Consider the following 57,671-nt stretch of genomic DNA (forward strand, 5'->3'; position numbering starts at 1 on the left):
GTTTTCCGTCAGCCGGTTGCGTGTCATCGTCTTTCGCCTATGTTGCGGTTTCTGAAACAACTTATCATGAACGCGAGAGTTCCGTGACCGCCCCAGTGACCGCATCAGCGCCAAACAGCATTCTTTTCATCTGCGCCGGCAATATCTGCCGGTCTCCGCTGGCCGAAGGCGTGATGGGGCAGGTGCTTGAAAAGCGCGGCATTCGCCATGTGCTGGTCGATTCCGCCGGAACCAATGGCTACCATACCGGCGAGGAACCGGACGAACGCTCCATCAGCGTTGCGGCGCGTCATGGTCTCGATATTTCGGGGCAGCGCTGCCGCCAGCTGATTGCAGGTGATTTCAGCCGTTTCGACCTGATCCTCGGGATGGACCGCTACAATATGCGGATGATCGCCGGGCGACAGCCCGCAAATGCAAGCGCGCATATCGGGCTTTTCACCGAGATTGCCGAAGGGCGGGCGGTTGAAATCCCCGACCCCTATTATGGCGGGACCGGGGATTTCGAAAAGGTCTACCGGATGGTTCTGGCGGCTTCCATCGCGCTTGCCGACCAGTTCTGGCCCGTGCGGGAAACGGCGACCAAAGGCCAGGCTTCTTCCACGATGTAAGGCCCGCCGCCAACCGAATCGCGCGACGACATCAGCACGAACCGTCCCACCTTGAAGGGCAGCGTCGCGAAGTTGCCGCGTGAGGACAGATAACGCGCCACATCGTCGATGCGGGCGTTTCTGAGCCGTGCCAGCGTCACATGCGGCGTGAACTTGCGCGGATCGGCGGGAATGTGCAGCCGCTGGCAGATACGTTCGATTTCCGCCTGCAATGCATTGAGTTCAGGCGAGGGGGATACACCCGCATAGATGCTGTGCGGCTTTTTGGAGCCGAACGCATTGACACCCGAGAGGTTGAGCATGAATTCGGGCCGCCGCACGCGATCGAGCGCATTGGCAACCTCGTCGGCCACGTGGCCTTCCACATCTCCGATAAAACGCAGCGTTATGTGGTAGTTTTCGACATCAATCCAGCGTGCGCCGGGAAGACCGCCTCGCAACAACGAGAGCGAAAGCGCGGCATCACGCGGGATTTCGAGGGCAGTGAAAAGACGCGGCATAAGGCATCCTCCTCGAAGCGTTCCCTGTCAGAGCGCCTGCATCCGGCTGGATGCGTGAAAGACGCTCTAACCCAGAGTGTCAGTGCATCGTTCCATCGATGATTCGATATTTGCCGATGCAGCTAGAGCGAATCAAAGTTTCCTGTCGGGGGCAAGCTGTTTATGCTCCCGGCTGGCGTCAGCCTCCCGATGTCCCCTTGTTTTGCATATCCGTCAGGCTCTTTTCGATAGTGGGCATGAAATTGGTCACCATCGTTTCGACGCCTTTCTCATTGGGGTGCATTCCATCCTCGAGCAGAAACTCCTTCTTCGTTGCTACCCCGTCGAGGAAAAACGGGTAGAGCGGCACGCCATATTTCTGCGCCAGCTTCGGATAGATCGGGTTGAATTTGGCGGCATAATCCTTGCCCATGTTGGGCGGGGCCATCATGCCGGCAAGAATGACCGAAATGCCGCGCTGCTTGAGGCGCGCCAGCATTTCGTCGAGGTTCTTTTCGGTAATGTCGGGCTCGATGCCGCGCAGCGCGTCATTGGCGCCAAGTTCAAGGATCACAAGATCGGTGCCATCGGGAACCGACCAGTCGATCCGCGAAAGACCGCCTGTGGTGGTGTCGCCCGACACGCCCGCATTCTCGATCGAAACCTCGATGCCCTTGTCGTTGAGCGCCTTTTCAAGCTGCTGCGGAAAGGCGGCGTTGGAAGGCAGCAGATAGCCCGCCATCAGGCTGTCGCCGAAGCCGACAATCCTGATCTGGGACAGCTGCTCGGTCGGCAATGCGTCTTCAAGGCCGGTCGGTTCTTCCTGCGCCTGCGCCGAAATGACGGGGCTTGCCGCCATAAAAGATGCAATCGCCGCAAAAACAGGGAGCCATGCCGGGATTGAGAGTTTGAAACACATCGTCGAAAACCCATATTTGAGGGGCTGTGGGCAACTGGCCCGCCGGACTTCTCTTCAATAATTGGCGCAACATAGGTTCAAATTTGTGGCGCGCTATTATTCATATAGGATAAAAACTGCGTGACGGAACAGGTTGTTGGCCCGATTATCGAACTTGAGAACGTTCATCTGACCCTTGGGCACGCCGCCTCGTTGGTCCACGTGCTGAAGGGCGTTTCCCTTCATATATCGCAAGGCCAGTCGGTCGGTATCGTCGGTCCGTCCGGTTCCGGCAAGTCCACGCTCTTGATGGTTCTGGCCGGTCTGGAACATGTCGATAACGGAACTGTGAAGATTGCGGGTGAGACGATCAGCCGGATGAGCGAAGATCAGGCCGCTGCTTTTCGTGGCGCCAATATCGGCATCGTGTTCCAGTCCTTCCACCTCATTCCCAACATGACCGCGCTTGAAAATGTCGCCGTGCCGCTGGAGCTTGCCGGTCGCCGCGATGCGTTCGAGGTGGCTGAGCGCGAATTGCGCGCCGTCGGTCTTGGCGAGCGGCTCACCCATTATCCGTCCGAACTTTCCGGTGGCGAGCAGCAGCGCGTGGCGATTGCCCGCGCGTTGGCGCCTTCGCCCAAAATCCTGATCGCCGACGAGCCGACGGGCAATCTCGACACTGCGACGGGTCGCCAGATTGCCGATCTCCTGTTTGCCAAGCAGCGCGAAAATGGCCTGACCATGGTGCTTGTCACGCATGATCCCGCGCTTGCGGCGCGCTGCGACATTGAAATTCCGGTGCGTTCGGGCCGGATCGAGGAACCCGCGCAGGGCGGCTCCATCCTCGAAACGCTGGCGGCAGGCGCATGAGTGCGACCAGGTCTTTCTCGCTCGCTCTCCGCTTTGCGCTGCGTGAAATGCGCGGCGGGCTTGCCGGTTTCTATATTTTCCTCGCCTGTATCGCGTTGGGTGTTGCTGCCATCGGCGGCGTCAATTCGGTGGCGCGCTCGGTCAGCACCGGCATTGCCTCGGAAGGCCAGACCATTCTGGGCGGCGATGTCAGCTTTGCGCTCAATCAGCGCGAAACAACGGCGGAAGAACGCGCCTTCATCGACAAGCAGGGCAAGGTCGCGGCAAGCGCCACGATGCGCTCCATGGCGCGCCTGCCCGATGGCTCCGACCAGTCGCTGGTCGAGGTGAAGGCGGTCGACGCCGCCTATCCGCTCTATGGTGAATTGAAGGTCCAGCCGCAGCAATCGCTTGGCTCCATGATGGGCGAGAAGGACGGCGTCTACGGTGCCGCCGTGACGCAGGATTTTCTGAACCGCATGGACCTGTCGCTCGGCGCGAGGGTTCTGCTCGGTTCGCAAGCCTTTGAACTGCGCGGCCTGATTGAGAGCGAGCCGGACCTGCTGTCGTCCGGCTTCAATTTCGCGCCGCGCTTTCTGGTTTCGCTGGATGGCCTCAGGGCTTCCGGCCTCATCCAACCCGGAAGCCTTGTCGATCACATCTACAAGGTTGCCCTGCCGGACGGGGCGACGGATGCGGCAATTGCCGAAGTGAGGCGGCAGGCCGCTGCCGATTTTCCCGATGCGGGCTGGAACATTCGTTCCCGCGCCAATGCCGCGCCAGCGCTCAGTGCCAATATCGAGCGCTTCTCGCAATTCCTGACGCTGGTGGGGCTGACGGCGCTGATCGTCGGCGGCGTCGGCGTCGCCAATGCGGTGCGCGCCTATCTCGACGGCAAGCGCGGCGTGATCGCCACCTTCAAGTCGCTCGGCGCGCCCGCGCGTTTCGCCGTGCTGGTCTATCTCGTTCAGATCATGGTGATCGGCCTGATCGGCATCGCGCTCGGGCTGATTCTGGCGGCGATCATTCCCTATGCAGCAGCAATGGCGCTTGCCGATTATCTGCCGGTCGCCGGTGGCGGCGGCTTCTTTCCGGGAGCATTGGCGCTGGCCGCCGTCTTTGGCCTCATCACCACGCTTGCCTTCGCGATCATTCCGCTTGGCAGGGCGCGGGACATTCCGGCGACGGCGCTGTTCCGCGAGCAGGGCTTTGAACAGCGCGGCCTGCCGCCGTTCCTCTATCTCGTTCTCGCCGTTCTGCTGATTGCAGCGCTTGCGGGGCTGGCGCTTTACGTCGCCTATGACCGGCGCATCGCGGCCATTTTCATCGTCTCGGCCATTGCTGCCTTCGGTGTGCTGCGGCTGGTCGCGGACGGCATTCGCTGGCTTGCCCGCCGCGTCCCGCGTGTGCGCTCGACCGCACTGCGGCTTGCGGTCGGCAATATTCATCGTCCCGGCGCGCTGACACCTTCCGTGGTGCTGTCGCTCGGCCTTGGCCTGACGCTGATGGTGGCGATTGCGCTGATCGATGGCAATCTGCGCCGACAGGTGACCGAGAATATTCCGGCCCAAGCCCCGGATTTCTTCTTTGTCGATATCCAGAACCGCGACATCGGTGATTTCACCAAACTGGTGAGCGGCATCGTGCCTGACGGCAAGCTCACCTCCGGCCCGATGCTGCGCGGGCGCATTGTGGCCTTCAACGGTAAGAATGTGCGCGACATGACCATTCCGCCGGAAGCTGCCTGGGTGCTGCGTGGCGACCGTGGCATAACCTTTTCCGATACAGTCCCCGAAAACTCGACGCTGACCGAAGGCGAATGGTGGTCTCCCGGTTACAATGGTGAACCGCTGGTCTCCTTCGCGGAGCGCGAGGGCAAGGAACTGGGCCTGAAGCTTGGCGACACGGTGACGGTCAACGTGCTTGGCCGCAACATCACCGCGAAGATCGCAAGCTTCCGTCAGGTGCAGTGGGAAACGCTGGCCATGAATTTTGTCATGGTGTTTTCGCCCAATACCTTTGCCGGTGCGCCGGCCACCTGGCTGGCGACGCTCACCATTCCCGACGGGCAGAAGAACCTTGCGCCCGATGTGCTGCGGCAGGTCACGAAAACCTGGCCCGCCGTCACCACGGTCAGCGTGACCGATGCGCTCAATGTCGCCAATGATCTGATCGGCCAGCTTGCCACCGCCATCCGCGCCGCCGCCTCCATTGCGCTTGCCGCATCGGTTCTGGTGCTGGGCGGGGCGCTGGCGGCGGGCAACCGTGCCCGCGTCCACGACGCGGTGGTGCTGAAGACGTTGGGCGCCACGCGCGGCACGCTGATTACGGCCTATGTGCTTGAATATATGCTGCTCGGGCTGGCGACGGCCCTTTTTGCCCTTGCCGCCGGCAGCGCGGCGGGCTGGTATGTCGTCGTCGAAATCATGAAGCTGAAAGCAAGCTTCCTGCCCGATGTGGCGCTGATGACGGTGGCCATGGCGCTGGTGCTGACGGTCGGCTTTGGCCTTGCGGGAACATGGCGCGTTTTGGGCCAGAAGCCCGCAACGGTGCTCAGAACCATATGAACGATTTGTAACGCAAAGGCAGAAAATAAGCTTAACCCCTTGGATCGCATGGATAATGCGGTTCGCCTTTCAAGTCGCCACATCACGTTTTTTTACAGGAACTACTTGTAGGAGAGGGCCGAAATCCCCATAATGTCAGGCAGGCATGCTGGAGTCCCGCCAGCGGCGCCTGGCGGCGGCTCGACTTTGGGAGCGCCCCGACACCGGACGGGACATGGCAAGAGGATTTAAGTCATGGCTGACTTTCGCAATATTCAGGCGCAGCAGAGGCCGGTAGGCGGCGCTCGTGCCGATGCAGGCATCGATCAGGGCCTGCGCAGCTATATGCTCGGCGTCTATAACATGATGGCTATCGGCCTGGCCGTTACCGGCCTTGCCGCATTTGCCGTTGCCGCACTCGCAACCACCACGGATCCGTCCGCAGCCGTCGCGCAGCTCGCCAACGGCAAGATGCTCACCGGTCTCGGCGTGGCGCTCTACACGTCCCCGCTTCGCTGGGTGGTGATGCTTGCGCCGCTCGCGGCAGTGTTCTTCCTGAGCTTCCGCATCGAGCGCATGTCGGTCTCGACCGCTAACGCCGTCTTCTGGGGCTATGCCGCCCTCGTCGGCCTGTCGCTGTCGTCGATCTTCCTGGTCTTCACCGGCCAGAGCGTCGTTCGCACCTTCTTTGTGACGGCTGCTTCCTTCGGCGCGCTGTCGCTCTACGGTTACACGACCAAGCGCGACCTGTCCGCGATGGGTTCGTTCCTGATCATGGGCCTGTTCGGCCTGATCCTGGCATCGGTCGTCAACATCTTCCTCGGCTCCACCGCGCTGCAATTCGCAATCTCGGTGATCGGCGTTCTGATCTTCGCAGGCCTCACCGCCTACGACACGCAGTCGATCAAGGAAATGTATTACGAAGGCGATGCTTCGGATACGCAGGGCCGCAAGATCGTGATGGGCGCGCTGCGTCTCTATCTCGACTTCATCAACATGTTCACCTTCCTGCTGCAGTTCATGGGCAACCGTGACTAATCAGCCGAAGAGTGCTTGAACGAAAGGGCAGCGGAAACGCTGCCCTTTTTGCTTTTGTGCAGGCAATTTCTGATGCATGTTGGGAAGCTCCAACATTCCCTTGCGGTTACAACATGCCCGTCATCCGTGATTTCCAGCCTGCCGATATCGAAACCATCACCACGATTTATACCGATGCCGTGCTGACCGGCGCCGGTTCCTATGAGATCGAGCCGCCGACAAGGGATGAAATGGCAAGGCGGTTTTCGGCATTCGTCGAGCAGGGCTTTCCGATCCTCGTGGCAGAGGAGGAGGGCCGGATTCTCGGCTATGCTTATGCGAGCTATTTCCGCGTCAGGCCAGCCTATCGCTGGCTTGCGGAGGACTCGATCTATATCGCTCCCAATGCCAAGGGAAAGGGCGTCGGCAAGCTTCTGCTGCGCGCGCTTATCGCGCGTATTTCCGCATTGGGCTTCCGGCAATTGCTGGCGGTGATTGGAGACGGGGAGCAGAATATCGGTTCGGTCAGGCTGCATGAAAGCCTCGGCTTTGCCCATTGCGGGCGCATCGAGGGTTCTGGCTTCAAGCACGGACGCTGGCTCGATACGGTGCTGATGCAGCTGCCGCTCAATGGCGGACGCTCAACGGAACCGGGAACGCCGCCGCTGTCCTCACCCTGAGCTTGTCGAAGGATCAGCTTTCCACGAGCTTGAGGCTCTTGTCGAACACGCGCAGCACCCGCTCCAGCTCGTGGCCGCGCTTCATGATAAGCCCGCTTGCGGCGATGACCGAATAGGCGCCCTGCTTTTGCGCCAGCTTCGGATTCTTCTCGATGCGGAAAAGCGGCATCTCGCTTGCGCGGCGAAAGATGGAGAACACGGCACGGTCGCTCAGATGGTCGATGGCGTAGTCGCGCCACGTGCCGGAGGCGACCATGCGGCCATAGATATTCAGGATTTTGCCGAGTTCATGCCGGTTGAAACTGACGGGAGCAGGCCGCGCGCGGTCGAGGGGAACGACCTTTGGCGAAGCAGACGAGGGTGATGGGGACGACGAATCCTCATTCGCTGCGCTTGACGTATCCATTTCCTTCCTTTCAGCCTTTTGCGGAGCGCCGACCGGAACCGGACAGGCTCAAAAACAAACTGCGTGCAACCGGGATCGGTATCAGCAAGGGTGGTGAAGCGAACCGGATCGGCGCATGACAACAGGGTGATGCTTTTGTGAAGCAATTTCAAGGGGCGCTTCCGCGAGCCTGTTTTTGCATGCGCTTATGGCTCGAACGAAGCCCCCAATAAATAGGGATTAGCCGCTACGAGCGGTCATTCACGAAAAGAGAATGGGTGTTTGCAATGGTGATTGTTGGCCACATTTTCGCCTTGTCAGCTTCGCATTGCAGCCTGATTATGGCTTCAGCATCTATACGTTGCCTGAGACGGTTCGGTTCGGGCAAGTCCGACCCCAAGCCCCCCGCCCAAAGGACCTGCTCGGACCGAACCAACCTTTTCCGGCTTAGAGCGCATCCCGAAAAGTGTGAAACGGTTTTCGGATAAGATGCGCGCCGAAGACTTAGAGCGCATCCCGAAAAGTGTGAAACGGTTTTCGGACAAGATGCGTGTCAAAAACAAAGGTTAGAGCGCTGACCTGATTCAATCAGAGATCGAAACGTGCTCTAAGCTGAATCAACGGCCCTGCTAGGCCTCACGCCTTTCTCCGCTGAACTCCCTGGAAGAAAAACATCGCCAAAGCGCGCCTTGCTGCGTTCAGCAACCGGCTGCCTACAGGCCGACCGGCCTTGTCTGCTTGAACATTGCTGCGCCATGTATGGAGCCGAGCGAATTGTCATCGCGGGTTTCCTGAAGCACCACGGCACAGCCTGATACATCCTTGCGCTTCAGTTCCGAAGCCGGAATCTCGATCTTCAGCGCCTTGCCGTCCCACATGCCGATCGTGGCGGTATCGCTGACCGTATTGCGATAGGTGACGGCTTCACCCGCATTTTCCCCTTCCGTGATCGGGATCGTCACCGAATCGCGGAAATAGAACAGGACCACGTGCACGGGCGCGTCGGGCTTCTTGCCCGCGCCGATATCGATGGACAGGCGCCCGTCATCGAGCTGCGTGATCGAAACCGGCACATCCAGCTTGTTGGCCGCGATCTGCGTCTTGATGGCTTTGCTGTCGCGGCCATTCACTTCGGCAGTACCGTTGATGACGGCTTGCGGCGTATAGATCATGCGCGCATTGAAGGAATTGCGATAGGCGTTCTGCCGGTCGGTGTTTTCCTGGCTGGCAAGGGTGTCGCGCCAGCCCATATAATCCCAGTAATTGACGTGGAACGACAGCGCCAGGACATTGGGATCGTCGGCATATTTGGCCAGGTTGCGGTCGGCCTCCGGGCAGGATTTGCAGCCCTGGCTGGTATAAAGCTCCAGAACGGCGGTTTTCTTGCCGCTGTCCTGTGCCTTGGCAAGCCCCTGCATGGAGATGCAGCCGGTGAATGCCAGCCCCAGAACGGCACAGATGCTACGCCAGCCGGGCAGATGCTCGCCTGCAAGCCATGGACCTGTCCCGTATAAAGGGGGATGGAGTATCACTTCGTTTCATCCTGCAATAATTGTCGCTGACATCTATTATGTAAGAAGTTCTACAATCAATAGGAATTCACGTTGCAGTGAGAGCCTTATCCGGCACAAAAAAGCCGCCGGAGAAATCCGGCGGCTTTTTGATTTTCAAACTGATGCCGATTAAGCGGCCAGATCGCGCAGAACGGTCTGCAGAATGCCGCCGTTCTTCATGTAGTCCAGCTCGTCCAGCGTATCGATGCGGCAGATGAGCGGAACCTTCTTCACCGTGCCGTCGGCATAGGTGATGGAGGCTTCGACCTTCTGGCGCGGACGCACATCGGCAAGGCCTTCGATGGTGACGATTTCGTCGCCCTTGAGGCCCAGCGTCTGCCAGCTCGTGCCTTCCTCGAAGACGAAAGGCACAATGCCCATGCCAACGAGGTTGGAGCGGTGGATACGCTCGAAGGACTGTGCGATGACGGCCTTGACGCCGAGCAGGTTGGTGCCCTTGGCAGCCCAGTCACGCGAAGAGCCGTTGCCGTATTCGACGCCTGCGAAGACGACGAGCGGCACGCCCTCGGCCTTGTACTGCATGGCAGCATCGTAGATCGAGGTTTCTTCCTTCGACGGATAATGGATGGTGTAGCCGCCTTCACGTCCGTTTTCGCCCAGCATGTGGTTGCGGATACGGATGTTTGCGAAGGTGCCGCGCATCATCACTTCATGGTTGCCGCGACGCGTGCCGTACTGGTTGAAGTCGGCGACGCCGACGCCATGGTCGAGCAGGTACTTGCCAGCAGGCGACTGTGCCTTGATCGAACCGGCAGGCGAAATGTGGTCGGTGGTGATCTTGTCGCCGAAGAGGCCGAGGATACGAGCGCCCTTGACGTCGCCGATCGTGCCGGCCGACTTGCCCATGCCGACAAAGTAAGGCGGGTTCTGCACATAGGTCGAATTGTCGTCCCATGCATAGGTCTGGCCCGCAGGAACCTGCACGGCCTGCCAGTTTTCGTCGCCCTTGAACACGTCCGCATATTTTTCCGAGAAAATCTTGCGGGTGACGTTCTTGGCGATGAAGTCCTGGATTTCCTGTGAGGAAGGCCAGATGTCGCGCAGGAACACCGGATTGCCGTCCTTGTCTTCGCCAAGCGGCTCCTTGGTCAGGTCCTTGGTGACCGTACCGGCCAGAGCGTGGGCGACGACGAGCGGCGGCGAGGCGAGGTAGTTAGCCTGAACGTCCGGCGAAACGCGGCCTTCGAAGTTACGGTTGCCGGACAGGACGGCAGCCGCGATCAGGCCCTTTTCGTTGATCGTCTTGGAGATCGGAGCCGGCAGCGGACCGGAATTGCCGATGCAGGTCGTGCAGCCGAAGCCGACGAGGTTGAAGCCGAGCGCATCGAGATCCTTCTGCAGACCGGCAGATTCAAGATAGGCGGCAACGACCTGAGAGCCAGGCGCAAGCGACGTCTTGACCCAAGGCTTGGTCTTCAGGCCCTTGGCAACGGCGTTGCGAGCCAGAAGGCCAGCAGCAATCAGCACGCTCGGGTTCGAGGTGTTGGTGCAGGACGTGATGGCGGCAATCGCCACATCGCCATGGCCGAGGTCATAGTCTTCGCCTTCAACGGCATAACGCGCGGTCTGGCCGGTGGTCTTCTTGTACTCGTTTTCGAGCGAGGTTGCGAAACCCGAAGCGATGTTTTCCAGCGCGATGCGGCCTTCCGGACGCTTCGGACCGGCCATCGACGGAACGACGTCGCCCATGTCGAGTTCGAGAATGTCGGTGAAGACCGGATCGGCTGCACCCTTTTCACGCCACATGCCCTGCGCGCGGCAATAGGCTTCGACCAGTTCGATGCGATGCTCGTCGCGGCCGGTGGTGTTCATGTAGTTGAGCGTTTCGCGGTCGACGGGGAAGAAGCCGCAGGTCGCGCCATATTCCGGGCCCATATTGGCAATGGTTGCGCGGTCGGCCAGCGTCATGTTTTCAAGGCCTTCGCCGAAGAATTCGACGAACTTGCCGACGACGCCCTTCTTGCGCAGCATCTGCGTGACGGTGAGCACGAGGTCGGTCGCGGTCACGCCTTCCTTGATCTTGCCGGTCAGGCGGAAGCCGACGACTTCCGGCAGCAGCATGGAAACCGGCTGGCCGAGCATGGCCGCTTCAGCTTCGATGCCGCCGACGCCCCAGCCCAGAACGCCAAGGCCGTTGACCATGGTGGTGTGGCTGTCGGTGCCGACGCAGGTGTCGGGATAAGCGACGGTCGCGCCGTCTTCTTCCTTGGTCCAGACGGCCTGGGCCAGATATTCGAGGTTCACCTGATGGCAGATGCCGGTGCCGGGCGGAACGACGCGGAAGTTCTGGAATGCCTGCTGGCCCCACTTGAGGAAGCGGTAGCGTTCGCCGTTGCGCTGATATTCGAGGTCCACATTGGCCTTGAATGCGCTTGGATTGCCGAATTCGTCGACGATGACCGAGTGGTCGATGACCAGATCGACAGGCACCAGCGGGTTGATCTTTTCCGGATCGCCGCCGAGCGCCTTGATGCCGTCGCGCATGGCTGCAAGGTCGACGACGGCGGGAACGCCGGTGAAGTCCTGCATGAGAACGCGCGCCGGGCGGTAGGCGATTTCCGCGCCTGCGGAGCCACGGTCGTTCAGCCACTTGGCAACAGCTTCGATGTCCGACTTCTTGACGGAGCGGTCGTCCTCGAAGCGGAGCAGGTTCTCCAGCAGAACCTTCATGGAGAATGGAAGCTTGGAAACGCCTTCGAGGCCATTCTTTTCGGCTTCGGTCAGGCTGTAATAGACATAGTCCTTGCCCCCTACGGTGAGGGTTTTGCGGCATTTAAAGCTGTCGATGTGCGACACTGCGTTCGTCCTTATGCTGCTGGCCGGAAAACCAGGACGAACGCCTAGGCTAGCGTTTCAAGGACGCGCCAAGGTGCGGGTGCAGTCATTTCCGCTGTCCGTCCCGAAGCCTGCGTCCTTAAGGGCAACAGGTTGAGATCGGCCAAAAATGGTTTCCACGCCGACCGCTGGCGTGGTAGCCCTCATATAGAGAGTTTTCTAAAACGATTCCAGACAGAATATCGTGAATTCGGCCCCTTGCGGCGAAATGTTGCGATGCCTTTGCGTAGATCTTCCGGGCTTCCGGTTCTATTGGTCTGGCGCTTATCCATTGGGGCTTAGAGGGTATAAAATGCGGCTGGAAGCCGAAAATCTGGCGGGCGAAAGGGGCGGCGAAACGATTTTCGCGGGCCTTTCTCTTGCGCTCGGTGACGGCGAGGCGCTGGTGGTGACCGGCCCCAACGGCTCCGGCAAGTCCACGCTTTTGCGAATCATCTGCGGCCTGCTTGCCCCGCAAGCGGGGAGGGTGGAACTCACCGACGATGGCGTGGCCGTGCCGGTGCGCGCCGCCTGTCACTATCTCGGCCACCAGAATGCGATGAAGCCCGCGCTCAGCGTGCGGGAAAACCTGTCCTTTTGGCAGAATTTCAACGGTGCGGCGCAGATGGAGATCGATGAAGCGCTGGAGGCGGTGGACCTTCCCGGCGTGGAGCATCTGCCGTTCGGCTATTTGTCGACGGGGCAAAAGCGCCGTGTTTCCATCGCCAAGCTTCTGGTCAGCCACCGTCCGCTCTGGATCGTCGATGAACCGACCGCCGGTCTCGACAAGGCGTCGGAAACCCGCTTTGCGGAAATCATGCGCGGCCATATGCGGGAGGGCGGCATGATCGTCGCCGCAACGCATATTCCGCTGGGCTTGGATGCAGTTTCAGGGAAAGTGGAAACCGGTTTCCCGTCCGAAACTGCATTGGAAAGAAGTATTGGCGTGCGTGCGCTCGACATGGCCGCTTATTCGCTTGAGGTCGCCTGATGCTGGCGCTTTTCCTGAGAGACTTGCGCCTCAGCTTCCGCGCCGGTGGCGGCGCGCTGATCGGCATATTGTTCTTCCTCGCGGTCATTGCCGTCATGCCTTTCGGCGTCGGGCCGGACCTCAATCTTCTGGCACGCATCGGTCCCGCCATGCTGTGGATCGGCGCGCTGCTGGCAACGCTTCTGGGCCTCGACCGGCTGTTTCAGGCCGACCGCGAGGACGGCTCGCTCGACCTGCTGCTGATCGGCGCGGACAGTCACATGCTGGCCTTCACGGTTTTTGTGAAATGCGTGGCGCATTGGGTGGCAAGCGTGCTGCCGCTGGTGATCGCATCGCCGATGCTGGGCCTGTTCATGAACATGGATGCATCGGCAATCGGCGCGACATCGCTGACGCTTCTGGTGGGAACGCCTGCCATCGCCTTTATCGGCGCGGTGGGTGCGGCGCTTGCCGTGGCGCTGCCGCGCGGCGGCCTGCTGGTGTCGGTGATCGTTCTGCCGCTCACCATTCCGGTGCTCATTTTCGGTGTATCAGCTTCGCAAGGGGCGACGGTAGACAACGCGCCCTTTCTGGCGCCATTCCTCATTCTTGCTGCACTCACCCTGTTCTTTGCAGTCCTCGGGCCGCTCGCTGCAAGCGCGGCGCTCAAAAGTTCGGCGGATTGAAAAGTTCGACCGATTGACGCAGTTGATTTCGGTCAATTGAACGGCACGGGGGGGACAGGTAAATAGAGGCCATGGAAAAAGACATGACCAAAGACGCCGTTAAAACCACGAGCTGGCTTGATCTGGCCAATCCCACGCGGTTCCTTGCTTTTGCGGGCAAGGTCTTGCCTTGGCTGGCCGTGCTTTCCGCGCTGCTGCTGGCGGCTGGCCTCTATATGGTCTTCTTCCAGTCGCCGGAGGATTATCAGCAGGGCATGACGGTCCGCATCATGTATATCCATGTGCCTTTCGCATGGCTTTCCATGATGTGCTACTCGATCATGGCCGTTTCAGCGCTGGGCACGCTGGTCTGGCGGCATCCGCTGGCCGATGTGTCGATCCGCGCCGCCGCGCCGCTGGGCGCCGTCTTCACCGCGCTTGCGCTGGCCACCGGCTCGCTCTGGGGCAAGCCGATGTGGGGCACGTGGTGGGTGTGGGATGCGCGGCTGACCTCGGTCTTCGTGCTGTTCCTGATGTATCTCGGCATCATCGCGCTGTCGCGCGCCATGGATGATCCGGCAAAGAGCGCCAAGCCGGTGGCCGTGCTCACGCTGGTCGGCTTCATCAACATCCCGATCATCAAATTCTCGGTCGACTGGTGGAACACGCTGCACCAGCCGGCTTCAGTGTTCCGCATGGACGGCCCGACCATCGATGCGTCCATGCTGCGCCCGCTTTTCGTGATGGCCATCGGCTTCTCGCTTCTGTTCTTCACGCTGCACATGATGGCCATGCGCAATGAAATCTGGCGTCGCCGCGTGGCGTCGATGAAGAAACTTGCCGCACGCAGCGCAGATCGTAATCTCAAGGCGCAGGAGGGCGCAGTATGAACCATCTTGGCTTCGTTCTCGCCTCCTATGGCATCACGCTTGCGGCGCTTGCCGTCACCATCGGCTGGATATTGATTGATCAGCGCATCCAGAAAAACGAATTGAAGCGGCTTGAAGCGCAGGGCGTGCGCCGCCGTTCCGCAAAATCCCCCGGTAAGGCACAATGACCGAAACGACCGAAAAGCCCGTCGCGCCGAAAAAGCGCTCCACCTGGGTTGCCCTGCTGCCGCTGGCGATTTTCGTCGGGCTGGCGGCGGTGTTCGCGGTCCAGCTTCTGTCGGGCAAGGACAATACGACGATACCGTCCGCGCTGATCGGCAAGCAGGCCCCGCAGACCAACCTGCCGCCCGTCGAGGGGCTGGCGCGCGATGGCGCGCCTGTTCCGGGTCTCGACAGCGAGGATTTTAAGGGCAAGCTGACGCTGGTGAATGTCTGGGGATCATGGTGCGTCCCCTGCCGTCAGGAACACCCGCTCTTGATGGAAATCGCCAAGGACGAGCGCATCCGCGTGGTTGGCCTCAATTACAAGGACCAGCCCGAAAATGCACGCCGCTTCCTCGGCGATCTCGGCAATCCGTTTGCAGCAGTCGGTGCCGACCGCGCCGGACGCTCAGCCATCGAATGGGGCGTCTACGGCGTGCCGGAAACCTTCCTCGTCGATGAGACAGGCAAGATCGTCTACAAGCATGTCGGGCCATTTACCGCGCAATCCGTAAATGAATTTGGCAAAATGATGGAGAAAAAGTTCTTCTAGTTAGATAATTCCCGGCAATTGCTGTGGTGTAGCCAATCTTTGTAAGCTGCCATAAGCTGCTTTTGCTGCAGCTAGCTTTTCAGCGGTTGCTTTTTCTGGTTTTCGTCGAGCAGTCTCTTCCCAAGCATCATCTCGATTTAAATGCTCTTCCAAGAATAAATAAGCTGCAGTTGCAGCAAGCTCTAATTCAACGGCGCCCACATCAATTGCAGCACGAATAAATGATGCGCGTTCTCCAGTTGCAGCCTGATTATCTTTGCTAGAGAAGACAGAATACCAACCGCCCCAGCTAGTGCGCTGTTCTTCTTCGCTGATAAGTTTTACACCTACAGCTAAACTTAATGCTTCTGCAAGATCTTCACTGAACGGGCCGTAATGCTTATACTCGAAATGAAACTCATTTAAAAACCCCGCGAGCTGCAAAAGGTAAGTCACCTTTTGGAAACGAGTGCGCCCAACAATCTTGCCGCCTGCATCCGAGATGATGGCGGCGACGCTTTCGTGCAATTTGTAATCAGACATGTTCGTTCTCCCCGAATCCGCTCTTTAATATGCTTAAAATCGCTTCGCGTCCATCGGTGTCGTCACGGTTGAAATAAACACGGGTCACTTCAAATGTTTGAGCTTCGGATACAACCGATGATAACCGGGCCATATCCTCTGTATTGTTTTCTTGCTTAATTAATATCTGATTTAGTGGGTTTTGTGTTTCCTCGTCTTTTTTGTAGGGAAGTCTTTTGCTTTCATCGATGAGTATAGGGCTGCCATTTGTCCTACTGCGTTGATTTGAAAATTGTTTTAATTTATTAATTATATTCTTAATTTCTATTGTAATTTGAGCTTCGCGATGCGCTCTATCGTCTGATGTCATCGTGGGTTTGAGTGGATGATTAGCAGTCACCTTTTGACGAATATCAATGCACTTGAAAAGGTTTCTAGCGTGTAAATGTTTAGCAATGCTTGAAAGAGATTTATCTGGTGCCTCTAAAAGCATTGGCAGGGATCCCCAAAAGACAGTGTCATCAAGTTGAAGAGCATTGTCTAGATTTTCAGGATTCTTGAAGAAGTTTATAAGAGGATGATTAACAGGTAATCCTGTTTTGCTTGCGTTATCGTCTTTCACTAAAGTGTGAATTCTTAATAAGATATGCGAAAAATAATTTTTCTATACCACGTGTTGTCTTATGAAGGTATACGTTTGGGTATAATTGAAATAGTGACATTACATAGTGTTCTGCGGCGTGATATGCTTTGGGACCGAGTACTAATGTTTCTATTTCGCCTGTTTTCTCGCTGTCTGAATGTGTAGTGATACGCTCCACTTCTAAGTTTGCTAATATCCATGCAACGTCCACACTACTTCCCTGAACGCCAGTCATGAGGCGATCTCTTTGCATATAGTCCAATCGATCCGCGTCGAACTGGCTGGAAATCGCTGAATTGAACAGATTGGTGGGTGATTTGCTTTTTATAACATCAGCAACTTCGTCAGCGAAGTGAGAACCGAATTCTTTATTCAGCTCCCCTGCAATTTCTGATTTTCTAATTAGGGCATCACTGACGTTTTCGTGGATAGCCATTGTTAAATTAAGCTGTTTGCCCACCTCCTCGAAAGCGTGGCTAAACATGCCGTGACCAACATCATGTACAAGCGCGGCAGCTACCGCAACCGCACCTTGATATTGGTTGTTTTTTGTCCGCTGGATAATTTTAACTAGTTGCCTCGCCAGATGAAACACACCTAGCGAGTGTGCAAGCCGAGAATGTGTAGCACCTGGAAAAACGAAATCGGAGAAGCCTAATTGCCGAATCCGTCTTAGCCGTTGAAAAGGTTGCGTCTGAATTACGCGCCATGCAGTATTATCAACCTGATCATTTAGGTGAAATTCAATAAGATTATGTAGTGGGTCTCGAATACGTTGAGACTTTTTGTTCACAGTTCGCCCCCGCTGGCTGAAGATACGTTCAGACAAGTATCTCCAGCCAATCAGGAAATCAATCCGGCAGTTTCCGTACCGCGCCCTTGGCGGCGCTGGTTGCCATGGCGGCGTAAGCCTTCAAGGCGGTGGAAACCTTGCGCTTGCGTTCCTCGGCTGGCTTCCAGCCCTTGGCGTCCTGCTCGGCGCGGCGTTCTGCCAGCGTTGCATCGTCCACAGCCAGATGAATCTTACGGTTCGGAATGTCGATATCGATGATATCGCCTTCGCGCACCAGCCCGATCGTGCCGCCTTCGGCTGCCTCTGGCGAGACGTGGCCGATCGAAAGGCCCGATGAGCCGCCCGAGAAGCGCCCGTCAGTGACAAGCGCGCAAGCCTTGCCCAGCCCCTTCGATTTCAGATAGCTGGTCGGGTAGAGCATTTCCTGCATGCCGGGGCCGCCGCGCGGGCCTTCATAGCGGATCAGCACGATGTCGCCCGGCTTGATCTTGCCGTTCAAAATGCCGAGCACGGCCGAATCCTGGCTTTCGAAGATGCGGGCAGGGCCAGAGAATTTCAGGATGGAATCGTCAACGCCCGCCGTCTTCACGATGCAGCCGTCTTCGGCCAGATTGCCGTAAAGCACGGCCAGACCGCCGTCCTGACTGAAAGCATGTTCCTTGGAGCGGATGACGCCCTTCTCGCGGTCGGTATCAACATGATCGAAACGGCGTTCCTGAGAGAAGGCAACCTGTGTCGGGATGCCGCCGGGAGCAGCCGAATAGAACTTGTGCACCATTTCGCTGTTGGTGCGCGTCACGTCCCAATGGTCGAGCGCCTTGCCCAGCGTTTCGCTGTGCACGGTCGGAACGTCGGTGGTCAGCAGGCCCGCGTGATCGAGCTGGCCGAGAATGCCCATGATGCCGCCCGCATGGTGCACGTCTTCCATATGCACATTGGCGACGGCTGGCGCGACCTTGCACAGCACCGGCACGCGGCGCGACAGGCGGTCGATATCGGCCATGGTGAAGTCGATTTCCGCTTCCTGCGCGGCGGCGAGAAGATGCAGGACCGTATTGGTCGAACCGCCCATGGCGATGTCGAGCGTCATGGCGTTTTCAAAGGCCGGGAAGCTCGCAATCGAGCGCGGCAGCACGCTCTCGTCGTTCTGCTCGTAATAACGCCGCGCGAGATCAACAACCAGATGACCGGCTTCCACGAAGAGGCGCTTGCGGTCGGCATGGGTTGCGAGCGTCGAACCGTTGCCCGGCAGCGACAGGCCGAGCGCTTCGGTGAGGCAGTTCATCGAATTGGCGGTGAACATGCCCGAGCACGAACCGCAGGTCGGGCAGGCGGAGCGTTCGATGGCCTTGACCTGATCGTCGGAGTAGTGATCGTCGGCGGCGGCAACCATCGCATCAACGAGGTCGAGCTTCTTGACCTGATCGTCCCAGACGACCTTGCCTGCTTCCATCGGCCCGCCGGAAACGAACACGACCGGGATATTGAGGCGGAGCGCCGCCATCAGCATGCCGGGGGTGATCTTGTCGCAGTTGGAAATGCAGACCATCGCATCGGCGCAATGCGCATTGACCATATATTCGACCGAGTCGGCGATGAGCTCGCGCGACGGCAGCGAATAGAGCATGCCGTCATGGCCCATGGCGATGCCGTCATCGACCGCGATGGTGTTGAATTCCTTTGCCACGCCGCCAGCGCTTTCGATTTCGCGCGCGACGAGCTGGCCGAGATCCTTCAGGTGCACGTGGCCGGGCACGAACTGGGTGAACGAGTTCACCACGGCAATGATCGGCTTGCCGAAATCCTCATCCTTCATGCCGGTGGCGCGCCATAGGCCGCGCGCGCCGGCCATGTTGCGACCGTGGGTGGTTGTACGCGAACGATAAGGAGGCATTTTCAAACCTTTTAGGAACTATTCTAATTCTAACCGCTATGACAGAACCGCCCCCGCTGAGCAAAGCGCAAATTGCCCCATATTGTCCCATTTTATGAGGGAGGCGGGACCATTCGCAGGCTTGCGGACAACGGAAAGGGTTCCGGCGTGCGACAGCTTTCGCAGGCACAGACAAGGCAATCTAGCACGTTGCAGTCATAATGCAAAAGATTTTGCGTTGAAAACGTAACGAAATTGCTTGGCGTTACGATGGGGTGCTGGCCATGGCGGCGTCGAGCAGGGCGTTTGCGGTTTTCATCCGCTGTTCGGCGGCGGGGCGGAACTCTTCCGGCAGGCGGTCTGGATGGTTGCTGGCGGCAAAGCTACGGCGCCGCTGCTGAAGTTCGGCCCGCTTCAGGCCGGGGCGCAGGTCGAGCTCCTGACGGATCGCATCCGGCGACTGTTTCTTCATGCGTGCTTCCATCGCCTGTCTTTCCCGGGCGGGTTCGGGCTCGGGCAGGGGGTCGACATCGAACAGGCTTTGCAGGTCGTCCGGCTGGCGCGATGTTGCGGGCGCATCGCCAAATCCTGCGGAAAAGACGGCGGAAGCAAATCCGAATTGCGGGCCGCGGCTGTCGTTCGCCAGGCCTTGTTCAGCCTCGACTTCCTTCAGCACTGTCGCGAAATCGGGAAAGGTTGGCCGCATCCTGCCTCATCATGCCATGTGCGAAGCCAGGGCGGAGGCCAGCGCGCGCGTCAGCACGGAGGGCGGGATCGGCTTCTGGAAAACCGGCACTTCCGGGTAACGGTCCGCCAGACGGGCGGGCAATCCGCCGCCGGTGTGGATGACCACGAAGACATCGCGGCTTTTCAGCCGGTCCAGCACCGCTTCCACATCGCCATCGGCAAGGTTCACGTCAAGAATGGCCGCGTCGACTTCGTTGCGGTTGATGATGTCTATCGCCTGCCGGACGGTGCCGACGGGACCAAGAACGGTTCCGTTGGCATCCTCGACAGTCGCGGCGACGTCAAGGGCGACGAAAACCTCGTCTTCCACCACCAGTACCCGCCGCTGTCCAAGATCGTTCATCACTGGTCTCGCTGCCTCCTTTTTGAGGTAAGCCCTTCACGCAGGAAATGCGCGAGCGCAAGCAGAGGTTCCTTTCGCCGACATGATAATGCGCGAATGGTGAATCAAATCTTTACCCGGCCTGCCGCCGGTCCGGGAGCGGTGTCAGAACGCAGTGAAGGTCAGCGTCGTCAGCGAGCGAACGATGTTGGGAATGTCGAGGACGTTCTTGGCAATGAACTTGCCGATATCCTGATCCTCGGCAATGTAGATCTTGGCCAGAAGGTCGAACTCGCCGCTGGTGGAATAAAGCTCGGAAACGATTTCGCGCTGAAAGAGTGTATCGGCAACTTCATAGGTCTTGCCGGGCGCACACTGCAATTGCAGGAAAACGGGCTTCATGTCTCTTCCTTTCGCGACGGGACCGCGTGATGCGCATGATAGTGCATATTACGGCAGCGTTTGCAGGTTACAAACACGGACCGCCCGACGAAATCAAGAGCGAAAGCACGACGGAACGCGCGATATTCGGTCTGGCATCCTCTCTGATGGCGCGCCGCCCGTCCTCATACGGCTGTTTCATAGAAATGTTTTAATTTACGTAATTGTAATTTTCTTGAGAGGGCGCGATAAGGCTTCTTCCCAAAGTTGTGGCTCGCGCGCATTATTTATATGAAATTTGTTCTTCCTGCCGTTCTGCTGCTCTTCTCGCTCGCTTTTTTCACAGCGTGGCTTTCCGATCGCGGGCGCCGGTTTCTCGTGCCGTATGGCGCATGTTTCCTGCTGATTGGCATTGCCATGCTGGTCCAGCTTGGCAATGTTCCTGCGGATGAGAATCTGAACACGGTGCTTTCCGCCGCATTCTATGTGGGCGGCGCGCTGGCTGGCGGCTATGGCATCCTGCAGCGAAGCGGCTTGCGCCTTCAGCCCGCCTTCTATGCATTGAGTTTCGCGCTCATCGTCGGCGGCGTCTGGTATTACTGCTACGTCAAGCCGGATCTTCTGTCGCGGGTCTATGTGCTCAATCTGGGGATGGCGACCTTGATTCTCTCGTTCGCATGGCGAGCGCGGCGGCTGTTCAGGGGGCCGCTGGTGGACAAGTTGCTGGGGGCGATGCTGGTTCTGGTGGCGCTGCATTTCCTGCCGCGCACGTTTTTGACCGCAGGTTCCCTCCTTGGCAATGTCAATGATGACGATTTTACCCGGACCGTCTTCTGGCAATGGACGGTGTTTTCCACGGCCGTTGCGGCGGTTCTGACCGGGTTCGCCCTGCTGGGGGCAGCCGGCTATGACCGTATCACCGAGCTTTCGCGTGAACGCGACAGCGATCCGCTCACAGGGCTTCTCAACCGGCGTGGTCTGGAAATGCGCTACAACGCGCTTTCGCACACAAAAAACGGCCAGTCGGGCTGGGTCGCCGTATGCGATATCGACTACTTCAAGGCGCTGAATGATGCCTATGGCCACGCGGCAGGCGACGCTGTGCTGCAAGAATTTGCAGGAATCCTGCGCAAGCTCCTTGGCGAGCGGTCATTGATTGCCCGCACAGGCGGTGAGGAATTCGTGATTTGCGTCCATGAGATGCAGGCCGATAATGTCTTCCAGCTTCTGGAAGGAATACGCCGCAATATAGAAGGACATCCTTTCCAGTGCCTGCCGAAGGAAATCAACGTCACATGCAGCATCGGCTGTGTCCGCCTGACCGAGCAGGGCGATTTCTGGCAGACGGTCGACAAGGCTGACAAGATTCTCTACGCCGCCAAGAAAGGCGGGCGCAACCGAACCTATGTGGAAGGGCTGGTCCGCAGCGGGACGGGGGAGTAGCCTCCTGTTGGCCAGCGATAACTTTCCAGTGATAATCCAGACATCGCTGTAAAAGATGCGTATTATTGCTATCGAAAATATGAGCGGTTGAGGAGTTCCCGAAAATCCGATGAAATGCATGTCTGTTGTGTTGCCTGCGTCCGCCCTTGCCGGTTTCCTTTCCTTCGGCATGGCGGTTGTCCCCTCCTTCGCCATGAATGCCTCCGAAAAGGCCCAGCTTGAAAAGCTCGACCCGGCGACCCGCCTGGAGCAGCGTTGCGACGTGGAAGCCATGGAGCGCATCACGCGGGAACAGGGCAAGTTTTCCGTCGACAAGGTTCTGGCCTACGCCTTTTCCGATCCGGTGACCAAGAAGAATTCCATCAAGGCCGATGGCGCGGCATTCCGCAGCCATGAACACTGGTACAGGCTGTCCTTTGTCTGCAAGGCGGACAAGGATCACATCAACATCGTTTCCTTCCGCTACGACATTGGCGATGAAGTGCCCCAGGACGAGTGGGACAAGCATTATCTCGTCCCCTGATCCGTTTCCGGGCTATTCCTCCGAATCGTCTGCGCGGCAGGCGGAAAGCAGCGTCACTTCCTTGGCCGTGTGATCGGCTTCGAGGTGGCTCAGTACCGCCTGACCGTCATTGTCGCTCCAGCGATAGCTGTCCTGTTCGTCCACGGCGACATATTTCTTGAGATTGTCGTGCCATTGCAGCGCGATCATCTTGCCTTCGGCATCGATGACCGCAAAACCGGGCCCGCTGCCGTTGCGGATATAGGTGGCAGGCACGACGATCCCGCGTTCGCAGATATAATCGACCCGTTCGATCGGGTTTACCTCCTGAGCCTGCGCGTAGACAGAGGATGCCAGCACCAATGCCGGACCCGCAGTCACGAAAAGCGTGCCTATATAGCGTTTGCCAAATGCCATGATGAAAATCCTCTGGTCAGCCAATCATCGGGGAAGAATAGCTCTTAGACGGCGTGGTTCAAGTGGGATGGGGCAGCGCCCGAAGCGCTTGCAAACGAAAGCGAAAAAATATTCGCCGTCCCATGAAGTTTTCGTGCAACCGAAACAGGTTTCGCCCGTTGTTAGCCTGCTGGTCGTCAGACCGGCGGAGGCCCGGACCAATACTTGCCCCCCGCAACCCCAGTTCGGGCCTCACCCATTTGGGGCATCGCGCATGCTGAACAGCGGCTTCTCACAGCAAAAAGATCGTTATTTCCGAAATTCTTGGGGTTGTTTTCAAGTAACTCTTTCACGTATATCAAAAATCCGCCGATTGATGAAATATTATAATATCGAACGCGGTGATTTTCCATGACGATCAATATCATGCTTTTCTTTGCCGCTGTCGGTTTAATCCTTTTATGTTTCAAATGGAGAAAGACGGGTACTGTACTGATTGGCCTTGCAATCATTCTTTATGGCGCGATTGCTTCAGGATTGGGCCCGGATTACCTGATGAACCGCCTGCAATCGCCCTATTCGTCGCAATTGCAGACGCCGCTTGAAGACAATACCGCCTTCATCATCTTCGGCATGGGAACGCAGGTCGTTGACGAGCGCGGCCAGAAAGCGGTCAAGCCGCTGGCCTTCTCCTATGCTCCGCTTCTGGCGGCAGCCGCCATGAACCGCCAGTGCGTCGACAAGGGGTTCAGCTGCAAGTTCATCGCCAGCGGCGCGGATGTGAGCGGAACCGGCGTTTCCGAGGTCGCGGCCATCGCCGCGCAGCTTGAAAAGGTCGGGATCGATCCGGCTTCCATCCTGCTTGACGAAAAGAGCCGCAACAGCTGGCAGAATTCCAAAAACACGGCTGCGATCCTGCGCGAGATCAGACCGGCCAGGGTCGTACTGTTGCAGGCCGCGCCCATGTTGACACGCGATCTTCTTTATTTGGCGCATTTCGGCGTGAAGCCCGAGCCGGTCGCCGCCGGTTTTCTGACGGGCTCCCATACCAACATGTCTTCAACCGCCCTGTATTTCCTTGTGACGGATGTGGCGCTTCACGAGCAAATCGGTCTCTGGCGCTACACGTTTTACAATTTCATGGGCTGGAACGAGCCGAGGCAGTCTGAGCTTGAACTGGCCACGAGCGGCACGCCGGCGCTTTCCGTCAAACCCGCGTCGGCCCAATGAGTGAATGATGCTATCGCCGGTATGTTTCGACCTGCCGGTGAAAAAATTATCCTCGAAATCTCCTTAAAACTGCGCGGATTTTTCGAAGTCGTTTCAAATAACGACCGGCTTGTGGCATCCTGTCGTCAAAGAGCTCTGATACTGTCTTGACCAATGAAACATGGAGGCGGTCATGAAGATATCGAGATTTTCGCTCACTCTGGCGGCATTGGTAGCAGCCGTTTCGCTGGCCGGAACGGTTGGGCAAAGCTTTGCCGACCAGACGCTTCTCAACGTGTCCTATGATCCGACGCGTGAACTCTACAAGGATTACAACGCCGCCTTTGCCGCCCACTGGAAGGCGGAAACCGGCGAAACCGTCACCATTCGCGCCTCCCATGGCGGGTCGGGCAAGCAGGCGCGTTCGGTGATCGACGGCATCAAGGCCGATGTGGTCACGCTGGCGCTCGAAAGCGATATCGACGCCATTGCCGCGCTGTCGGGCAAGATCGACAAGGACTGGCGCAAGCGCCTGCCCAATAATTCCGCCCCCTATACCTCCACCATCGTTTTCCTCGTGCGCAAGGGCAATCCCAAGGGCATCAAGGATTGGGGCGATCTGGTGAAGGATGGCGTCGAGGTCATCACGCCGAACCCGAAGACGTCCGGCGGCGCGCGCTGGAACTACCTCGCCGCATGGGCCTGGGCCCACAAGCAATACGGTGGCGACGAGCAGAAGATCAAGGATTACATCGGCGAGCTGTTCCGTCATGTGCCTGTCCTCGACACGGGCGCGCGCGGCGCGACGACCACATTCGTGCAGCGTCAGCTGGGCGATGTGCTGCTTGCCTGGGAAAACGAAGCCTATCTTTCGGTCGCGGAATTTGGCGAGGACGCCTTCGACATCGTCGTTCCGCCGCAGTCGATCCTGGCCGAGCCGCCGGTCGCGGTCGTGGACAAGAATGCCGAGGAAAACGGCACCACCAAGCTGGCGCAGGCCTATCTCGAATATCTTTATTCGCCGGAAGGACAGGCCCTTGCCGCCAAGCACTTCTACCGTCCGTCCAAGCCTGACGTTATTCCCGCCGACAAGCAGCGCAAGTTTCCCGACTTGACGCTGGTGACGATCGATGATCCCATTTTCGGCGGGTGGGCCAAGGCGCAGCCCTATCATTTCGGCGATGGAGGAACCTTCGACCAGCTCTACAAGCCCGGTAAATAAATAAAGAGGGAACAAACCAGCGCATGACTTCGCTCCCTGCACGGGCCAGAGCAGGGTCGCACTTTCGAAGGCCGAGCGTCATTCCCGGTTTCGGGCTGACGTTCGGCTTCAGTGTTGCCTATCTGACCCTTCTCATACTCATTCCGCTTGCGGCATTGGTGCTGCGTTCCTCCGAAGTCGGCCTTTTCGGCTTCTGGCGTCTCATCACCGACGAGCGCACATTGAAAGCCCTTGAAACGAGCTTCGGCACCGCCTTCATCGCGGCGCTGGTCAATGTCGTCTTCGGCGTCATCCTCGCCTGGGTTCTGGTGCGCTATCGCTTTCCGGGCCGCCGCTTTGTCGATGCCATCGTCGATATTCCGTTTGCACTGCCAACGGCGGTGGCCGGTATCGCGCTTGCCGCGATATACGCGCCGAATGGCTGGGTCGGCAGCCTGCTGGCCCCCTTGGGTATCCGGGTTGCGTTCTCGCGGGTGGGTATCGTTATCGCGCTGATCTTCATCGGCCTGCCCTTCGTGGTGCGCACGGTGCAGCCGATCATGGAGGAAATCAGCCGCGAGGTCGAAGAGGCAGCGGCAACGCTTGGCGCTTCGCGCTTCCAGACGATCTGGCGGGTGCTGCTGCCAAGCCTGCAACCGGCGATCCTTACCGGCTTCGCGCTCGCCTTCGCGCGCGGCGTCGGCGAATATGGCTCGGTCATCTTCATCGCCGGCAACACGCCCTATGTCTCGGAAATCGCCCCGCTTCTGATTGTCATCAAGCTTGAGGAATATGATTATGCCGGGGCGACAGCACTTGCCACGGTGATGCTGGCGCTATCCTTCGCGATGCTGCTTTTCATCAATCTCATCCAGTCGTGGACACGGAGGAAATATGGTCATGGCGAATGAACCTGCCGCTTCCTCCTCCCGCGAAGGCCGAAGCGCCGTCACCGAAAGTCTGCCGACGCGCATCACGTTGATCGCTCTGGCGCTGGCTTTTCTGGCGCTTTTCCTCATCCTGCCGGTCATCGCGATCTTCGTGGAAGCCTTCCGCAAGGGCGCGGGTGAATATCTGGCGGCGCTGGTCGAGCCGGACGCCTGGGCTGCGATAAAGCTGACCCTCCTGGTTACAGCCATTGCCGTGCCGCTCAATCTGGTGTTCGGCATTGCGGCGGCGTGGGCTATCGCCAAGTTCGAATTCAAGGGCAAGGCGTTGCTGACGACGCTGATCGACCTGCCTTTTTCCGTGTCGCCGGTCATTTCCGGCCTTGTTTTCGTGCTGCTGTTCTCAAGTCACAGCCTGCTTGGTCCGTGGTTGTCGCGGCATGGGATCGAGATATTGTTCGCCGTTCCGGGTATAGTACTGGCGACTGTGTTCGTCACATTTCCCTTCGTTGCGCGCGAATTGATCCCGCTGATGCAGGAACAGGGAACCGGCGACGAGGAGGCGGCGATTTCGCTCGGCGCCAATGGCTGGCAGACCTTCCGCTATGTGACGCTGCCCAACATCAAATGGGGGCTGCTCTATGGGGTTCTGCTCTGCAATGCGCGTGCAATGGGCGAATTCGGCGCCGTTTCCGTCGTCTCTGGACATATTCGCGGCCTCACCAATACGATGCCGCTGCATGTGGAAATTCTCTACAACGAATATAATTTCGTCGGAGCATTCGCGGTGGCGTCGCTCCTGGCATTTCTGGCGCTGCTGACGCTCGCCATCAAGACGGCGCTGGAATTGCGCTATGGCGATGAACTGGCCGGTAGCGGCAACGGGCACTAACATTTGAAGAAGCATGGCCGCATGGCGGCAGGGGAAAGGATTGGGAATGGAAGTTCGTGTTGCCGGTGTGCGTAAGGAGTTCGCTCGCTTCCCGGCGTTGCATAATGTCTCGCTGGATATTCGTTCCGGCGAGCTGATCGCTTTGCTCGGGCCTTCCGGCTCAGGCAAGACCACGCTTTTGCGCCTCATTGCCGGGCTGGAAACCCCGACTGAAGGCACCATCTTTTTCGGTGACGAGGACGCATCGCAGAAGAGCGTGCAGGAACGCAATGTGGGTTTTGTCTTCCAGCATTATGCGCTGTTTCGCCATATGACGGTTGCGGACAATGTCGGCTTCGGCCTCAAGGTTCGCCCGAGCGCGACGCGCCCGTCGAGCGATGCCATTCGCAGCCGCGCGCTGGAGCTGCTCGATCTCGTGCAGTTGCAGGGGCTGGAAAAGCGCTATCCGGCGCAGCTTTCCGGCGGCCAGCGCCAGCGCGTGGCGCTCGCCCGCGCCATGGCCATCGAACCGAAAGTCCTGCTTCTCGACGAACCGTTCGGCGCGCTCGATGCGCTGGTGCGCAAGGAACTGCGCCGCTGGCTGCGCGAGATCCACGACAAGACCGGCCACACCACCGTTTTCGTGACCCATGATCAGGACGAGGCGCTGGAGCTTGCCGACCGCGTGGTGGTGATGAGCCAGGGCCGTATCGAGCAGGTCGGCACACCGGACGAAGTCTATGACAATCCGAATTCCCCCGGCGTCTATGGCTTCATCGGCGAATCGAGCACGCTTCCGGTGCGGGTTGAAAAGGGCGAGGTCTGGCTGGTGGACCGCAATATCGGCCTGACCGCTGAGGGCGTGGCGGACGGGGATGCGCAGCTCTTCTTCCGCCCGCACGATGTCGAATTGCTGGACGGTTGCGGCGGCTGCATCGCTGGCACGGTGGTGGCAAGCCGCCGTTCGGGAGGCAAGCGGCGCGTCGAACTGGAAGTCGGCGGCGCACGCGAGCGGGTTGAGATCGAAATTCCAGCCGAACATCCTGCCGCGGAAAAGAGCCGCATCGCTTTTCGTCCGCGTTACTGGAAGCTTTTTCCGGCGGAGGACACCGGTTCCTGATCGTCACTTTGCGGTGAACCAAAACGCAAGGCCCGGCAGACAGGCGGTGATTCCCGCGCATCTGCCGGGCTTTTTTCTATCGGCGGGCACGAGCCGTGCGGCGCTGAAATTTTGCAAGGCGTTACCTGCGGTGGTATTATTTTTATTTTCAATATGTTAGGGTTGCAGGGAATGGGGAATTTCATAACGCAAAATTAATGGGCGGAAAGAATTGTGCGTTGCGATTTAAACGGTTTGAATATCAGCACATTGCGCCGTCGCATTTTGGCCAAATGCGCTCGACATTCAGGGAACCGATCACGGATACTGCCGTTTCCCTGAAATGAAAATTCGGACTAATGTCAGTATCCACCCGCCGCAGATAACTCATTTCCTTCGGAAAGGCTGTTAAGGCAGATGCCGGAATTGTCTTCTTCGCTCTCCAGATCAACCTCTACCGAGAATAAATCGCCGATGCAGAAACCTTCGATGGAACCCGAATCCAGCGAACATCGTGCGTCGGTCGGGATTCCGCCCGAGCAGCCATCTCCCATCCGGGCCTTATACAAGACCGAGGAAGAACTTGGCGCGCTTGCCGCTGCCGTGGCGCGGGGCGAAGACATTCCGCTGCCGGGCTATATTGCCTTCCCGTTCGATCAGCGCCTGTCTGAAAACGGCAAGCTGATCCTGCACGCCTATCGCGCTTCCGATGCGGCGTCGCGCGCGGGCGAAACCATCACGCCTGCCGCGCAATGGCTGCTCGACAACCATTACCAGATCGACAAGAACGTGCAGCAGGCCCGCCGCGACCTGCCGCGCCGCTTCATCCGCCAATTGCCGCTCTACAAGGCTGCGACCGGGCACTATGAAGGCATGCCGCGCATTTTCGCGCTGGCCTGGCTCTATGTCGCCCATACGGACAGCAATTTTTCGCTGAAGACGCTGACGGCCATCGTCAAGGGTTTCCAGACCGTCGAACCGCTCAAGATCGGTGAATTGTGGGCGCTGCCTTCCGCGGTGCGCTATTTCCTGATCGAGAATGCGCGGCGTCTGGCGCTGCGCGTCGACCGCGCGCGCATCATGCGCAATCTCGCCAATACCGCCGCCGACCGCATTGTGGTTGCAGCCGATGGCACTGAGCTGGATTCGGTCCTGGCGCAATATGCCGATGCCGCCCGCGACAGCACTTTCGCGACCCATCTTCTTTATCGCCTGCGCTCCGCCTCCACCGACACAACGGCTGCTGCAAGCTGGCTGGAACGGATACTGGAACAGGAAGGCAGCAACCCCGAAGACGCCATCGTCGAGGAACATGCCCGCCAGTCCACCGGCGGCGTGACGATGGGCAACGTGATCCGTTCGCTCAAGTCCATTGACGACGTGGACTGGGAAACCTGGTTTGAAACCGTCAACGAGGTCGATGCGATCCTGCGCGACCACAGCGATTTCGAGCTTCTGGATTTCCGCTCCCGCAACGCCTATCGCGTCACCATCGAAAAGCTCGCCCGCTATTCGGATATGAGCGAAATCGATATCACATGGGCGGCGCTCAAGCTGGCCGAAGACGGCCACCGCGCCGAAAAGGCCGGGCACCCGGAAGCCGAAGGCAAGGGCGCCATCGCCTATTACCTCTCCGGCGAAGGCCGCAGGGAATTGGAAAAAGTCTGCGGCTATCACGCGCCTTTCGGCGTCAAGGCGCTGCGTTTCTATCGCGGTCTTGGCCTCTGGGGCCTGTTCATTCCCACGGCGATCTTCACGATCCTGATTCTCACTCTCGTCAATTACTGCATGATCCGCGCCGGTCTTTCGACCGATCTGCGCACGCTGTTCACGCTGCTGGCGCTCTTCCCGGCGATGGATGCGTCCTATTCGCTGTTCAATGCGCTGGTGCCGTGGTTCGTGCAGCCGACACGGCTCATCGGTTTTGAATATAAGGAAGGCCTGCCGGAAGAGGCGCGCACGCTGGTCGCGGTGCCGACCTTCATCACCTCGCGTGATTCCATCGACGAGCAGATCCGCAATCTCGAAGTGCACTATCTCACCAATCCGCGTGGTGAAATCTATTTCGCGCTGGTCAGCGACTGGACCGATGCGAAGCACGAGATCACGCCTGCGGATATGGAAATCTACGAATATGCGCGAGAGGAAATCGCCAAGCTCAACGAGCACTATACGGGCGACGACCAGCCGCGCTTTTTCCTTCTGCACCGCCGCCGCCTGTTCAACGAGAAGCAGAATTGCTGGATGGGCTGGGAGCGCAAGCGCGGCAAGCTGCATGAGCTGAACCTGCTCTTGCGCGGCGATCAGGATACGAGCTTCTTCCCCGCCGACGAGCGCCTGCCGAAGGAAATCAAATATGTGATGACGCTGGACGCCGATACGCGTCTGACGCCGGAATCCGTCACGCATCTGGCTGGCAAGCTCAGCCATCCGCTGAACCGCCCGATCATCGACGAAAAGACCGGCAAGGTCATCCGCGGCTACGGCATTCTGCAGCCGCGCGTCACGCCTTCACTCACCACCGGCGACGAGGCGTCGTTCCTGCAGCGCGTCTTCTCGGTCAATCGCGGTATCGATCCTTACGTCTTTGCCGTATCCGACACCTATCAGGACCTGCTCGGCGAAGGCACCTTCACCGGCAAGGGCCTTTACGACATCGATGCTTTCGAGGCCGCGCTGAAGGGCCGCGTGCCGGAAAACACGCTGCTCAGCCACGACCTTCTCGAAGGCGGCTATGCCCGCGCGGCGCTTGTCAGCGACGTCGAGGTGGTCGAGGATTATCCGACCGGCTATAATGTCGACGTGTCGCGCCACCATCGCTGGGCGCGCGGCGACTGGCAGCTTCTGCCGTGGCTATTCTCCACCAATGCCGGTGTCAGCGCCATTACGCGCTGGAAGATGGTCGACAATCTGCGCCGCTCGCTCAATCCGATCCTGTGGCTGATTGCAGCCGTCGTCGGCTGGAGCGTGCTGCCGATCGGGCCCGCTGCCGTCTGGCAGGGCTTCCTCATCCTTTCCATGTTCGTGGCGCCCACCTTCGGGATCGTCACCAATCTCATTCCGCGCAACATGGACTATTCGCTGAAAGGCCATGCGCAGTCGGTGCTGACCGACATTGCGCTTGGCACGGCGGATGTGGCGCTGCGCACCACCTTCATCGCCCATTCGGCGTTCCTGATGGCGGACGCCATCGCACGCACCGTCTATCGCCTGTTCGTCTCGCACCGCAATCTTCTGGAATGGCGCACGGCGGCGCAGGCGAGAACCTCGCCCGATACGCTGCTGTTCTATTTCCAGCTCATGTGGCCCGCCATGGCCATTGCGGGATTGGCGATCTTCGTCCCGCTTGCCGCTGAAAGCCATGCCGCGCTGATCGCGGCGCCTTTCGCCGTCATCTGGTTTGCCTCGCCGCTGATCGCCTGGCTGGTCAGCCGGTCGGCCAAGCCGCAGGACACGCTGGAAGTGCTTTCTTCCGACAAGTCCGACCTGCGCCGCTATGCGCGCCGGACCTGGCGTTATTTTGCCGATTTCGCCAACGAGGAAAACAACCATCTGCCGCCGGACAATTTCCAGGAAGACCCGGCGCCGATTGTCGCGCAGCGCACATCGCCGACCAATATCGGTGTCTATCTCCTGTCGGTTGTTGCCGCCCGCGATTTCGGCTGGATCGGCTTCGGCGAAACGCTGGATCGCGTCGAGGCGACGGTCACGACGCTCGAAAAGATGGAGAAATATCAGGGCCATCTCTATAACTGGTACGAGACCAACACGCTGACGCCGATGCGTCCGCTTTATGTCTCGGCGGTGGATAGCGGCAATCTTGCCGGCCATCTGGTCACGCTCTCCTCGGCTATGGAAGAATGGGCGGAAGCGCCGTCCGTCTATATGCAGGGCGATCTCGACGGGATTCTCGATGTCAACGACATCCTTGAAGAGACAATCGCGAAAATCCCGGACGACCGCCGGATTCTGCGTCCTCTGCGCCGCCGCCTGGAAGAGCGGATCGCCAATTTCCGCCGCGCCGTGCTGTCCATCAAGGACGAGCCGGAAACGGCGTCCTTCCGCACCATCAACCTGTCGCTTTTCGCGACCGACATCGTCCGACTGATGGACGAACTCGACGGCGAGATTGAAACCCCGGCAAGCGCCGAAGCCGTGGAATGGGCGCGCATTCTGGTCGATACCTGCAAGGCGCATACGGACGATTCCATCGGGGAACACGACACGGACGCGCTGCGTGAGCGCCTGCGCGATCTCGCAACCCGTTCGCGCCAGCTGGCATTCGACATGCAGTTCGGCTTCCTGGAACGGAAGGAGCGCCGCCTGCTTTCCATCGGTTTCCGCGTGCAGGAAAACGAACTGGACGAAAGCTGCTACGATCTTCTCGCATCGGAAGCGCGCCTGGCGAGCCTGTTTGCCATCGCCAAGGGCGACGTGCCGGTCGAGCATTGGTTCAAGCTTGGCCGTCTTCTGGTGCCGGTGGGCTGGAAGGGCGCTCTGCTCTCCTGGTCCGGCTCGATGTTCGAATATCTGATGCCGCCGCTGGTCATGTCCGAGCCGCTCGGTTCTCTGCTCGACCAGACCAACAAGCTTGTGGTGCAGCGCCAGATCGACTATGCGACCTCGCGCGGCCTGCCATGGGGTATTTCGGAAGCGGCGTTCAATGCGCGTGACGCGCATATGAACTACCAGTATTCGAACTTCGGCGTGCCGAACCTCGGTCTCCAGCGCGGCCTGTCGCGCAACGCCGTCATCGCCCCCTATGCGAGCCTGCTTGCCGCGCAATATCAGCCTGCCGCAGCCGTTGCCAACCTCAAGCGCCTTGCCAAGCTCGGTGCGCTTGGACGCTACGGCTTCCACGATTCGGTGGACTTCACCCCGTCGCGTGTTCGCGAAGGCGAAACCTGTGCGGTCGTGAAGAACTACTATGCCCACCATCATGGCATGTCGATCATCGCGGTCAATAACGTGATCTTCGAAGGCCGGATGCGCGAGCGTTTCCACTCCGATCCGGTGATCGAGGCTGCCGAACTGCTGCTGCAGGAAAAGGCGCCGCGCGAAATCCCGATGATCTACGCCAAGACGGAAAACCCGATGCGGGTGGATTCCGGCGGTTTCGACGACGCGCCGATGCGGATCGTCGACAAGCCGTTCAAGGCGCCGCGCACCACGCATATGATGTCGAACGGGCAATATGCGCTGATGGTGACGGCCAATGGCTCGGGCTACAGCCGCTGGCACAATTGGGACATCACCCGTTTCCACGCCGATGCGTCGGAAGACCTTCAGGGCACGTTCCTGTTCCTGCGCGACATGGAAAGCGGCTACTGGTGGTCGGCAACCGGCGAGCCGGTCCGCAACCCGGAAGAGGAAACCAAGACGGTCTTCACCGAGGACAAGGCGGAGTTCTACAAGACCGCCGGTGATATCAAGACCGTCATGGAAGTGATCGTGTCGTCGGAATCCGATGGTGAGGGCCGCAGGCTCGACATCATCAACACGTCGGCCCGCGACCGCATGATCGAGGTCACTTCCTATGCGGAACTGGTGCTGACCGACAGCGACAGCGACGCCGCCCATCCGGCCTTCGCCAAGATGTTCGTGGAAACCGAAATCTCCGATAACGGTTCGACCATCTATGCCAAGCGCCGCAAGCGCGGGCCGTCCGACCCCGATATTCATGTCGCGCATTTCGTGACCGATCTTTCCGGCTCGATCCGCGAGACGGAAGTCGAAACCGACCGCCGTGCCTTTGTCGGGCGCGGCCGCAGCCTGCGCGATGCGGCTGCCTTCGATCCGGGCGCCAAGTTCACCGGCAGTCAGGGCTGCGTGCTCGACCCGATTGCTTCGGTGCGCACACGCGTCCGCGTTCCGGCGCATAAAAAGGTGAGCCTCGTTTTCTGGACTTTCGCAGGCGGCAGCCGCGATGCGGTGGAACACGCCGTGGCGCTGCATCGCCATCCGGAAACCTTCGCCCGCGAATATTCCCTGTCGTGGACCAGTTCGCAGGTGCAGCTCTATCATATCGGCATCAAGCCGGCGGAAGCTGCCGATTACCAGAAGGTCGCCGCCTATCTGCTTTATCCGGAGCGGACATTGCGCCAGCCGCCGGAAACCATCGCCAGCGGCCTTGGCAAGCAGTCGGACCTCTGGCCGATGTCGATTTCGGGCGATTATCCGATCTTCGCGCTGCGCATCGACAACGAAGCCGATCTCGACGTGTTGCGCGGTGTGCTGCGCGCGCAGGAATACTGGCGCTCGAAGGGCCTGACCGTCGATGTCGTTGCGGTCAACGAGCGTGCTTTCTCCTATGCGCAGGATACACAGCGCGCCATCGACTGGATCGTCGAAGGGTTCCGCGCCCGTGGCGGTGGCCAGCCGCACATCTTCGCGGTGCGCCGTGACCAGATGAGCGACGAAAGCTACAACACGCTGCTGGCTTCGGCCCGCATCGTCATGCACGCACAGAACGGCTCGCTGGCCGAGCAGTTGCGCCGCAGCGAGGAAATCATTGTCGATCTGGCTGCGCGCGACGCCAAGACCGCGATTGGCGGTCAGGCTTCGGCACAGATGTCCGCTCAGGGGCTGGGCGCTGCCGGTCTCGCACCTGTCGCCATCGAGCGTGGGACGGAAGAACGCCGTCCTGTGGTCAAGCCTGCGGTGAACCGTCCCGCCCCATCGGGGGACGATCTCCGCTTCTGGAACGGCTATGGCGGCTTTGCCGAGGATGGCTCTTATGTGGTGCGCATCAACAATCGCACCACCACGCCGCATCCGTGGATCAATGTGATTGCCAATCCGAATTTCGGCTTCCATGTCTCGGCGGAAGGTTCGGCTTTCACCTGGGCAGGCAACAGCCGCGATTATCAGCTCACCCCATGGGCGAACGATCCGGTCACGAATCGTCCGGGCGAGGCGATCTATATCCTCGACCGTGAAACGGGCCGCACCTTTGCGCCAACCGCAAGCGTGCTGCGCGACGAGGCGGTGACTTACGAAGCGCGCCATGGCCACGGCTATTCGAGCTTCGGGGCACAGCATGGCGAACTGGCGCTTGACCTGACCCACATCGTGGATGCGGACAAGCCGGTGCGTCTCTCGCGCCTGACCATCACCAACAAGGGGCGCTCCAAGCGCAAGCTGCGCGTCTATGGTTATGTGGAATGGGTGCTGGGCAATGCCCGCTCCAAGAACGTGCCGTTTATCGTCCCGTCGCAGGACGAGGAACTGGGCGCGCTCTTTGCAGGCAATCCCTATCATCCCGACAAGTCCGGGCAGATCGCCTTCTTTGCGGCAACCGAGAAGCCGCAATCCGTGACTGCCGACCGCAGCGAGTTCATCGGTACCACCGGTTCGGTGGACAGGCCGGAGGTCGTGCTGGCTGGCAAGGCGCTTTCGGGCACGGTCGAAGCAGGCCGCGACCCTTGTGCGGCGCTTGCCCTCGATATTGAAGTCGGCCCCGGCGAAACACGTGAGGTCGTCTTCCTGCTCGGCAATGCCGCAGACCAGAAGCAGGCCAAGACGCTGATCGCCGAGACCCGCAAGGTTTCGTTCAGCGACAGGCTTGCCGCTGCAAGGCAACAGTGGGAAGGCCTGTTCGACCGCGTTCAGGTGAAAACACCCGATCCGGCTTTCGACCTTCTGGTCAATGGCTGGCTGCCTTATCAGGCGATTGCCTGCCGTATCTGGGCGCGTGCCGCCTTCTATCAGGCAAGCGGTGCGTTCGGCTTCCGCGACCAGTTGCAGGACACGCTGTCGCTGCTGCTCATCGATCCGACGCTTGCCCGCGCGCAGATCCTCAATGCCGCATCGCGCCAGTTCCCGGAAGGCGATGTGCAGCATTGGTGGTTGCCTGCCACGGGCGCAGGCGTCCGCACGCTGATCTCGGACGATGTCGTCTGGCTCGGCTATGGTACGTCGCTCTATGTCGAGACGACGGGCGACCGCGCCATCCTCGACGAAAAGCTGCCGTTCCTCGAAGGGCGCAAGCTTGAGGAGGGTGAACACGACGCCTTCTATGAGCCCGAAATCTCAAAGGACACGGCAAGCCTCTACGAGCATTGCGCCCTGGCGCTTGATCTCGCGGTGACGCGGACCGGCAAGCACGGCCTGCCGCTGATCCTTGGCGGCGACTGGAACGACGGCATGAATCTGGTCGGCGTGAAGGGCGAGGGCGAGAGCGTGTGGCTCGGCTGGTTCCTCGCCTATACGCTCGGCAGGTTCATCCCGATTGCCGAAGCGCGCAAGGACAAGAAGCGCGTCGACGTCTGGAAAGCCCATCTGGAAAGCCTGACGGCGGCGCTCGACCGCGACGGCTGGGACGGTGAATGGTATCGCCGCGGCTTCTACGACAACGGCGCGCCGCTTGGCTCGAAGGACTGCGACGAGTGCCAGATCGATGCCATCGCCCAGTCATGGAGCGTGCTGTCGGGCGTTGCCGATCCGAAGCGCGCCGAGCAGGCCATGGCCTCGCTCGAAAAGTACCTGCTGGATGAGGAGGGCGAACTGCTCCGCCTCTTCACGCCGCCTTTCGACAGAACCGTGCAGGAGCCGGGTTACATCAAGGGTTATCCGCCCGGCGTTCGCGAGAATGGCGGTCAGTATACCCACGGTGCGACATGGGCCATTCTGGCGCTCGCCCGCATGGGCAAGACGGCGGAAGCATGGAAGCTGTTCTCGCTCATCAGCCCGGTCAGCCATGGCCGCAACCCGGATATCTACCGCGTCGAGCCTTATGTGATTGCAGCCGACATCTATTCCGTCGAGCCGCGTCGCGGACAGGGCGGCTGGACCTGGTATACCGGCTCAGCCGGCTGGTTCTACCGTGTTGCGACGGAGGGCATCCTCGGCGTCACCAAGCGCGGTGACCGCCTGCATCTTGATCCGGCCTTACCGCCAGAATGGGACGGCTATGAAGCGGAACTCCGCTTCGGCGAAGCGCTCTACCGCGTCAAGGTCGTGGCCGGTGGGAAGGATAAGGTGATCAAGCTCAATGGCCGCAAGGTGGGCAAGCCGGAAGAGGGTGTGCCCATCAAGCCGGACGGCGAACACGAAATCATCGTGGAGCTTCCCAAACAGAAGTGAACCGATTAGAAAGGCGGGTGAAAACCCGCCTTTCTTTTTGCTGCCAAGCATTTGGTTTGGTTGAAGCATATGATCATGCAATGGAGGCCGTCATGGCCAAGACTGATATTGCGCGCCGCGTCTATAATCACGCATGGAAGCTCGATCCCATCGTCCGCAGCCTTCTGGATACGGACTTCTACAAGCTTCTGATGCTGCAGATGATCTGGGGCCTTTACCCCAAGGTGGACGCAACCTTCTCTCTCATCAACCGCACGACCTCCGTGCGCCTTGCCGATGAAATCGATGAGGGCGAATTGCGCGCGCAGCTCGACCATGCCCGCACGTTGCGCTTCTCCAAGAAGGAAATGATCTGGCTGGCGGGTAACAGTTTTTATGGCCGAAAGCAGATTTTCCAGCCCGAGTTCCTGAACTGGCTGCATGATTTCCAGCTGCCGGAATATGAGTTGCGCCGCAAGGATGGCCAGTATGAGCTGCATTTCCATGGCGCCTGGTCGCACACGACCATGTGGGAAATTCCAGCCCTTGCCATCATCAACGAACTGCGTTCGCGCGCGGCGATGAAAAACCTAGGGCCGTTCTCGCTCGACGTGCTTTATGCCCGCGCCAAGGCGAAGATGTGGAGCAAGGTCGAACGCCTGCGCCAGCTTCCAGGCTTGAAGATTTCGGACTTCGGCACCCGTCGCCGTCATTCCTTCCTGTGGCAGCGCTGGTGCGTCGAAGCTTTGAAGGAAGGCATCGGCGATGCTTTCACCGGCACCAGCAACGTGCTGCTTGCCATGGATACGGACCTTGAAGCGCTCGGCACCAATGCGCATGAATTGCCGATGGTGCTGGCAGCACTTGCCAAGAATGACGAAGAACTGCGCTCGGCGCCTTATCGCGTGTTGCAGGACTGGAACCGCTACTATGGCGGCAATCTCCTGATCGTGCTGCCCGATGCCTTCGGCACGGCCGCGTTCCTGCGCAATGCGCCGGACTGGGTTGCCGACTGGACCGGTTTCCGCCCCGACAGCGCCCCGCCCATCGAAGGCGGCGAGCGCATCATCGAATGGTGGAAGTCGCGCGGCAAGGACCCGCGCGAAAAGCTGCTGATCTTTTCCGACGCGCTCGACGTGGATACGATCGAGGAGACCTATCGCCACTTCGAGGGGCGGGTGCGCATGAGCTTCGGCTGGGGCACCAATCTCACCAATGATTTTGCAGGTTGCGCCCCGAAGGAAATCGAGGGGCTGAATGCCATCTCGCTGGTCTGCAAGGTGATCGATGCCAACGGCCATCCGGCGGTCAAGCTTTCCGACAATCCGCAAAAGGCGACCGGCGATCCTAAGGAAGTGGCGCGCTATCTCAAATTCTTCGGAAATGAGGAGCGGGTGGAGCAACTCGTCAAAGTCTGACGAGTTGCGGCGGGTCTATTGGTTTTACGCATGTCTTTATCCCGAAACTGGTTTCCACTTTCGGGAGACATGCTCTATTCCATCAACCGCGCAGTGCCGGAAACGCGAATGGAGCCGCCGCGCTCATTACCGATCTGGGCGCGCAGATGCGACGGGCTGCCCATATCCTCTCCCTGAAACACTTCGATCTCGCCGCCATGCGGCCAGCCGCTGTCGCGCAGATAAGCAGCAAAGGCAGCGGTCGCGGCACCCGTCGCCGGATCTTCATAAACGCCGCCCGATGCAAACGGGTTGCGGCTGTGGAAGCGCTTTGGCGTCTCGGAATAGATGAGAAGGATCGTCGTCCAGCCCTGCCGGTTCATCAGCGTGCGCCCGCGCGCCATGTCGTAGTGCATTGAGGCGAGCTTCTCGCGTGAGCGAAGCGGCAGCACGATATGGTCCGCCCCGGCGTGGATCAGCGCAGGTGCAAGACCGGGCGCCAGATCGTCCTTTTCGAAACTGAACAGCGCCAGCGCCTGCTCCACTTCCGCGTCGTTGGCCGCACGCTGGCGGGTTGGCGGCGATTGCAGGCTCGCCGCAAACAGCTCGCCTTCCTTGCGGCCATCGACGCTGATATCGCCATTGTTGAGCTTGAGCGCGAAGCGCCCGTCGCCTTCTCGCATGGCCAATGCAGCGCCGAGAGCAATGGTGGCATGGCCGCAGAACGGAACTTCCATTTCGGGCGCAAAATAACGAACGCGCCAGCTGTCGCCTTCCGGCGCGGCAAAGGCGGTTTCCGAAAAACCGACATCCTTGGCGATTTTCTGCATGTCTTGCGGGGAGGGCAGGTGATCGGCGATCAACACTCCAGCGGGATTGCCACCCTGATTGCCTTGCGAAAAGGCAGCAATGCGCAACACGTCCATGGTTTCTCCTCGCCAGTCTGATTCGTGTCCCGCCCACCCCTATAAAGAGCGTGAAATGTGACGGGTCAAGCCGTCTGTCGGCTAGTGTGGCGAATTCGAAATTCGCATCACTTAGGAGCAGCGCCGTGAACGAATTTCGGATTCAAAGCCACACTAGTAACATATTGAATCTAGTGTGGTTTACGGATTTGAAGTTCCTCAACGCGGATGCCTCGCAAATGACAGGAACTACAAATCCACCACACTAGCGGAAACTATCAACAGCATGGGCCGCTCCATTTCCTCCGACAGCCCCGGCCATGCCGCGATCTGCTCTGGCGACGGACGCCATTCTTCCAGTTGATGAATGGAAAACCCGGCGTCGATCAGCGCATTGACCGTGGTGCTGAGACGGCGATGATATTTGATGACGCCCTCGGCCAGCCAGTCGGTTCGCCGCTCGCCCTCCACGGCATAATGATCGACAGGCCAGCGCTTCTGGCCCTGCTTGTCCTCAATCCAGCCCGGCGCAAATGGCGCCATGAAGATCGGATGCTCGATCGTGAATACGAAACGGCCTTCCGGTCGCAAAGCCGCATGGATCGTTTTCAAGAGACGCGGGAAATCGCGGATATAGTGAAAGGCGAGCGAACTATAGACGAGATCGAAGCTCGCCTCCGGAAGTTCCAGCTCCTCCATATCTGCCTGAATATAGCGAACAGCATCGTCCTTGGTGTCGCGGCGCGCGCGTTCGAGCATGTTTTCCGAAAGATCATAGCCGATGACGGAAGCGGCACCCTGCTCGCGGGCAAAGCGGCAAAACCAGCCAAAGCCGCAGCCGAGATCGGCAATGTCGCGGCCTTTCAGGTCGGGCAGAAGCGAGCGGACAAAAGGCCATTCCGGCGCGCCTTCCAATCCATGGACCGACCGCGGCAGCTGGCTGTAAGCGGTGAAGAAATCGTCGCGGTCATAAATATTCTGAGCCATGATCTCGCTCGTTCCGTGCGTCAATCCTTCATCTCGTGCGCCCATGGCGGGTTTGCCCCTGCGCGCGAGACGGTCACGGCAGCAGCCCGGACCCCCAGCGCGACAGCAGAGTGAATCTGGTCTTCGGTAAGGTCTGCAAGCGCATCCTTGTCGAGCAGGCCCTGATTGTGAAGGCTGGCAAGGATGCCCGCATTGACCGTGTCGCCCGCGCCAACGGTGTCGACCACATCCACTTTCACGCCCGGCACGTGCACGGTGGCCTTGGCTGTATAGGCATCGGCCCCATGCGCCCCCTTGGTGATGACCACCAGTTTAGGCCCAAGCTTCAGCCATTCGGCGGCGATCTCGTCGTGGCTGCCCTTTTCGCCGAACCAGGCAAGGTCTTCGTCGGAAAGTTTCACGATATCGGCAAGCGCGATCATGCGCTTCATGCGCTTGAGATGCTTTTCACGGTCGGTGATGAAGCTTGCGCGGATATTCGGGTCGAGGAACATGACGCGCCTCGGCGCTTCACGCGTCATCAGCGCTTCATAGACACTGCCGCACGGTTCGGAAATCAGGCTGATGCAGCCGAAAAGCATGGCATCGACGGCATCGTCGACATAGGGCATGTCGCTTTCGGTGAGCATGCGGCCTGCGGTATTTTCATCGTAGAAGGCATAACGTGCCTGTCCGTCAACCAGACGCACGAAAGCCAGCGTGGTGGGGCGATCCGAGATTGCGGCGAAGGAATAATCGACATTGGATCGCGCCAGATTATCGCGCAGCACCTCACCGAAGAAATCCGACGAAATGCCGGAAAAGAAACCGGTCGGAACATCGAGACGCCCAAGCGCGATGGCCGTATTGAAGACCGAGCCGCCTGCGAAGGGCTGGAAGGCGGTTTCGCCCGCTGCGGTTTCGCGTGGCAGCATGTCGATCAGGGATTCACCGCAGCATAGGATCATGAAGACACAACTCAGTTGTTAAATCGATTGAAACAAACATAAACACAAAAGCGCGGAGAATTTCAATCTCCGCACCTTGTTTGGATATCAGACGTGCTGGCCGCCATTGATATGAATTTCCGAGCCGGTCACATAGGATGAAGCTTCGGAGCAAAGGAAGTAGATGGTTTCCGCAACTTCCGATGTCTTGCCGAGGCGGCGCATGGGAAGCTGTTCCACCAGCTTGTCGGTGCCCGGCGAAAGAATCGCCGTATCGATTTCGCCCGGTGCGATGGCATTGACACGGATGCCATAGGGGCCGAAGTCGGACGCCATTTCGCGGGTCAGCGCGGCCAATGCGGCCTTTGACGTTGCATAGGCGGTTCCGGCGAAGGGGTGCACGCGGCTGCCCGCAATCGAGGTCACATTGACGACCGAGCCCTGTGCTGCTTCCAGCTCCTTGAACAGGCCGCGCGCCAGCATGATCGGCGCCATGAAGTTGACCTGGAACACGTCGCGCCAGACGGCCATTGGCGTTTCGATGGAGTTCATGCGGCGTCCGCCCTCAGCCTTGGGCGAGATGCCTGCATTGTTGACCAGTGCATGAAGCTTGCTGCCATCAGCCTCGAGACGGCGGCGGATTTCGGCAATTGCCTTGCCGACATCTTCCTGATCGGCCAGATCGACCTTGATGTGATCTTCCGGGCCGGCGGGCCATGGGCAATTGTCGGAAAAATCCTGTCGCGAGCAGGTGATGACGCGCCACCCGGCACGCGAAAAACGCTTGACGGTCGCGTGGCCGATGCCACGGCTGGCCCCGGTCAGGACCAGTGTTTTGCGTTCGGCATCCGCCTTGGGAGTATCGGAACCGGCAACGGCTGTTTTGGTGACTTGGGACATGGAAACCTCGCTCTCCAATCTTGAATAGACCAAGCCGCTCAAGAATTCGAGAAGAATTAGCAAGCTTGCATTGAGGCGGCTTCACTTGATCGCGAGGAAGGCCGCCGGCAGGCGGCCATCGGTTATCTACTGGGAATTGCCCATGATGATATCGAGCAATGTCGTGGATTTTCCCGACTGCTGCGGTTGTCCTACGTCGCCGGGCGGCATCGGACGGTAATTATCATTGGCATTGGCGGGGTATGTGGCCGCGCCGGGCTGTTCGGCAAGCGGATAGCCAGCCTGGCTTGATTGCTGGATGCCGCTGCGAACCGGAGAATCCGGCGCAGGCGGCCAATAGCCGTCATCGCCATTGCCCGCTATCGGCTGGTTGCCATAGGAATCCTGCGGCATCATGTTTGGATCGTAAGGCGCGTTCGGATCGATGCCGTCACTGCCGCCGGGAACAACGTTCTGGATGTCGTAGTGGCCCGGAAGCTCTGCAATGGGCACGCCTTTGTGTGCTTCCCTCATGAAGCTTTTCCAGGCTGCGACGGGAAGCGTCGCGCCGAATACGCGCTTCATCCCCTTGCCGTCATCATTGCCGAACCATACGCCGGTGGTGAGATTGGCCGTATAGCCGACAAACCACGCATCGCGGAAATTCTGGCTGGTGCCGGTCTTGCCTGCGGCGGGCCAGCCGAAGGCGGCGCGCTTTGCGGTCCCGTCCTCCACGGTGCGCCGCAGCATCGCATTCATCATGCCGACATTGCGCTCGTCGATGACGCGCGGGCCAACGCCGTCTTCCTTCTGGTAAAGAACCTTGCCGTCCGCGTCCGTTACCTTGGTGATGAAATAGACCGGCGCGCGATAGCCGCCATTGGCAAAGGGCACATAGGCATCGGTCAGTTCCAGCAATGTCACTTCCGATGTGCCAAGGGCCAGCGAGGCATTGGCTTCGAGCTTCGACTGAACGCCGAGCCGATGCGCGGTGTCGATCACCGTCTGCGGGCCGACTTCCATCACGAGCTGCGCGGCAACCGAGTTCAGCGAATGGGAAAGCGCGGTCGCGAGCGTGACCTGCCCCATATACTTGCCGTTATCGTTGCTGGGCGTCCATTTGCCGATGCGGACCGGGGCGTCATTGCGCACCGAGTCCGGCGTCCTGCCCTGTTCTAGCGCCGTCAGATAGACGAAGGGCTTGAAGGAGGATGCGGGCTGGCGGCGGGCATCGGTGACACGGTCGAACTGGCTCGTGGCGTAATCCACACCGCCGACCATGGCGCGAACCGCGCCGGTGCTGTCGATGGAAACAAGCGCGCCCTGGCTGGCATTCATCTTTTTGCCGTTCTGGGAAATCTGGTCCTTGATCGCTTCTTCGCCAGCGCGTTGCAGATTGAGGTCGATCGTGGTCTGAACGGTGATGTCGTCTTTCGTTTCGCCGATCAGTTCGGGAAGCTCGGCTACTACCTTGTCGGCGACATAGTTTTCCGAGCCTTGCCAGTAGGACGACGCGCGCGTCATCGGCTCGCTCTCGGCGATGGCCATCTGGCTGTCATCGATCATGCCTTCCTCACGCATCGCGCCCAGCACCAGCTTGGCGCGCGCGGCGGCGGCTTCGGGGTCACGGGCAGGCGACAGGCGCGAGGGCGCCTTCAGAAGACCGGCAAGCGTTGCCGCTTCCATCAGATTCACGTCCTTGGCCGACTTGGCGAAATAGCGCCGCGACGCCGCATCGACGCCGAAAGCGCCTGAACCGAGATAGACCCGGTTCAGATACATTTCCAGAATTTGGTCCTTGGTATATTTATGCTCGAGCCACAGCGCGAGCATGACTTCCTGCACCTTGCGCTCCAGCGTGCGGTCGGGAGAAAGAAACAGGTTCTTGGCGAGCTGCTGGGTGAGTGTCGATCCGCCCTGGACCGCGCGGCCCGAAACGACGTTGGTTACCACCGCGCGGGCCAGACCGATGGGGTCGATGCCGAAATGCGAGTAGAAGCGCCGGTCCTCGATGGCGATGACGGCCTTCGGGATAAAGGGCGACATTTCATGCAGCCCCACGGCCTCGCCGCCGGTGGTGCCGCGATTGGCGATCAGGTTTCCGTTGACATCGACGATGCGCACATTGGGCGGTCGGTCGGGAATGGCCCAGTCGGTCGTCGGCGGCATCTTGGCGGCGAAATAGACCAGCATGCCGGCAAAGGCGATGCCGCCCCAAAGTCCAAGCACCAGGCACCAGTAGATCGAACGGCGCAGGAAGCCGAAAAAGCCGCGCGGCTTTCTTTTGCCGCGTCGCGAAGAACGTGGTTCAGCTTCGTCTGGTCGCCTGCGTCGGCGCTGCTGTGCGCGTGCCATGCGGTCCTCCTCATCGACACGAAAAACCTCGTCATCTTTTTTCTCTTCGCCACCGAAGGAAGGTTCGATGCGCCGGTTTTTGTCGTCACGCGATGCCATGTCAGTCTGGATCCGCCCACCCGCTCGCCGGTCCAATCGTGATGCGGACCGGTCAATTTCAATGTTGTTGAGTGCTTTACGGGATTTTGCGCCGAAAAAGCAAACAAGGGCCTAATCCGGTGCAGGGTAAATGCGGCAGTTTGAAGGGGGTAGGCTGTAGTGACGAATTAACTTGTGGTTTGCAGCCTAAATCAGCCATGCACAAAAAAGGCCCCACCCGAGTGGAGCCTTTCCTGTTTGTAAGCTCTGTTTTGCTTAGAACTTGTAGGCGATGCCGAGGCGGATATCGTTGGTCTTGTAGGAGCCTCGGGTGCTGATATCGCCAAAATCGAAGTCATTGTTACCGAAATCGGTGTAGCGGTATTCAAGGCGCAGCAGGATATTGTCGGTCGCCGCATAATCGATGCCCGCACCTGCGGTCCAGCCGGTCAGCGTCTTGCTATCGCTGTAGCTATAGTTGTCGCCGATGGCCACGGAGTTCTTGACGCTGCCGAACGCCACGCCACCTGCGATGTAAGGCATGAAACGGTCAATCGCGTAACCGGCACGCGCGCGCACCGCGCCCGACCATTCCAGTTTCGATTCAAGCGAGGTCTGAATAGGGCGGCCGCCGACGCTGAAATAGTCGTGTGTTTCCTTCAGGCCGTTATAGTCGAAATTGCCGTCGATACCGAGGATGACATTATTGCCGATGTCGAAATTGTACCCGGCATAGACGCCGCCGAGGAAGCCGTTCGGCTTGAATTCGGAATAGCTGTCGAAGTCGCCATCCAGCTTGCCGCGACCCCAGCCCCAGCCGATTTCGCCACCAATATAGGCGCCGCCCCACGAAAAGACCGGCGCTGCGAACGGAGCAGGTTCCTGCGACATGATCGCGTCCGCTGCAAAGGCACTGCTGCTAGCGGCAATTGCGATAAGGGATGCGCTAAGAATGACTTTAAGATTCATGGAAGGGCCCTTTGAAATATATGTCAGTGAATATCCACTAAGGATATAAGTCCGTTTGCCGTCGATGTATGTAGTAAAATGGCAACATAAAATAATTACTGATGGTTTCGGAGTGATTGAGTATTTTATATTTATCAAATACTAATATTACTTATTTATGAAAAACAATTATACGCTAATATTCTTATGAGTATTGTTCAAACTTTGTCATGGCACCCAAACAAAAAAAGGCCCCGCATGCGGGGCCTTTTCGAAATTCGGTTCAATCCGAATTAGAACTTGTATGCAACGCCGAGACGAACTTCGTTGGTCTTGAAGTCCTGATTGATGTTCAGTCCGCCGAAGTCGATGTCCTTGTCACCGTAGTCGGTGTAGCGGTATTCGAGGCGAACGATCAGGTTGTCGGTTGCCGCGTAGTCGACGCCGGCGCCAGCGGTCCAGCCGGTAAGCGTCTTGCTTTCGGAGAAGCTGCCGACACCATCAATGCTGCCGCTGTTCTTGACGCTGCCAAAGGCCACGCCGCCAGCAAGGTAAGGCATGAAGCGGTCAACCGCATAGCCGACGCGGGCACGAACGGCACCGGACCAGCGAAGCTTGGTTTCGAAGTCGCCTGCTGGAGCGCCAGCCGCGTCGAAAACGTCAACGCCCTTGGAAACGTCGTTATAGGTCACATCACCGTCGATACCGAGAACGATATTGTTGCCGAGATCGAAGTTATAACCGGCATAAACGCCGCCGAGGAAGCCGTCTGGCTTGATGTCGCCAAAGCTGTAGATATCGCCGTCGAAGTTCGACTTGCCCCAACCGTAGCCGATCTGGCCACCGATGTAAGCGCCGGTCCAGGTGAAGGACGGAGCAACCACAACAGGGGCTGGTTCCTGTTCGATGACGGCGTCGGCAGCCTTTGCGCCCGTAGCGGCCACAAGGGCGACAGTCGATGCAAGAAGAAGGGCCTTGAGCTTCATGATAAACCTCCTGAAGGAAAGTCTCAGAACCAATATTTGTCCCTAATATAAGCGATTACTGCCAAAAGTCTGTAGCAAACGGGACACATCAAGCGGAATGTGACGGAAGCAATACACGTTCCTGTGATTGCCTTGTGATGAGTCTTGATATGATCGAGGCGCAATATGGCGCAGGTTCACCCAAGTCCTTCGGTATGTGATTATGCCGCCGTTCGGGTTATAGAGAGCGGGAAAACTTGCCGGGGGCCGCAAATGCATCATATCCAGGGTTTGAATGGGCGGGTCGACTGGGTCGATATTGCCAAGGGCATCTGCATCATCTTCGTGGTGATGCTGCACTCGACGCTCGGTGTCGAGAAGGCAGCCGGCGCGCAAGGCTGGATGCACTATGTGGTCGCCTTCGCCAAGCCGTTCCGCATGCCGGATTTCTTCATGATTTCAGGCCTCTTCCTCAGTGTTGTCATCGACAGGCCCTGGCGGCGCTACCTTGACCGCAAGGTCGTGCACTTTCTCTATTTCTATATTCTGTGGCTGACGATCCAGTTCGCCTTCAAGGCGCCCGGCATCGCCAGCGAGGCGGGAATGTCGGGTGTGGTGAACGCCTATCTGCTGGCATTCATCGAGCCGTTCGGGACGCTCTGGTTCATCTATATCCTGCCCGTCTTCTTCATCGCGACGCGGCTTTTGAAGCGCGTGCCGATGGGCGTCACCTTTACCGCGCTGGCATTTCTCGAAATTCTGCCGGTCCATACCGGCTGGGTCATGGTGGACGAATTCTGTTCGCGCTTCGTCTATTTCTATGCGGGCTATGCTTTTGCGCCCGCCATTTTCCGGGCCGCAGACTGGTTGCGCCAGCGCCCGCTCATCGGCATTGCCGGTCTGCTCGCCTGGGGTTTTGTCGAATATGAGCTCGTCTTCATGCCGGTGCCGGAAAGTCTCGCCGGGCTGATATCGCCCGCAAGCGATCTTCTGAACGGTCGCGGTGCTGTCAGCGACCTGCCGGTGGTTTCCCTGCTGCTCGGAGTGGTGGGCGCGCTGGCAATCATTTCCGTTTCCTCACTTCTCAGCCTCCTGCCAGCGGCAAACTGGCTGCATCGAGGCTTGAGCTGGCTCGGCGCGCATTCGATTGTCGTCTATCTGGCTTTTTTCCTGCCGATGGCCATTGCCCGCACCGTGCTGCTGAAACTCGGTATCGGCGATATTGGCACCGTCTCGCTTCTGACGACGGCAAGCGGCGTCATTGGGCCGGTCATTCTTTATGGTCTTATCCAGTGGAGCGGTTACGGCAAATTCCTGTTCCGCCGTCCCGACTGGGCCTATATCGACGGCCAACCGCAAAAGAAAACGGCGGCTGCCGCCGCCGTTTGATTTCATCACGAATGCGCGAAAATATCGTCTTCCGGCCAGCCCATCAGGTCGAGTTCCGAGCGCGTCGGCAGGAACTTGAAGCAGGCTTCGGCCTGTTTCGTGCGACCGTCGCGCTCAAGCCGCTGCTCAAGCACGGCTTTCAGGCGATGGAGGTAGAGGACGTCCGACGCGGCATATTCGAGCTGCGCCTGCGATAGTATTTCTGCCGCCCAGTCGGAAGACTGCTGCTGTTTGGAAATCGAAACCTCCAGAAGTTCGCTGCAAAGCTCTTTCAGGCCGTGGCGATCCGTATAGGTGCGGGTGAGTTTCGAGGCGATCTTGGTGCAGAAGACCGGCTGCGGCATGGTGCCGAAAGCCTGTGCCAGCACCGCCAGATCGAAGCGCCCGAAATGGAAGATCTTGGTGATCGAACGATCCTTCAAAAGCTTCACCAGATTGGGCGCCTTCTTTTGTCCGGCCTCGATCTGGATCACGTCCGCCGTACCGTCGCCGGGCGAAATCTGCACCACGCAAAGCCGGTCGCGATGCGGGTTCAGGCCCAGCGTCTCGGTGTCGATGGCGACCGCGTCCACCTGATAATGATCGAGGTTCGGCAGATCGTTTTTATGAAAACGGATTGTCATGCAGTTGTCCTTACTTCGCGGCAATAGCCGCCATAATTCTTGCCCTACTTGGAGGCGATAGCCGCCATAATCCTTGCCCATGAGCGCTGTCCCTTGTGGAAGGAGTTCAGCTCATATTTCTCGTTGGGCGAATGGATGCGGTCATCTTCAAGGCCGAAACCGACCAGCAGCGATTCCATGCCGAGGAACTTGTCGAAATCGCCGACAATCGGGATCGAGCCGCCCATGGCGATCAGCACGGCTGGCTTGGGCCATTCGTCGGAAAGCGCGTCCTTGGCCTTGGAAACAAGCGGGGAATCATAGGGCAGCTGAATGGCGGGCGAGCCGCCATGCGGATGGAATTCGACCGAGCAATCGGCTGGCACACGCTCTTTCACGAAGGCGCGGAAGGCTTCGCGAATCTTGACAGGGTCTTGGTTGTGCACGAGGCGGAACGAGACCTTGGCCGAAGCCTGTGCCGCGATGACGGTCTTGAAGCCTTCGCCGGTATAGCCGCCGGTGATGCCGTTGACTTCCGCCGTCGGGCGCGCCCAGGTGAGTTCGAGCACGCTGCGGCCTTTTTCGCCGGATGGAATGGAAAGGCCGATGGGGCCGAGGAAATTCTCTGCCGTGCGGCCCAGTCCTTCCCACGACTTCAGAATCTGCGTCGGGGTTTCCTCCACGCCTTCATAGAAGTTCGGCACGGTGATGCGTCCGGTTTCGTCATGCAGGTCGGCCAGAATTTTGGTCAGGATATGGATCGGGTTCGCCGCGGCGCCGCCGAAGAAGCCGGAATGCAGATCGCGGTCGGCTGCCTTGATGACGATTTCCTCACCGACGAGACCGCGCAGGCCGACGCTGATGGCGGGTGTTTCCATGTCCCACATGGACGTGTCGCAGACGAGCGCCACATCGGCCTTGAGTTCTTCCTTGTTGGCATCAAGGAAAGGCTTGAGCGAGGGCGAACCGGATTCCTCCTCACCTTCGAACAGCAACGTCACCTTGACTGGCAGATTGCCATTCACGGCCTTGTAGGCCCGGCAGGCTTCCACAAAGGTCATGAGCTGGCCCTTGTCGTCGGACGTGCCGCGTCCGGTCAGGATCTTGCGGCCGTTTCCCACATCCTTGATCGCGGGGTCGAACGGATCGTTTTCCCACAGATTGAGCGGGTCGACCGGCTGCACGTCATAATGCCCGTAGAACAGAACATGCGGCGCATCGGGTGTGGCGCCTTCGTGATGAGCAACCACCATCGGGTGGCCGGGCGTGTCGCGCACGCTTGCATCGAAGCCGATTGTCTTCAGGTCTTCGACGAGCCATTCGGCAGCCTTGCGGCAATCGGCCTTGAAAGCCGGATCAGTTGAAATCGACTTGATTCGCAGGAGATCGAACAGGCGATCGAGGCTCTTGTCGAGATTGTTGTCGAGATGGGTGAGGACTTTGTCGAGCGATGGCGTAGACGATTGCTGGGACATGAAAACTTCCTGACGAGTCGTAACGTAAACTGGCGGCACACTACAACCAGCGTCGGCAAGAAGAAACCCAATTCGAGGGGAAGACGCTCTCCGAAAAATGAATTGGCCGTTACGGTGAGGGGGTTACCGTAACGGCCATATCACTACACTCAAAGCGGCAGCCCGGAGAGGGGAAATGAGGCTGCCGCTAACATCCGGCATCCAACGGGGGACGGGTCAGAAAACCGGCGACCGACGAACTGTCGATGACCTGGATTTGGCCTTTCAACTGTGGCTATTCAAGGGCACGGAAGATTACAAATCTGTAACAAACCCGTTATCGTGACGTGTGTAATCGGTTATCGGTATTAATCGAAGATTGCTCGAGGATGGAGGCACTTATGACCAAGATTACGATGCTCAGCAAAAAGGACTGGGAGAAGACGCCGGGCAAATGGCACGGCGAGTTTGAAGGCAATGTGTTCGGTGCAGGCGCTTCGGTAATGTTCTATGCGACAGAAGAGGCAGGACGGGGACCAAGACTGCATCGCCATTCCTATGATGAGATTTTTATCGTCCGCAAAGGCCGGGCTCTGTTCACGGTTGGCGAAGAGCAATTCGAGGCCGATGAAGGTAGTGTCGTGTTTGGCGGAGCCAATATTCCACACAAATATGTGAACGTCGGTCCCGGTCTGCTGGAGATGATAGACATTCATGTGTCTGGCACCTTCATTCAGGAAGATTTGGAATAGCGTCGAGCAAGAAAACTGGCTTGTCAGCAATCCAACGGTGGACACTTGTTTCTCCTGACACAAGGCCGGTTTTCATTAGGCTTGGTTTCCTTTAATTCTGGGCCATGAAAAAAGGCGATCATCTCTTTCTCGTTGACGGCTCGGGTTATATTTTCCGCGCCTATCATGCCCTGCCACCGCTGACCCGCAAGACGGACGGTCTGCCGGTCGGCGCCGTCTCGGGCTTCTGCAACATGCTGTGGAAGCTCCTGAAGGATGCGCGCAACACGGATGTCGGCGTGGTGCCGACTCATTTCGCGGTTATTTTCGACTATTCGTCGAAGACCTTCCGCAACGAGCTTTATCCCGATTACAAGGCCAACCGTACCGCGCCGCCGGAAGACCTGATCCCACAGTTCGGCCTTATCCGCCAGGCAACGCGCGCCTTCAACCTGCCCTGCATCGAGAAGGAAGGTTTCGAGGCCGACGACCTGATCGCGACCTATGCCCGCATCGCGGCGGAAGCGGGCGGCGATGTTACGATCATTTCGTCCGACAAGGACCTCATGCAGCTCGTGACGCCAAGCGTTTCGATGTATGACAGCATGAAGGACAAGCAGATTTCGATCCCCGAAGTGATCGAAAAATGGGGCGTTCCGCCGGAAAAGATGATCGACCTGCAGTCGCTGACCGGCGACAGCACCGACAATGTGCCGGGCATTCCCGGTATCGGGCCGAAGACGGCGGCGCAATTGCTGGAGGAATTCGGCGATCTCGACACGCTTCTGGCCCGCGCCTCCGAAATCAAGCAGAACAAGCGCCGCGAGAATATTCTGGCCTTTGCCGACCAGACAAAAATCGCTCGTGAGCTTGTGACGCTGAAGAACGACGTGCCGCTGGACGTCGATCTGGATGGGCTTGTGCTGGAGCCGCAGAACGGGCCGAAGCTGATCGGTTTCCTCAAGGCTATGGAATTTACCTCGCTCACTCGCCGCGTGGCCGAGGCGACCGACACGGACGCTTCAGCCGTCGAGCCTTGCCATGTCGAAACAAGCTGGGGCGCCGACGCATCCACCGCCGATATTCACGGGCCGGACATGGATGTTCCGTCCAAGGCGGACGGCGAAGTGACGGTTGTTGCCGTGACGGCAACGGTCACCGTTTCCACGACAGAAGCCGGGTACAGGCCGGCAGCGCTTGCCGAAAAACGTGCCGAAGCGGCGCGCGCGCAAAAGATCGATACGAGTGCCTATACCTGCATTCGCGATATCGCGACATTGAAGCTCTGGCTTGCTGAAGCGATGGAAACCGGCCTCCTGGCCTTTGACACGGAAACCACTTCGGTCGATCCAATGCAGGCGGAACTGGTCGGGTTTTCGCTGGCGCTGGCACCGGGCAGGGCCGCTTACATTCCGCTCCAGCACAAATCCGGTGCGGGTGATCTTCTGGGCGGCGGCATGGTCGAGGGGCAGATTCCGCTGGGCGAAGCGCTGGCCGCCTTGAAGGCGGTGCTTGAAGACGCTTCGGTTCTCAAGATCGCGCAGAACATGAAATATGACTGGCTGGTCATGCGACGCTACGGGATCAACACCGTGTCGTTCGACGATACGATGCTGATTTCCTATGTACTGGACGCAGGCACCGGCAGCCACGGCATGGACCCGCTGTCCGAACGCTGGCTTGGTCACACGCCGATTGCCTATAAGGACGTGGCGGGCAGCGGCAAGAGCGCCGTAACGTTCGATATGGTCGATATCGACCGGGCGACGGCCTATGCGGCGGAAGATGCCGATGTCACACTGCGTCTCTGGCAGGTGCTTAAGCCGCGCCTTGCGGCGGAAGGGCTGATGTCGGTCTATGAACGTCTGGAGCGTCCGCTGATCGATGTGCTGGCGCGCATGGAAGAGCGCGGCATTTCCGTCGACCGGCAGGTGCTTTCGCGCCTTTCCGGCGATCTGGCGCAAGCTGCCGCTGCCTATGAAGACGAAATTTACGAGCTTGCGGGCGAGAAATTCACCATTGGTTCGCCCAAGCAGCTTGGCGACATTCTTTTCGGCAAGATGGGTCTGCCGGGCGCATCCAAGACCAAGACCGGCCAGTGGTCGACCTCCGCGCAGGTGCTGGAAGACCTTGCCGCCGAAGGCCATCCGCTGCCGCGCAAGATCGTGGACTGGCGCCAGCTCACCAAGCTCAAATCCACCTATACGGATGCGCTGCCGGGTTTCATCAATCCTGAAACGAAGCGCGTTCATACATGCTATGCGATGGCGTCCACATCGACGGGGCGCCTCTCGTCATCGGACCCGAATTTGCAGAATATTCCGGTGCGCACCGCCGAGGGCCGCAAGATCAGGACCGCTTTCATCGCCGAACCCGGCAACAAGCTGATTTCGGCCGACTACAGCCAGATCGAGCTGCGGGTTCTCGCGCATGTTGCTGATATTCCGCAATTGAAACAGGCATTCGCCGACGGCATCGATATTCACGCCATGACGGCGTCGGAAATGTTCGGCGTGCCGGTGGAGGGCATGCCGTCGGAAGTGCGCCGCCGCGCCAAGGCGATCAATTTCGGCATCATCTACGGCATTTCCGCTTTCGGTCTGGCGAACCAGCTTTCCATCCCGCGTGAGGAAGCCGGGCAATATATCCGCACCTATTTCGAGCGCTTTCCCGGCATCAAGGACTATATGGAGGCGACCAAGGCTTTCGCGCGCGAGCATGGCTATGTCGAAACCATTTTTGGCCGTCGCGCCCATTATCCCGATATCAGGGCATCCAATCCGCAGATACGCGCCTTCAACGAACGCGCCGCCATCAATGCGCCCATTCAGGGTTCGGCTGCCGATATCATCCGTCGCGCCATGATCCGCATGGAGGATGCGCTGAAGTCGGAAAATCTCGCCGCGCGCATGCTGCTGCAAGTGCACGACGAATTGATCTTCGAAGTGCCTGATAATGAAGTCGAAAAGACAATTCCGGTCGTGCGTCATGTGATGGAAAATGCGGCAATGCCTGCCGTCTCGCTTGCCGTGCCGCTGCATGTCGATGCGCGTGCAGCGCATAACTGGGATGAGGCTCACTAGGTGAAAATGGTGTAAGGCCATCCGTTTGGATACGAGGAGAAAAGGCGAAGGAAATGTGGTTCATTTTCGAGCTTTTTCGACGAGATAGCCGGGTGGATGGACCACATCCTCTGGACACCGAAATGACTGGCGATCTGCTGCGTCGAACCGCTTGACCGGGGGAACTAAAGCCTTAAACGGTTGACGTGGTAGGCCCAACCCTATAGGGAAGCATCAATTCTGTTGCTTCGGTGGTCGTCAGGGGAGTCGTGGACAAGTGGGTCCGCGACCAATGGGTATACGACTTGAGAAGCTTTTTTCGTGAAAGTGGTTCATGTCTTTGCCCGAAACCATCGCTCCGGCTCTGTCCGGAGCATTAGCCGCTCGCGGTTATAATACGCTCACTGCCGTCCAGAACGCTGTTCTGGCTCCCGAAACGCTCGATGCCGACCTTCTCGTTTCCGCACAGACCGGATCGGGCAAGACGGTCGCGTTCGGCCTCGCCATGGCCAACACCATCCTCGAAGATGAGCTGCGTTTTGGCGATGCGGCTGCTCCGCTTGCCATGATCATCGCCCCGACGCGCGAACTGGCGCTTCAGGTTCGTCGCGAGCTGGAATGGCTCTATGCCGATACCGGCGCGCGCATCGCATCCTGCGTTGGCGGCATGGATATCCGCACCGAACGCCGTGCGCTCGAACGTGGCGCCCATATCGTTGTCGGCACGCCCGGACGCCTGCGCGACCATATCACCCGCGATGCCCTCGACATGTCGGAACTGCGTGCCGTCGTGCTTGATGAAGCCGACGAAATGCTCGACATGGGCTTTCGCGAGGACCTCGAATTCATCCTCGGCGAAGCACCGGAAGACCGCCGCACGCTGATGTTCTCGGCAACCGTGCCGAAGCCGATTGCCCAGCTCGCCAAGCGCTTCCAGAACGATGCGCTGCGCATCACCGTTCAGAGCGAAACCAGCCAGCACGCCGACATCGATTATGTCGCCATGCCGGTGCCGCCGCATGAGCGCGACCACGCGATCATCAACACGCTGCTCTATTACGATAGCCAGAACTCGATCATTTTCTGCTCGACCCGTGAAGCGGTGAAGCACATGGCGAGCCGGCTTTCCAATCGCGGTTTTGCCGTGGTGGCCCTGTCAGGCGAACTCAGCCAGGCCGAACGCAACAATGCGCTTCAGGCCATGCGTGATGGCCGCGCCCGCGTCTGCGTCGCGACCGACGTTGCCGCGCGCGGTATCGACCTGCCCAATCTCGATCTGGTTATTCACGCCGATCTGCCGAACAACCCAGAAACAATGCTGCACCGTTCGGGCCGTACTGGCCGCGCCGGTCGCAAGGGCACCTGTGTTCTGGTCGTGCCGTTCTCGCGCCGCCGCACCGCCGAGCGTCTTTTGCATATGGCGAAGCTCGATGCGCAGACGGTTCCCGCACCAAGCATCGCCGCTGTTCAGGGCAAGACCAACGAGCGCATCCTGAATGCCGAGGTCTTCAACCAGCCAGTTGAAGAAGAATATCAGGATCTCCTCAAGGCGCTGACCGAGCGTTATACGCCGGAACAGATTGCGAGTGCTTTCCTCAACCGCGAAGTGGCTTCCTACCCGGCAGCGGAAGAAGTTTCCGACGCGCCGGTGCATCCGGTTGGCGGCAAGAAGCCCAAAGATCGTTTTGAACGGGGGGATCGTTTTGAAAAAGGCGAACGTTCTGATCGTTTCGACCGTGGCGACCGCCGTGATCGTGGTGAACCGGGCGAGCGTTTTGATCGCAATGCATCGTTTGACGGCGTGTGGTTCTCAGTCTCCGCTGGCCGCAAGCATCGCGCCGATCCAAAATGGCTGCTCCCGCTCATCTGCAAGGCAGGTGACGTATCGAAGCGTGATGTCGGTTCGATCAAGATTTTCGACAACGAAACCCGTTTCGAAATCACAGCCTCGAAGGCTGACGAGTTCCGCCGTTCGGTCGAGGAACGCGGCACGGGCGAAAAGGGTCTCGTGATCCGCACTGCCGTCGCAGGTGCAGGCGGCGACGCTGCTCCGCGCGAAGGTCGGGGAGGCTTCAAGCCGCGTGGCGACAAGTTCAAGGAAGGCGGCTTCCGCGACGGCTACAAGAGCGATGGCTATAAGGGCGACCGCTCCAAGGGCGATAAGTGGGACAAGCCGCGCGAATTTTCCCGCGGAGACGACTTCAAGAAAGACGGCTTCAAAAAGGGCGGTAAAAAGCCTGAAGGCGGCGGTTACGCCAAGAAGCGTCGCGGCGAATAAACTTACTGCACAGAATAATGAAAAGCCCCGGATTTCCGGGGCTTTTTTATCAAACGTCCAGATTGGCGACGCTCAGCGCGTTTTCCTGGATGAACTCGCGGCGCGGTTCCACCTCGTCGCCCATGAGGCGCGAGAACAGGGAATCCGCGTCGGTCGCATCCGTCACCTTGACCTGCAGCAGCGAACGCACATTCGGATCGAGCGTGGTTTCCCAAAGCTGTTCGGCGTTCATTTCGCCCAGGCCTTTGTAGCGCTGCAGGGTCAGGCCCTTGCGGCCAGTCGCGAAGATTGCATCGAGCAGGCCCATCGGACCGGAAAGCGTCTCCACCTTGTCCTTGCGGCGCAGCACCGGCGGTTCAGCAAAGACTTCCGACAGGCGTGCCGCCACGCGGTCGATCTGGCGGGCATCGGCAGAGCCGAGCAGCGCCATGTCGAGAAACGCAATATCCTTCACGCCACGCACCATGCGCTCGAAACGATAGCCGCCGTCTTCCGTCACATGGGCCGTCCAGCCACGCTCGGTTTCTTCCGAGATCATGTCGAGACGCTTTGCAACAGTATCGGCGGAAGCTTGCGCGGTTGCATTGTCTTTCGAGGCATCCGGGTTAAGCAGTCCGGCAATGGCGGCCTGTTCCACCACGCGGCGATCATAGCGTGTATGAAGACCGGCCAGAAGCTGGCGCATGGTGCGCGCATCTTCCACCACCGAACGCAGGTCCGGCCCGGCGCGAACTTCGCCGCTTGCCATTTCCAGCGTCGCTTCTTCAAGACCTGTCTCGATGAGGAAGTCCTCGAAAGCAGCCTCATTCTTGATATATTGCGAGGACTTGCCGCGCGACACCTTATAGAGCGGCGGCTGCGCAATATAGATATGGCCGCGCTCGATCAGTTCCGGCATCTGGCGGAAGAAGAAGGTCAGCAGCAATGTGCGAATATGCGCGCCGTCGACGTCAGCGTCGGTCATGATGATGATCTTGTGATAGCGCAGCTTGTCCGGATTGAAGCCGTGCGTCTCATCCTTGCCGATCGACGTGCCAAGCGCGGTGATCAGCGTGCCGACCTGATCGGACGAGATCATGCGATCGAAACGCACGCGTTCAACATTGAGGATCTTGCCGCGCAGCGGCAGGATGGCCTGGTTCTGGCGCGAACGACCGCTCTTGGCGGAGCCGCCTGCGGAGTCACCCTCGACGATGAAGATTTCGGACTTGGCCGGGTCGCGTTCCTGACAATCGGCAAGCTTGCCGGGCAAGGACGTCACGCTCAGATTGCTCTTGCGCGTGATATCGCGGGCCTTGCGGGCTGCTTCACGGGCTGCGGCTGCCTGAATGACCTTCTCGACCACGGCCTTGCCGCCTGCCGGATGTTCTTCCAGCCATGTCGAAAGCGCCTCGTTGACGAGGCTTTCCACCACGGGGCGCACTTCCGAGGAAACCAGCTTGTCCTTGGTCTGCGACGAGAATTTCGGATCGGGAACCTTGACCGAAAGAACGGCAGTCAGGCCTTCACGGCAGTCATCGCCGGTGAGCGTCACCTTTTCCTTCTTGGTCATGCCCGAAGCATCGGCATAGCCCGTCACCTGACGCGTCAGCGCGCCACGGAAACCGGCCAGATGCGTGCCGCCGTCGCGCTGCGGGATGTTGTTGGTGAAG

47 protein-coding genes (2 of these 47 only partly in view) are annotated in these 57,671 nt (G+C 59.1%); 23 read left to right on the top strand and 24 right to left on the bottom strand.

Going from position 1 to position 57,671, the window contains the following annotated elements; translation table 11 throughout:
- On the bottom strand, positions 1 to 27 hold the 5' end (the start) of the coding sequence (locus tag AC0TNJ_RS14540) for a 4a-hydroxytetrahydrobiopterin dehydratase (protein WP_473771485.1). It extends 264 nt beyond the left edge of the window; only the first 27 of its 291 coding nucleotides appear in the window; it begins with the start codon at positions 25 to 27; its stop codon lies off the left edge, out of view.
- Between the two features lie 56 nt (positions 28 to 83).
- Between AC0TNJ_RS14540 and AC0TNJ_RS14545 the strand changes: the two genes are divergently transcribed.
- Entirely contained in the window at positions 84 to 611 is a 528-nt protein-coding gene (locus tag AC0TNJ_RS14545; RefSeq protein WP_473771486.1) for a low molecular weight protein-tyrosine-phosphatase, read from the top strand.
- On the opposite strand, the gene thpR is transcribed toward AC0TNJ_RS14545, so the two are convergent.
- Complete coding sequence (thpR, locus tag AC0TNJ_RS14550) at positions 515 to 1,111, bottom strand: RNA 2',3'-cyclic phosphodiesterase (protein ID WP_121980662.1); 597 nt, start codon at positions 1,109 to 1,111, stop codon at positions 515 to 517. The two genes, AC0TNJ_RS14545 and thpR, sit on opposite strands and share 97 nt — an antisense overlap.
- 178 nt (positions 1,112 to 1,289) lie before the next feature.
- The gene (locus tag AC0TNJ_RS14555; protein WP_122002999.1) at positions 1,290 to 2,009 is read right to left on the bottom strand and encodes an arylesterase; all 720 of its coding nucleotides are present in this window, start codon (positions 2,007 to 2,009) and stop codon (positions 1,290 to 1,292) included.
- Positions 2,010 to 2,129: 120 nt separating this feature from the next.
- Between AC0TNJ_RS14555 and AC0TNJ_RS14560 the strand changes: the two genes are divergently transcribed.
- The 4 genes from AC0TNJ_RS14560 (at position 2,130) to AC0TNJ_RS14575 (ending at position 7,080) form a co-directional block, all read left to right on the top strand.
- The gene (locus AC0TNJ_RS14560) at positions 2,130 to 2,858 is read left to right on the top strand and encodes an ABC transporter ATP-binding protein (RefSeq protein WP_122003000.1); all 729 of its coding nucleotides are present in this window, start codon (positions 2,130 to 2,132) and stop codon (positions 2,856 to 2,858) included.
- Positions 2,855 to 5,404 carry an ABC transporter permease gene (locus tag AC0TNJ_RS14565; RefSeq protein WP_473771487.1) on the top strand — a complete coding sequence of 850 codons (2,550 nt, stop codon included), beginning with the start codon at positions 2,855 to 2,857 and terminating at the stop codon, positions 5,402 to 5,404. The genes AC0TNJ_RS14560 and AC0TNJ_RS14565 overlap by 4 nt, the downstream gene beginning before the upstream one ends.
- Positions 5,405 to 5,638: 234 nt before the next feature.
- On the top strand, positions 5,639 to 6,421 hold the full coding sequence (locus AC0TNJ_RS14570) for a Bax inhibitor-1/YccA family protein (protein ID WP_122003002.1): 783 nt from the start codon (positions 5,639 to 5,641) through the stop codon (positions 6,419 to 6,421).
- A gap of 113 nt (positions 6,422 to 6,534) precedes the next feature.
- Entirely contained in the window at positions 6,535 to 7,080 is a 546-nt protein-coding gene (locus AC0TNJ_RS14575) for a GNAT family N-acetyltransferase (protein WP_473771488.1), read from the top strand.
- A gap of 13 nt (positions 7,081 to 7,093) precedes the next feature.
- Here the strand turns inward: AC0TNJ_RS14575 and AC0TNJ_RS14580 are convergent, their stop codons facing one another.
- The 3 genes from AC0TNJ_RS14580 to acnA form a co-directional block, all read right to left on the bottom strand.
- Positions 7,094 to 7,486, bottom strand: coding sequence for a DUF2794 domain-containing protein (locus AC0TNJ_RS14580; protein ID WP_122003004.1), 393 nt, complete (start codon positions 7,484 to 7,486; stop codon positions 7,094 to 7,096).
- Positions 7,487 to 8,178: 692 nt separating this feature from the next.
- Positions 8,179 to 8,913, bottom strand: coding sequence for a DUF1223 domain-containing protein (locus AC0TNJ_RS14585; protein WP_473768970.1), 735 nt, complete (start codon positions 8,911 to 8,913; stop codon positions 8,179 to 8,181).
- Positions 8,914 to 9,147: 234 nt separating this feature from the next.
- Complete coding sequence (gene acnA / locus AC0TNJ_RS14590; protein WP_122003006.1) at positions 9,148 to 11,835, bottom strand: aconitate hydratase AcnA; 2,688 nt, start codon at positions 11,833 to 11,835, stop codon at positions 9,148 to 9,150.
- A 331-nt stretch (positions 11,836 to 12,166) separates the two neighbouring features.
- On the opposite strand from acnA, the gene ccmA reads away from it, so the two are divergent.
- From ccmA to AC0TNJ_RS14615, 5 genes are all read left to right on the top strand, one after another.
- Positions 12,167 to 12,844 carry a heme ABC exporter ATP-binding protein CcmA gene (ccmA, locus tag AC0TNJ_RS14595; RefSeq protein WP_122003007.1) on the top strand — a complete coding sequence of 226 codons (678 nt, stop codon included), beginning with the start codon at positions 12,167 to 12,169 and terminating at the stop codon, positions 12,842 to 12,844.
- Positions 12,844 to 13,509 (top strand): heme exporter protein CcmB, encoded by a 666-nt coding sequence (gene ccmB / locus AC0TNJ_RS14600; protein ID WP_122003008.1) that lies wholly within the window; start codon positions 12,844 to 12,846, stop codon positions 13,507 to 13,509. The genes ccmA and ccmB overlap by 1 nt, the downstream gene beginning before the upstream one ends.
- Positions 13,510 to 13,592: 83 nt before the next feature.
- The gene (locus AC0TNJ_RS14605) at positions 13,593 to 14,378 is read left to right on the top strand and encodes a heme ABC transporter permease (protein ID WP_473768948.1); all 786 of its coding nucleotides are present in this window, start codon (positions 13,593 to 13,595) and stop codon (positions 14,376 to 14,378) included.
- Positions 14,375 to 14,545: a heme exporter protein CcmD gene (gene ccmD / locus AC0TNJ_RS14610; protein WP_122003010.1), complete on the top strand. Its 171-nt coding sequence runs from the start codon at positions 14,375 to 14,377 to the stop codon at positions 14,543 to 14,545. The genes AC0TNJ_RS14605 and ccmD overlap by 4 nt, the downstream gene beginning before the upstream one ends.
- On the top strand, positions 14,542 to 15,132 hold the full coding sequence (locus AC0TNJ_RS14615; protein ID WP_473771489.1) for a DsbE family thiol:disulfide interchange protein: 591 nt from the start codon (positions 14,542 to 14,544) through the stop codon (positions 15,130 to 15,132). The genes ccmD and AC0TNJ_RS14615 overlap by 4 nt, the downstream gene beginning before the upstream one ends.
- Here the strand turns inward: AC0TNJ_RS14615 and AC0TNJ_RS14620 are convergent, their stop codons facing one another.
- From AC0TNJ_RS14620 to AC0TNJ_RS14650, 7 genes are all read right to left on the bottom strand, one after another.
- Positions 15,133 to 15,654, bottom strand: coding sequence for a hypothetical protein (locus tag AC0TNJ_RS14620; protein ID WP_473771490.1), 522 nt, complete (start codon positions 15,652 to 15,654; stop codon positions 15,133 to 15,135).
- Positions 15,647 to 16,255 (bottom strand): hypothetical protein, encoded by a 609-nt coding sequence (locus AC0TNJ_RS14625; RefSeq protein ID WP_473771491.1) that lies wholly within the window; start codon positions 16,253 to 16,255, stop codon positions 15,647 to 15,649. The genes AC0TNJ_RS14620 and AC0TNJ_RS14625 overlap by 8 nt, the downstream gene beginning before the upstream one ends.
- On the bottom strand, positions 16,242 to 17,105 hold the full coding sequence (locus AC0TNJ_RS14630; RefSeq protein ID WP_473771492.1) for an HD domain-containing protein: 864 nt from the start codon (positions 17,103 to 17,105) through the stop codon (positions 16,242 to 16,244). The genes AC0TNJ_RS14625 and AC0TNJ_RS14630 overlap by 14 nt, the downstream gene beginning before the upstream one ends.
- Positions 17,106 to 17,127: 22 nt before the next feature.
- Entirely contained in the window at positions 17,128 to 18,963 is a 1,836-nt protein-coding gene (gene ilvD, locus AC0TNJ_RS14635) for a dihydroxy-acid dehydratase (protein WP_122003013.1), read from the bottom strand.
- Between the two features lie 244 nt (positions 18,964 to 19,207).
- Positions 19,208 to 19,648: a hypothetical protein gene (locus tag AC0TNJ_RS14640; RefSeq protein ID WP_473771493.1), complete on the bottom strand. Its 441-nt coding sequence runs from the start codon at positions 19,646 to 19,648 to the stop codon at positions 19,208 to 19,210.
- A 9-nt stretch (positions 19,649 to 19,657) separates the two neighbouring features.
- Positions 19,658 to 20,032: a response regulator gene (locus AC0TNJ_RS14645; protein ID WP_122003015.1), complete on the bottom strand. Its 375-nt coding sequence runs from the start codon at positions 20,030 to 20,032 to the stop codon at positions 19,658 to 19,660.
- 144 nt (positions 20,033 to 20,176) lie between these two features.
- Positions 20,177 to 20,413, bottom strand: coding sequence for an Lrp/AsnC ligand binding domain-containing protein (locus AC0TNJ_RS14650; RefSeq protein WP_122003016.1), 237 nt, complete (start codon positions 20,411 to 20,413; stop codon positions 20,177 to 20,179).
- 270 nt (positions 20,414 to 20,683) lie between these two features.
- On the opposite strand from AC0TNJ_RS14650, the gene AC0TNJ_RS14655 reads away from it, so the two are divergent.
- The gene (locus AC0TNJ_RS14655) at positions 20,684 to 21,835 is read left to right on the top strand and encodes a GGDEF domain-containing protein (RefSeq protein ID WP_473771494.1); all 1,152 of its coding nucleotides are present in this window, start codon (positions 20,684 to 20,686) and stop codon (positions 21,833 to 21,835) included.
- Between the two features lie 109 nt (positions 21,836 to 21,944).
- Positions 21,945 to 22,358, top strand: coding sequence for a DUF930 domain-containing protein (locus tag AC0TNJ_RS14660; protein WP_473768942.1), 414 nt, complete (start codon positions 21,945 to 21,947; stop codon positions 22,356 to 22,358).
- A 12-nt stretch (positions 22,359 to 22,370) separates the two neighbouring features.
- Here the strand turns inward: AC0TNJ_RS14660 and AC0TNJ_RS14665 are convergent, their stop codons facing one another.
- Positions 22,371 to 22,754 carry a hypothetical protein gene (locus AC0TNJ_RS14665; protein ID WP_122003017.1) on the bottom strand — a complete coding sequence of 128 codons (384 nt, stop codon included), beginning with the start codon at positions 22,752 to 22,754 and terminating at the stop codon, positions 22,371 to 22,373.
- A gap of 390 nt (positions 22,755 to 23,144) precedes the next feature.
- On the opposite strand from AC0TNJ_RS14665, the gene AC0TNJ_RS14670 reads away from it, so the two are divergent.
- The 7 genes from AC0TNJ_RS14670 to pncB all read left to right on the top strand — a co-directional run bounded on the left by AC0TNJ_RS14670 (position 23,145) and on the right by pncB (position 38,481).
- On the top strand, positions 23,145 to 23,963 hold the full coding sequence (locus tag AC0TNJ_RS14670) for a YdcF family protein (protein WP_473771495.1): 819 nt from the start codon (positions 23,145 to 23,147) through the stop codon (positions 23,961 to 23,963).
- 172 nt (positions 23,964 to 24,135) lie between these two features.
- Entirely contained in the window at positions 24,136 to 25,164 is a 1,029-nt protein-coding gene (locus AC0TNJ_RS14675) for a sulfate ABC transporter substrate-binding protein (protein WP_122003128.1), read from the top strand.
- 23 nt (positions 25,165 to 25,187) lie between these two features.
- Positions 25,188 to 26,054, top strand: coding sequence for a sulfate ABC transporter permease subunit CysT (gene cysT, locus AC0TNJ_RS14680; protein WP_122003019.1), 867 nt, complete (start codon positions 25,188 to 25,190; stop codon positions 26,052 to 26,054).
- Positions 26,038 to 26,922, top strand: a complete 885-nt coding sequence (gene cysW / locus AC0TNJ_RS14685) for a sulfate ABC transporter permease subunit CysW (RefSeq protein WP_473771496.1) — start codon at positions 26,038 to 26,040, stop codon at positions 26,920 to 26,922. Before cysT ends, cysW begins: the two co-directional genes overlap by 17 nt.
- A gap of 46 nt (positions 26,923 to 26,968) precedes the next feature.
- A complete protein-coding gene (locus AC0TNJ_RS14690; RefSeq protein ID WP_473771497.1) occupies positions 26,969 to 28,021 on the top strand; it encodes a sulfate/molybdate ABC transporter ATP-binding protein in 1,053 nt (350 codons plus the stop codon).
- A 396-nt stretch (positions 28,022 to 28,417) separates the two neighbouring features.
- Positions 28,418 to 37,084, top strand: a complete 8,667-nt coding sequence (locus AC0TNJ_RS14695) for a glycoside hydrolase family 94 protein (protein WP_473771498.1) — start codon at positions 28,418 to 28,420, stop codon at positions 37,082 to 37,084.
- Positions 37,085 to 37,176: 92 nt separating this feature from the next.
- Positions 37,177 to 38,481: a nicotinate phosphoribosyltransferase gene (gene pncB, locus AC0TNJ_RS14700; RefSeq protein WP_473771499.1), complete on the top strand. Its 1,305-nt coding sequence runs from the start codon at positions 37,177 to 37,179 to the stop codon at positions 38,479 to 38,481.
- A 74-nt stretch (positions 38,482 to 38,555) separates the two neighbouring features.
- On the opposite strand, the gene AC0TNJ_RS14705 is transcribed toward pncB, so the two are convergent.
- From AC0TNJ_RS14705 to AC0TNJ_RS14735, 7 genes are all read right to left on the bottom strand, one after another.
- The gene (locus tag AC0TNJ_RS14705) at positions 38,556 to 39,386 is read right to left on the bottom strand and encodes a PhzF family phenazine biosynthesis protein (RefSeq protein WP_122003023.1); all 831 of its coding nucleotides are present in this window, start codon (positions 39,384 to 39,386) and stop codon (positions 38,556 to 38,558) included.
- A gap of 228 nt (positions 39,387 to 39,614) precedes the next feature.
- Positions 39,615 to 40,352, bottom strand: coding sequence for a class I SAM-dependent methyltransferase (locus AC0TNJ_RS14710; protein WP_473771500.1), 738 nt, complete (start codon positions 40,350 to 40,352; stop codon positions 39,615 to 39,617).
- A gap of 20 nt (positions 40,353 to 40,372) precedes the next feature.
- The gene (locus tag AC0TNJ_RS14715) at positions 40,373 to 41,299 is read right to left on the bottom strand and encodes a carbohydrate kinase family protein (protein ID WP_473768936.1); all 927 of its coding nucleotides are present in this window, start codon (positions 41,297 to 41,299) and stop codon (positions 40,373 to 40,375) included.
- Between the two features lie 87 nt (positions 41,300 to 41,386).
- Positions 41,387 to 42,178 (bottom strand): SDR family oxidoreductase, encoded by a 792-nt coding sequence (locus tag AC0TNJ_RS14720; protein ID WP_122003025.1) that lies wholly within the window; start codon positions 42,176 to 42,178, stop codon positions 41,387 to 41,389.
- A 126-nt stretch (positions 42,179 to 42,304) separates the two neighbouring features.
- The gene (locus AC0TNJ_RS14725; protein WP_473771501.1) at positions 42,305 to 44,611 is read right to left on the bottom strand and encodes a transglycosylase domain-containing protein; all 2,307 of its coding nucleotides are present in this window, start codon (positions 44,609 to 44,611) and stop codon (positions 42,305 to 42,307) included.
- Positions 44,612 to 44,866: 255 nt separating this feature from the next.
- Positions 44,867 to 45,559 (bottom strand): outer membrane protein, encoded by a 693-nt coding sequence (locus AC0TNJ_RS14730; RefSeq protein ID WP_473768933.1) that lies wholly within the window; start codon positions 45,557 to 45,559, stop codon positions 44,867 to 44,869.
- Positions 45,560 to 45,831: 272 nt separating this feature from the next.
- Positions 45,832 to 46,524, bottom strand: coding sequence for an outer membrane protein (locus AC0TNJ_RS14735; RefSeq protein WP_473768932.1), 693 nt, complete (start codon positions 46,522 to 46,524; stop codon positions 45,832 to 45,834).
- A gap of 252 nt (positions 46,525 to 46,776) precedes the next feature.
- Here AC0TNJ_RS14735 and AC0TNJ_RS14740 point away from each other — a divergent pair, with 252 nt between their 5' ends.
- Positions 46,777 to 47,892: an acyltransferase family protein gene (locus tag AC0TNJ_RS14740; protein ID WP_473771502.1), complete on the top strand. Its 1,116-nt coding sequence runs from the start codon at positions 46,777 to 46,779 to the stop codon at positions 47,890 to 47,892.
- A gap of 5 nt (positions 47,893 to 47,897) precedes the next feature.
- On the opposite strand, the gene AC0TNJ_RS14745 is transcribed toward AC0TNJ_RS14740, so the two are convergent.
- Positions 47,898 to 48,515 (bottom strand): ribonuclease D, encoded by a 618-nt coding sequence (locus tag AC0TNJ_RS14745; protein ID WP_122003030.1) that lies wholly within the window; start codon positions 48,513 to 48,515, stop codon positions 47,898 to 47,900.
- Between the two features lie 44 nt (positions 48,516 to 48,559).
- Positions 48,560 to 49,969 carry a dipeptidase gene (locus AC0TNJ_RS14750; protein ID WP_473768930.1) on the bottom strand — a complete coding sequence of 470 codons (1,410 nt, stop codon included), beginning with the start codon at positions 49,967 to 49,969 and terminating at the stop codon, positions 48,560 to 48,562.
- 380 nt (positions 49,970 to 50,349) lie between these two features.
- Between AC0TNJ_RS14750 and AC0TNJ_RS14755 the strand changes: the two genes are divergently transcribed.
- The 3 genes from AC0TNJ_RS14755 (at position 50,350) to AC0TNJ_RS14765 (ending at position 56,019) form a co-directional block, all read left to right on the top strand.
- On the top strand, positions 50,350 to 50,700 hold the full coding sequence (locus AC0TNJ_RS14755; RefSeq protein ID WP_473771503.1) for a cupin domain-containing protein: 351 nt from the start codon (positions 50,350 to 50,352) through the stop codon (positions 50,698 to 50,700).
- Positions 50,701 to 50,804: 104 nt separating this feature from the next.
- Positions 50,805 to 53,762 (top strand): DNA polymerase I, encoded by a 2,958-nt coding sequence (polA, locus tag AC0TNJ_RS14760; protein WP_473771504.1) that lies wholly within the window; start codon positions 50,805 to 50,807, stop codon positions 53,760 to 53,762.
- Between the two features lie 313 nt (positions 53,763 to 54,075).
- Positions 54,076 to 56,019 carry a DEAD/DEAH box helicase gene (locus tag AC0TNJ_RS14765; RefSeq protein WP_473771505.1) on the top strand — a complete coding sequence of 648 codons (1,944 nt, stop codon included), beginning with the start codon at positions 54,076 to 54,078 and terminating at the stop codon, positions 56,017 to 56,019.
- A 49-nt stretch (positions 56,020 to 56,068) separates the two neighbouring features.
- Here the strand turns inward: AC0TNJ_RS14765 and gyrB are convergent, their stop codons facing one another.
- On the bottom strand, positions 56,069 to 57,671 hold the 3' portion of the coding sequence (gyrB, locus tag AC0TNJ_RS14770) for a DNA topoisomerase (ATP-hydrolyzing) subunit B (RefSeq protein ID WP_473771506.1). The gene runs 839 nt beyond the window's last position; 1,603 of the gene's 2,442 nt are visible here — the last part of the coding sequence; its start codon lies off the right edge, out of view; the stop codon is at positions 56,069 to 56,071.

The sequence above is a fragment of the Ochrobactrum sp. PL_is483 genome, from assembly GCF_055816855.1.

Excerpts from the sequence above, each read along its gene's own strand:
- thpR (WP_121980662.1), bottom strand. The coding sequence starts at position 1,111 with ATGCCGCGTCTTTTCACTGCCCTCGAAATCCCGCGTGATGCCGCGCTT.
- AC0TNJ_RS14555 (WP_122002999.1), bottom strand. The coding sequence starts at position 2,009 with ATGTGTTTCAAACTCTCAATCCCGGCATGGCTCCCTGTTTTTGCGGCG.
- AC0TNJ_RS14565 (WP_473771487.1), top strand. The coding sequence starts at position 2,855 with ATGAGTGCGACCAGGTCTTTCTCGCTCGCTCTCCGCTTTGCGCTGCGT.
- AC0TNJ_RS14570 (WP_122003002.1), top strand. The coding sequence starts at position 5,639 with ATGGCTGACTTTCGCAATATTCAGGCGCAGCAGAGGCCGGTAGGCGGC.
- AC0TNJ_RS14575 (WP_473771488.1), top strand. The coding sequence starts at position 6,535 with ATGCCCGTCATCCGTGATTTCCAGCCTGCCGATATCGAAACCATCACC.
- AC0TNJ_RS14580 (WP_122003004.1), bottom strand. The coding sequence starts at position 7,486 with ATGGATACGTCAAGCGCAGCGAATGAGGATTCGTCGTCCCCATCACCC.
- ccmA (WP_122003007.1), top strand. The coding sequence starts at position 12,167 with ATGCGGCTGGAAGCCGAAAATCTGGCGGGCGAAAGGGGCGGCGAAACG.
- ccmB (WP_122003008.1), top strand. The coding sequence starts at position 12,844 with ATGCTGGCGCTTTTCCTGAGAGACTTGCGCCTCAGCTTCCGCGCCGGT.
- AC0TNJ_RS14605 (WP_473768948.1), top strand. The coding sequence starts at position 13,593 with ATGACCAAAGACGCCGTTAAAACCACGAGCTGGCTTGATCTGGCCAAT.
- ccmD (WP_122003010.1), top strand. The coding sequence starts at position 14,375 with ATGAACCATCTTGGCTTCGTTCTCGCCTCCTATGGCATCACGCTTGCG.
- AC0TNJ_RS14615 (WP_473771489.1), top strand. The coding sequence starts at position 14,542 with ATGACCGAAACGACCGAAAAGCCCGTCGCGCCGAAAAAGCGCTCCACC.
- AC0TNJ_RS14620 (WP_473771490.1), bottom strand. The coding sequence starts at position 15,654 with ATGTCTGATTACAAATTGCACGAAAGCGTCGCCGCCATCATCTCGGAT.
- ilvD (WP_122003013.1), bottom strand. The coding sequence starts at position 18,963 with ATGCCTCCTTATCGTTCGCGTACAACCACCCACGGTCGCAACATGGCC.
- AC0TNJ_RS14640 (WP_473771493.1), bottom strand. The coding sequence starts at position 19,648 with ATGCGGCCAACCTTTCCCGATTTCGCGACAGTGCTGAAGGAAGTCGAG.
- AC0TNJ_RS14645 (WP_122003015.1), bottom strand. The coding sequence starts at position 20,032 with ATGAACGATCTTGGACAGCGGCGGGTACTGGTGGTGGAAGACGAGGTT.
- AC0TNJ_RS14650 (WP_122003016.1), bottom strand. The coding sequence starts at position 20,413 with ATGAAGCCCGTTTTCCTGCAATTGCAGTGTGCGCCCGGCAAGACCTAT.
- AC0TNJ_RS14655 (WP_473771494.1), top strand. The coding sequence starts at position 20,684 with ATGAAATTTGTTCTTCCTGCCGTTCTGCTGCTCTTCTCGCTCGCTTTT.
- AC0TNJ_RS14660 (WP_473768942.1), top strand. The coding sequence starts at position 21,945 with ATGAAATGCATGTCTGTTGTGTTGCCTGCGTCCGCCCTTGCCGGTTTC.
- AC0TNJ_RS14665 (WP_122003017.1), bottom strand. The coding sequence starts at position 22,754 with ATGGCATTTGGCAAACGCTATATAGGCACGCTTTTCGTGACTGCGGGT.
- AC0TNJ_RS14670 (WP_473771495.1), top strand. The coding sequence starts at position 23,145 with ATGACGATCAATATCATGCTTTTCTTTGCCGCTGTCGGTTTAATCCTT.
- AC0TNJ_RS14675 (WP_122003128.1), top strand. The coding sequence starts at position 24,136 with ATGAAGATATCGAGATTTTCGCTCACTCTGGCGGCATTGGTAGCAGCC.
- cysT (WP_122003019.1), top strand. The coding sequence starts at position 25,188 with ATGACTTCGCTCCCTGCACGGGCCAGAGCAGGGTCGCACTTTCGAAGG.
- cysW (WP_473771496.1), top strand. The coding sequence starts at position 26,038 with ATGGTCATGGCGAATGAACCTGCCGCTTCCTCCTCCCGCGAAGGCCGA.
- AC0TNJ_RS14690 (WP_473771497.1), top strand. The coding sequence starts at position 26,969 with ATGGAAGTTCGTGTTGCCGGTGTGCGTAAGGAGTTCGCTCGCTTCCCG.
- AC0TNJ_RS14695 (WP_473771498.1), top strand. The coding sequence starts at position 28,418 with ATGCCGGAATTGTCTTCTTCGCTCTCCAGATCAACCTCTACCGAGAAT.
- pncB (WP_473771499.1), top strand. The coding sequence starts at position 37,177 with ATGGCCAAGACTGATATTGCGCGCCGCGTCTATAATCACGCATGGAAG.
- AC0TNJ_RS14705 (WP_122003023.1), bottom strand. The coding sequence starts at position 39,386 with ATGGACGTGTTGCGCATTGCTGCCTTTTCGCAAGGCAATCAGGGTGGC.
- AC0TNJ_RS14710 (WP_473771500.1), bottom strand. The coding sequence starts at position 40,352 with ATGGCTCAGAATATTTATGACCGCGACGATTTCTTCACCGCTTACAGC.
- AC0TNJ_RS14715 (WP_473768936.1), bottom strand. The coding sequence starts at position 41,299 with ATGATCCTATGCTGCGGTGAATCCCTGATCGACATGCTGCCACGCGAA.
- AC0TNJ_RS14720 (WP_122003025.1), bottom strand. The coding sequence starts at position 42,178 with ATGTCCCAAGTCACCAAAACAGCCGTTGCCGGTTCCGATACTCCCAAG.
- AC0TNJ_RS14725 (WP_473771501.1), bottom strand. The coding sequence starts at position 44,611 with ATGGCATCGCGTGACGACAAAAACCGGCGCATCGAACCTTCCTTCGGT.
- AC0TNJ_RS14730 (WP_473768933.1), bottom strand. The coding sequence starts at position 45,559 with ATGAATCTTAAAGTCATTCTTAGCGCATCCCTTATCGCAATTGCCGCT.
- AC0TNJ_RS14735 (WP_473768932.1), bottom strand. The coding sequence starts at position 46,524 with ATGAAGCTCAAGGCCCTTCTTCTTGCATCGACTGTCGCCCTTGTGGCC.
- AC0TNJ_RS14740 (WP_473771502.1), top strand. The coding sequence starts at position 46,777 with ATGCATCATATCCAGGGTTTGAATGGGCGGGTCGACTGGGTCGATATT.
- AC0TNJ_RS14745 (WP_122003030.1), bottom strand. The coding sequence starts at position 48,515 with ATGACAATCCGTTTTCATAAAAACGATCTGCCGAACCTCGATCATTAT.
- AC0TNJ_RS14750 (WP_473768930.1), bottom strand. The coding sequence starts at position 49,969 with ATGTCCCAGCAATCGTCTACGCCATCGCTCGACAAAGTCCTCACCCAT.
- AC0TNJ_RS14755 (WP_473771503.1), top strand. The coding sequence starts at position 50,350 with ATGACCAAGATTACGATGCTCAGCAAAAAGGACTGGGAGAAGACGCCG.
- polA (WP_473771504.1), top strand. The coding sequence starts at position 50,805 with ATGAAAAAAGGCGATCATCTCTTTCTCGTTGACGGCTCGGGTTATATT.
- AC0TNJ_RS14765 (WP_473771505.1), top strand. The coding sequence starts at position 54,076 with ATGTCTTTGCCCGAAACCATCGCTCCGGCTCTGTCCGGAGCATTAGCC.